Consider the following 54306-nt stretch of genomic DNA (forward strand, 5'->3'; position numbering starts at 1 on the left):
GCATCTCTTGCCGGTGGGAGCCGACCGAGCTCCGCCGGATCCTCCGGGCGAATGTCGAACTGTGGAAACGAACGGAGTAAGCTCCAGAGGTGGGGCGTTCGAGCAAGGACTGGCCCCTTCCAATCGACCTGTTCGCGGTCTATATTCTGGTCAAAGGAGACTCGGTCGATGAAACTGTCGGAACAGGTAAAGCCTATGAGCTATCTCAAGGCGCATGCGCCGGAGATCATTCGCACGCTCGGTGATAGCCGGCAGCCGGTGATCATTACGGTGCATGGAGAGGCGAAGGCGGTGCTTCAGGACCTGGCGCAGTACGAAGAGACGCAGGAGACGCTGGCGCTGCTGAAGGTGCTGGCGCTTACTGGCAAGCAGGTGGAAGAAGGTAAGGTTCGGCCAGCTGCGGAAGCCTTCGCGCGCATTCGCAAGCGGATATCGGGAGAGCCGTCCTGATGTCTTTCCGGGTTCTCTTCGCCGAGGACGCGGAACAGGATATCGAGGATCTCTACCGCTTCATTGCCGCACGCGACGGCGTCAAAACGGCAGACCGCATTCTGAACGAAATCGAGACCGCCTGCCTCGGTCTGGATGCGTTTCCCGAACGGGGAAACCTTCCGAAGGAACTGGTTGCAGTCGGCATCTCCGACTATCGCGAACTGCACCATAAGCCGTGGCGGGTGATCTACCGTATCATGGGCGACGACGTGGTTGTCTATTGTGTCACCGATGGCCGTCGCGATATGCAATCCTTCCTGGAGAGGCGGCTTCTCAGGTGAACGCGGGATCGCTGGATTCGAGTTGCGGAGAGCAGCGCAAGAGCGCGTTCCACCCGTGCTAGACGTCCATCGATTGGATGCTCAAGAAGGGACGGCGCGAAAGGGCATCACCCGAAGCGCCGGCCGGATGCGGTAAAGGTATAGCCGTTGGCCGAAATCGCCGCATCGACGGCCTCGTGCGACGTCAGATACTCGTATTCGCGTTCGAGTTGCCGGTAGAGCCAGCGAGCAAGGTCGCGGAAGCTCTCGATGACCGCCTGCTCCGCATCGATCGTCATCACCTGGTAGGACGGACTGTCCCTCTCGACTGAAATCATCATGCTACAGGCATGGTAGTAGTGGCCGCGATGGGTGGCATCGGCGCGGAGTTGATAGAAATTGCACCGCTGAATTGCCTGTAGCATGTCGGCGATCCGATGCAGCTCGGCATCCTGCGGCGCGTATTCCCTGATCCGGCGTGGTGCCTGCTTGCCGTGGGAATACAAGACTTCGAAGCATGCACCATCTCCCTGGCTCCAGAACCCACTGAACCAGATACAGGGATCCTGGCGGGAGCCGCCGCCCTGGAGACGGACCGTGCGAGTCTTGAGGCGGAGGCCGAGGATTTCGCAGATGCGCTCGAAATCTTCATAGACGAAACCGAACCAGTCGTAGTCGAAGCCGCCTTCGCGGTACCAGGCGCGGGCGCTGTCCTTCGCCGCGTCCGACAGCTCGTGGAACCGGTAGACGACAGTCTTGATGATCTCAGCCATCGCTCTCGCCTCCTATGATCGTCCCGGATAGGGTTTCAGGATCGGGTGCGCCGGCAAGGATCGCCTCCGCGCGGGCGACCGCGCACGACGCTCTTGCGACCCAATCGGAGGCGGTTGGCCTGTCCGACCGGATGTCGGCGAGGATGATCTTCAGGACGCCAAGCAGGATTTCGAAATGCACCGCCTTGCGCTGAACCGTTTCCTTGAATTCAGGGCGGATTGGGATCGCCGGAGCGCGATAGGCGGCATCGGCGCCTTGCCAGATGCCGGTCACATGAGTCTCGCCTGCGGTTTCGTAGTCATGCCGGGCATCGTCCCAATCGTTGTCCTCAATTGCCGCGCGGCATGCGGCATCGCACGTCTCGGCGCGATAGGTGCGATGGCGGAAGACCGGCAGACGATAGGTGGTCTCAATCGTATAGTCGGGCATCGGAATGCTCCTTAAAAAAGAAAGGCCCAGCTGTGGGGCCGGGCCTTGGATAAGATGGGGAGATCGGTTTACTCAGCGGCGTCGAGATGGCCGTAGCCGTCTTCTCGATCTGCGTCGTCGTCCCGATCGCAGTGATCGAAATCTTCCGTCAGGAAGGCGGGGAGCGCGGCGCCAACCTCGGCGTCAGGAGTGACACCGGTGTTCTCGACCTTTGTGGAGACATCATCGCTGGTGACGTCTTCGGCAGCGCGGAGCGTCTGCGGCAGCCATCCGCTTCCGGCGATGAGCCGTTCGGCCTCGCGCGCCATATCGCTCTTCTTCAGATGGCCGATCAGCTGCGCCGACTGCTCGCCTTTCGCTTCCCGCACGGCCTCGAGGATATGGGCCTTGGTGACCCGGCCCAGGTAGTTGTCGGCCGTTGGCGTCCAACCGGCCTCGACCATGTCGAAACCGATCGATCGTGCGACCTGGTCGGCATGCGCGATCGCGCGGCTGCGCTTGTTCCAGGGTTCGATGACCGCATTCAACGACAGCGAGGCGCAATGTGCAAAGAGTGCCTGCCGGCTCGCGTCGTCGAGACCGATCAGGAAACCCCAAAGCGCGTCGGGATCCTTGGGGAGATCCTGACCCCATGCTTCCTGCCGCTGGTCGATCTCCTTGGCCCACGCGGTATCACCAAGCCCCGGCGTCTGCGAGAATCGGGCACTCTGCAGCGTCACCTCCAGGCATGTATCGGACCCGTAGATATAGAAGGTCTTCAGCACGAACGCGTGCAGCACAGCGATGAATGCAATGACCGCATCATTGGCGAGCGCATTGCGCAGCGCGACGGTGCGGGTTGCCGTCAAATCCAGCACCAAGCGTTCGGAGAGCGGCCGAAGCGAACCATCCTCCTCTTCGCTTTCGGCATTCACGGAGCCGACACCATGCGCCGCGTTACCGTCGGCAGAAACGGTTGGACTGCCGCCGGCGACATTGTAATTCCCTTCCGACGCGTCGCCGCCATCGACGTCCATCTTCGGCTCGTCCTCTGGGCGGACGAAACCTCGCTCGATCTTGAGCTCGCCGTTTGCACCGAGCGAGATGAATGCGCCGCCGCGCGCGACGTCGTCGCCGTCAAAGACGTAAGCGCGGTCGTTCAGCCGGTCGAGTTCGCCGCCAAGATCCTCCAGTTTGCGCTCGGTGTCCTCACTATAGTCTTCGGCCTCGGCATACACCGCATCGAGCGCGTCGTACTCGGCTTTGACGGCATCGTAGCGCTCCAGCTCATCCGCGGTCATCTCCGGCTGCTCGCCGTAGAAGCGGCGAAGTCCCGACGTGTGGCCGTAGGGGAAATCGAAGGCAGCTTCGATCCATTTCCAGCCTTCAGCGGACCTGATCGCCTCGGCGTCGGCATTGAGCTTCTCAATGACGAGCTGCTCGACAAGGGCCGGGTCCTGCAGCCAGCCGCCATTGTCCTCGTCGAAGAGGTCGCGCATGACCACACCGCCGGCAGCCTCATAGGCTTCGATACCGATATAGACGGCGCGGCGGTCGCTCGCCCGGATTGCCGTTTCGGTCAGAAGCCGGCGGATGTAATAGGGCTCACGGACGTGCTGGCGCGAGATCGTGTCCCAGACCTGTTCCTGGCGGACATGATCATTGGTGATCGAGAACGCCATGACCTGCTGCAGGGTCATCTCATCGCTAGCGTAGAGATCGAGGAGGCGCGGTGAGACCGATGCAAGCCGCAACCTTTGCCGCACCGTCGCGACGGAGACGAAGAAGCGCGCGGCGATGTCGTCTTCATCCTGACCCTGTTCCCTCAAAGTCTGGAAGGCCCGGAACTGGTCGAGCGGGTGAAGGTCGACCCGATGCACGTTTTCGGCAAGGGAATCCTCGACCTCCGGCGTTGCCGCCTGGCTGACAATGCAGGGGACACCGGCGGTTTTCGCGAGCCGTTTCTGGGAGACGAGTCGCTCGAGGGCCCGGTAGCGGCGACCGCCGGCCGGAACCCGGTAGAAACCGGTCTCGTTGCCATCGGCGTCGAGCTCCGCCCTGACATTGAGGCTGGCGAGCAAGCCGCGCCGCGCAATGTCTTCGGCAAGGTCCTCGATCGAAACGCCGGCCTTGATGCGGCGAACGTTGTTCTGGCTGAGCACCAGCTTGTTGAAGGGAATATCGCGGGCCGCGCTAAGGGTAATTTTCTGGATGGCCTGGGCCATGTCGGTTCTCCATGACGGGCCGGCCGGAGCCTCTCTCCGACCACCTTAACCCGTCACGAATCCCCCTTCCCCCCTCCCGCTCTCCTCCTCCCTGCCAACTCCGGCCGGCATGCCAAGCGGCCGGTAAGCCACGATTACAAGTTGATCGCGCGGCGCCTTCGCTTTAAGCCTACGGCACCCCCGGTCACCCGAGCCGACATCGGCCCCTTCCCCGGCATCTGATGAGGTCGCCCGTGATAAAATCCGAACTCGTTTCCCTGGTTGCCGCTCGCAATCCCCATCTCTATCACGCTGACGCCGAGAAGATCGTCGATGCCGTCCTCGAAGAGATCGCCGCGACGCTCGCCGACGGCGGTCGTGTGGAACTGCGCGGCTTCGGCGTCTTCTCCGTGCGTAATCGACCGTCACGGTCAGCGAGAAACCCGCGGACGGGGGGCGCGGTTTTTGTCGAGGAAAAATGGGTGCCCTTTTTCCGTACGAGCCGCGAATTGAATGGCCGGCTAAACCAGGCCGGGGAAACAGATTCACGGACTGCCGCGGCAAACAAGGCTATCTTGCGATCATGATTAGGGTGGAGAACTCCCGCTGCAGCGACGCAACAAGCGGCAGCGGCTCCTTGGCGGCAGCAGCGGTCCCCGTTGCGGGGCTGCGGACCAATGCCGGGGAGATTTGCATGTCCTATGAGTGGGACCCGCTCCGGGCGCGTCGCGCCCGAATGATCAGGATTGCTACGTTAGTGGTCTTGATCGTCAGCGCGGTGAGCGTTCCTGTGGCTGCACTGCTGACGGCAACGGCCAGATGAGCCGCCGAGCGCCACCGCATGAGGCCAACTCCTCATCGGGCGGGCAGGGGTTCGCTCCAGTGCTTTATCAGATCATCTGGATCCACTTATTGGTCCAATGCCTGGAAAACGCGGCGTCGACTCGTTAGGTTCTTTGAATAACGATCGATTTGGAGACCTCTTGCCTCAGATTTTTGGGGGCAAGGCCTGAAGACTGGCAAGCCTACTATCCAATCTTCTGAGCAGAAGCGGAAACGCCCGGACTGGCGGGCACCGAGGGAGTCCAGGGCTATTTCCAAATTACCCCGGCCTCGTCGCCGTCCGGGCCGCCACGTCGGGAGCCGGAACCCTCAAACTTCGCGGCTGAATGGAAGAACTGCTGGTACAAATGTGTCCGAAGTAGAAAGACGCGGCCGGTTCTGAGCCGCGAAAATGGCCTCGCCTCGGCTGAGAATGCCAAAGTGCATTCTGTCTGCGTTCGTAGAGCCGATCGAATTCACAGTGTTGAGCCTACCGATCATGCGCTGTCGATGCCATCTGCCGAAGATTGGGGCCATTCGGCCTGACCTTGATTTTCAGGTAGCATTTTGCTACCTATATGATCATGCAGGAGATGAACATGGCTCAATCGGTCAAACTTGCAGACGACATAATGGCACTCATCCGTCGGGAAGCCGATCTTCAGAGTAGGTCTGTTGCCGGTCAGATAACGCATTGGGTAAAAATCGGGCGAGCAATCGAGCATTCCGGGACCTTCGATTATAGCCGGATCAAGCTGGCACTCGAGGGCCGGCTCGATACGACCGAACTCCAAGAGGATGAAGAAGCCGCCTGGCTCGATGCGTTCACGACCAAGATGGCTGAACCGACGACGGCTGAACAAGAGTTCTTTGCTCAACGCAGAATGTTGGGTCGCGGCGTTGGTCTCGATGCAGGTGGCAACCTCATCTATGCAAAGGATGACGCAGCCGCATGAGACCCAGCCTTGTCCTGCTTGCCGGACCAAATGGCGCCGGCAAGTCGACACTCTACCAGACCCGCGTTGCTCCAGGCTTCGCGGGTCCTTTTATCAATGCCGATATCATCCAGCGCGAGGAGCTCAAGGACAGCTCGATGGAAGCGGCCTATAAAGCTGCCGAGATTGCGCGCGACCGCCGGGCGGAGATGCTTGAGGCAGGCAAGAGTTTTGTGACCGAGACCGTCTTCTCTCACTCATCGAAACTGGAGATTATCGAAACCGCACGGACGCATGGCTACATCGTCATTGTCATGCATGTCGGTGTCGACAGTCCCGATCTCTCGGTGGCGCGGGTCAAGGGCCGCGCCGACGAAGGGGGCCATGATGTCCCGGAAGAAAAGATTCGAGCACGCTACGATCGTGGGCAGCCGTTGATCCGGCAAGCCGTCTTTCGTGCCGACCGTGGCATGGTCTTTGACAATTCGAAGCTCAACGAACCACCTCGGCAGATTCTGGTCTTTGAAAGGGGCCGCCTGCTGCAGGCAGCTCCCTATCTGCCGGGATGGGTCCTTTCGGTCTATGCCGACGACCTTATCATCTGACCCGCATCACTTGATCGGCGCGGGAGGCCGCCAGCCGATAGTGAAGCGTTTACCCCGCCCCGCTATTCGCGCTAGCGACTGCTGATGGCGTTTGCGTCAGGATCAGCGGGCCGAAAATAGATTTCCGTCACTCGAAACTTCCCGTCGACGCGCCTGCATTGCACAACGACATCGATGGCGATTTTGAGCATCTCGCGGATGTCGTGGCGCTCGAGATCCTTGCCGCCGTCCGATTCCTTCACGAGCAGCGTCAACTGTTCGAAGGCTAGTTCCGCCGAATCCGCATGAACCGTGGTGATCGAGCCGGGGTGGCCGGAATTGACATTGCGGATGTAGTAGAAGGCCGTTCCGTCCCGCAATTCCTGAAGGAGAATGCGGTCGGGTCGCATGCGCAGGCAGGATTCAAGCAGGTCCTTCGCCGAAATCTTTGCAAGACCCTGCCCGCCCTTGGAATAGAACAGACGCACGTTATTGGGCTGCGAGATGACGAGCTCAGGCGTGTCCTCAATCGAGATGATGCGCTCGTGATCCGGAATATGCCGGATCAGTGCCTTTGAAAGCGTCGTCTTGCCCGAGCCCGTGGCGCCGGAGATGATGATGTTCTTTCGCGCAAGCACGGCCGCCTGAAGGAAGGCCCTATGGGCGCCGGTTCGGTGGAGTTCCAAGAGTCGGTGGTCGGAGGATGCTGCATCGCGGCTTGCCGGGGCGACGTCGGCGAATAGCCCGCCGTTCTCCAGATCCTCCAGGCTGAGCGACACGGAAGACGGCTTGCGGATCGTGATGCTGACGGTCTCCTTGGCGGTTGCTGGCGGAATAACGATCTGGATGCGTTCGTCATCGGGCAACGTAGCCGACAGGATCGGCCGGGTTTCGTCAATCGATTGATGGGAGAAGCTGGCCACGGCCCGGGCAAGGCGCATCAACTTTTGGAACGAAAGGCCCGGCAGGTCATGGGTCCGCCACCCACCGACACCTTCCGTCAGGACTTGCCCGGGCCGATTGACGATCACTTCGTAAAGTGTCTCGTCAGCCAAGAAGTCTGCAAAGGGAACAAGCAGCTCCCGCACGACACCGGCGTCTGGGCCTTCAGTCACGAGAGAGCCTATTTTGTCACGAGCTTCGAATCCGGCAAGAAATCCCCGAGTACGGCGCGGTCATAGATGCGATTGCGCGGTTCGGTGACGCGCAGGCGATAGACGCTCGAGAAGTCGAGGTCGCGCGCCACGAAGATCGACACCAGTTCGCCCTGATGCTTCATGAGCGTCGGCGGAATGTTGATCGACTGCTCGACCGCGATGGCCGCCGCCTGGTTTCCTGCATTTGTGGTGTTCTGCGCATCGACATCGCTGTCCTGCAACCGGCTGTTGGCATAGGAGGTCGCGTCGCCGACGATGGAGAGCAGAATGGCGCTGCCGAACCGTTCCCACCAATGGGTATCGACATAGCCGTCCATACCGGCGCGCCCGAGCGCATCGGTTGCCGGCGACGCGAGCGTGACGATCACGCCTTTCGGGGTCTTGGCGCGGTTCCAAAGGACAAACAGGCGTTTTTGTCCGCGCTGCAGGCCGCCGCGATATTCGCCTACCACCTGCGTGCCCTTTTCCATCAACACGACGCGGCCATTATCGGAGAGGACATCCCGATTGATGACGCAACTGGTGAAACCCGGCTGGTCGGAGGCGAGCGCGGTTTCGAGCACGCAAGGGATCGAGGTTCCCATGGCAACGATGAAGTCCCGGTTACCGAGCGTGCCGGCGCGCGACCCCTGCAACTGGGTGGGGGTCATCAGGCGGTTGAAGCGCTGATCCTCGTTTTCGGCTTGTGTGTTGATGCCCACTGGATTGACACCCAGCGGCAGATAGTTAGACGTGGCGTCGGCCGTCTTCTCGTCTGTCTGGCGATGCGTCGACGGCGATCTGCCGCCAAAAGCGATCACCGGCGCGCGACGTGCGGCGTCGAGCAGCTTATCGTCCTCCGACGGGGCCGCCTCGGTGACGACCGGCGTCGGCAATTTGACTTCGGTCGGCGTGACGACCGGTTCGGCTTTTTCCTTAGCCGGCTCGAAGTCCGATGTCTGGCGGATGACGACGCGCTCGGGCTGTACGCCGTCACTATCCTTGTTTTCTCCGCGCATCGACCAGAGCGCGAAGGTGACGAAGACGACGATCGCAAGCGCGACCGCGCCGCGTTTGAGCACCGGATTGTTGTCGAGCCTGCGGCCGGTGGTCGTTTCGGCGCGCTCGCCCGGGATCCGGTTCGGTTCTTCCTCGGCCATTGGACCTCCCTATCCTTATTCGCCCGTCGGCGTCTTCATGACACGTTCGACGGACGGCGATGTCGTGTTGGTCTCGGGATTGATACCGACGCGGTCGTAGGCTTCGTTGAAGACGCAGAGCACGTCCCCTCCCCGGCGCAGGATGAACTTGCGGCTGATCGCATGGACGAGCACAAGGTTGCCCGAGACCGATTTCGGTACGAGGCTTTCTGTGCCGTCGGAATTTTCCATGTAAATCGCCGGCATTTCCTGGTTTCCGACGAAAGCGAAGGTGGTGACCTTGCCGTTGTCATAGACTGCTTGCGGCTCGAGTGCTTGCGATCCTTCAGCCGAATAGCGCCAGTTGCGCGGACCGTAGGCTTCGTGAAGGCCAAGCACCCGATCGGCCTCCGCCGACTGCGCGGCCTGAGCCCGGGCTTCCGCCTCCAGCCGCCGTCTCTCCGCTTCATCGGCCGGGTAGCGATATTTCACATAAAAGTAAGTGTTCTGGCCGGCGGCCACAGAGCCGTCGCGCACGGTCAGTTCCATCTGGTAGCTGCGGGTCGACCCGTCGCGGCGCGTGGTCACGACCGAGATGTTAGTGACCGGCTGGTTCTCCCGTGGCTTCAGGAAAAGAATGTTTCCGGCCGGTGCCACCTCCCAGGCGACGGAGTTGCCGAGTGCGACATGGGCGATTTCCTCGTCGGCGGCAAACTCGATCTGCACCGAGGATCTCAGCGTGCCGACGATCTTCGTGATGTTATAGGGCTGGTAGTTGACGAAGCGGATACGATTGTCCTGGGTCGCGCCGCGCGGAACCTCGAGTGCGAGGGCTGAGGATGCGAGACTTCCGGCCAGCAGAAGGGAAATGAGGTAATGCGGTCTCAATTGATGGTCTCCGGATCGGCGCGATAGTCACTGACGACGAACCCCAGAGGATTGACCAGGCGGTCGGTGGAGGACATCGGGGCGTTGGCATAGGAGAAGGTGAGCGTTGCCACCCAATGGGTGGTCTTCACCTCCTCGCCGCGCGTGACTGTCCGCATGTAGCGGACCGAGACGACGTTGGCGTTGATCAGCGAAATCGACACGATATTGATGCGTGCGGTCGCGCCGCGGCCATAGACGTTCTGGGGCGAATCCGGGTTGCTGCCGCGATAGAGTGCGGCAAATCGGGTCTGCTCGGCCTGGGTCGACAGGAGTGCCACGTTGCGGAAATTCTCTTCCGCCTCGCTCCAAACATAACCTTCGCGAGCCCGCACATATTTGGCCGCGAAGTACTTAGTCACGGCCTCATCATAGGTGCCGGCGGTCGCGGTGAGCGCCGAGACGACATCAACAATGCCGGTCGAATTGTCGACCCGGACGACGAAGGGCTCGACGGTCTTGAGCGGCGTCAGCGCCGCGATCGCAAAGACGGATGCGGCGGCGAGTACGCCGGCGGCGATCGCAACAGACCAGGCGATGCGCGCAGATCGCTCGACCTGAAGGAGGCGGTCCTGATCGAAGCGGCGGGCCTTATCGAAATAGCTCTTAAGACTGTCCGTGGTCACCATGTCATTCCTCCCCGCAGTTTCGGTAGGAGCCGGCGATGTCGAACTGTTCGAAGGCGGCAGGCGCGGCCTGGTTCTGCACCTCGGCATAGGGCGTTGCAGCGGAGGTCGGCTGTCTGGTGGGGCTCTTGTCCTCCCACTGCCACATTGCGCGGTTCAGCGGACGGCGGGCATAGCCGTCACACTTGGGAAGCGGGTAGGAGATCGAGGCGCAGCTCGCCAAACCGGTAAGGAGAAAGAGCGATAAAATCGTGCGGATCATGCGGAATTACCTTGAGGAGTTTACCGGGCGGCCGTCATTCGGCCGCGCGTTCTGTCGTGCGTCGGCTCAGCGATCGCGCGCCGCGCCCGACCGCGCCGGCGGCCCGGGAGGCGGCCCAGGCAAGCGTACTTTCGTGCGCATCGCGTGCCGCCCCGTATCCGTAGGTGAGCGAGGCGCCGCCGGCTGCAAGCGCCGAGGCGATGCCGGGCAATTGATAAAAGACGTAGAGCGCGGCGAGGCAGATGGCGCAAAGCGCGATCGGCCGCATCAGCACGTCGCTATAGCCTTCGATGGCGGTAAAGGTTGTATCGATGCAGGTGATCAGCAGCGACCCGATTGCCACGACAAGGACCTGAAGGATGACGAAATTGGCGAGCTGGCCGATCCAGGTTTCGGTGAAGCGGCGTGTTGCTTGAAACATGGCCAGCGCGATGAAGATTGGACCGATCGCCAGTACGATTGCGAGCGCCAGCCGCGCATAGAGCGAGACGATATATCCGATCGCCGCGACGATGAAGCTTGCGCCGATCACCATCATGCCGCCGATCCCGGTAACGATATCGACCGGCCAGGAGGCCCGAGACCAGATCTCGTAGGCGCAGCGCTGACCCTTGTCGAGCAGGCTGTCAAAGGTCGAGGCGCTCGGCGCCGTGCCGCTGTTCAGCGCCTGGGAGATTTCTTTCGGAAGCGTCTCAAAGAAGATGTTGGTGACATAGGTCTGGTACTCGCTGGCATTCCTGACCAGCATGACGATGATGGCAAGCTTGATAGCCCGGAAAGCAAATTCGAGAACGGGTTCCTGCACCGAGCCGCGTAGCACCAGATAGCCGTAGAGTACGACGTAGAGCGTGAGTGCCGCCGTCAGCGGTCCGCTGACCCAATTGGCAATATTCGACGTGCCGGAAGAAATGAAGTTTTCGAGCGGCGCCTTGAATTGCGCATCGACGAAGCTGAAGACCTGGTACATGCATCAGCCTCCAAGCGATTGGCGCATCCGCTCCAGACGAAGCTTGCCGTCGGCGCTTTCGGCATTTTGGCAATTGGGCGTGCTGCCGAGTTCACCGGGATTGTTGCGGCATTCGCCGAGGATCTTCGCCAGAAGGGGCTCGTCGGCGAGAAGTTCATCGACGGTATGGACCTTTTGCGTTTCACCGGAGCATGAAGCGAGCACGCCCAGCATAATGAGTGGGAGAACGCGCTTCATGGCAGGGCCGCTCCGATGGCGTCCATGCGCTTTCGCCAATCCTCCGCTTTGCGCTGGTCGTCGACCTCACCTTGCGCGCTCTGGATCATCTGGAGCCCCTGCATACGAAGAACGTCGGTCTGCAAGTACGCCGACTCCGCCTGCAAGCGCGCCTGCAGGTCGGCAATGTTCTTGGCATCGGCTGCACTGGAGATCTTCTGGCGAAGCTGGTCGATGCCGTCGATGCGCTTGGTCGCGGCATCATAGATTTGTTCGCCGAGGCTCATCTGCCCGGCGTTCTGATTTTGCACGCGGCTCAGTTCCTGGGCATAGAAATCTTCAGCGTCGGTCCGGTATGTGGAGTTACTGTCGAGGAACTTCGTGGCCGAACTCTCGAAGACGCCGGTGCCTTGGCCGTTAAACAGGCTCTCGACCGTCTTGAAGTCAGGGGGCAACGCCCTTCTGATCGCGGGGTCGTTCAGTAGGGTCGCGACATCGGCCATGTCGGTGATCTTGTTCAGCGAGCCATAGAGTTGCTGGGCCTGCTCGATCTGCTGATTAAGCGCATCGAGCTGGGATTTCAGCTGGGCGATGCTTTCGATCTGCTTGGCGATCGCCGTCTGGTCGATCACCGGTATGCCTTGGGCTGAGAGGTGATTGGCGGGGAGGATCAAAGCCAGGATCGTTGTGATCGCGGCGGTTTGGCGCATACCCATTAGAGCGCTCTCCTTCTTTGCTGGAATACGGCGAGCCATTCGCCGTGGTCGTCGCCAAGCTCGGCGCGGACGGCGTCGGCAAGCTCCACGTTGGCGGTTCGCCCCGACAGGATCGCAAGTTCGTCGTCAAAGCCATTGAGGTTCAGCTCGGCAACCACGCTGTTATGGCCCTGCTTGACGATGAAGCGACGGCTTTCGACTGAGAGTGCGCGTGCAACCAGTTCGAATTCCCGCCCGGTCAGCTTGAAGCCGTCGACATAGTCGCCTTGGTCGCCGCGCGGATTGGGAAGGAAAATCTGTGTCGGGCACTGCTCAATGATCGTATGCGCGATCGGCGAGGCGATCGCGTCGCGTGGGCTTTGAGTGGCAAACAGCATCAGTCCGTTCTGCTTGCGGATGGTTTTGAGCTTGTTCTGGGCGAGCTCGCGAAAACCCTCGTCCTTTAGCGCCTTCCAGAACTCGTCGATGACGATGATGATGCGGCGACCGTCTATCAGTTGCTCGATGCGGTAGAAGAGATAGGCCATAAGAGGCGTGCGGATCTCCTCGTTGTCGAGGAAATCGGTCATGTCGTAGCCGATGAACTTCGCGCCAATGCCAATGTCGTCGAGCTCATTGTCGAACACCCAGCCGAGCGGCCCTCCCCTCTCCCAGCGCCTGAGCCGCGAGGCGATACCTTCGGGATCGGTATTGTTGAGAAATGTCCGAAGCGCGCCGATCGAGCGGCGCTCAACGGGAAGGTCGGCGAGACCATCCACGGCCGAGGCGATGTCTCGCAGTTCTGAGACGGTCAGCTCCCGCGTCGCGGACCCGACAAGCTTACCCACCCATTGCGCCAGGAACACCTTATTGGCCGCGTTGAGGTCGAGTGCCTTTAAGGGCGCGCAGCCGGTGGGAACGCCATTCCTGAGCGGCAGGTAATTGCCGCCGGCGGCGCGAACGAAAAGATCGGCGCCACGATCCTTGTCGAAAAACACCATATACGGGTCGTGCTTTTCGAGTTGCGAGAGCATGAAATTGAGAAGCACGGTCTTGCCGGCGCCCGATGGGCCGCAGACGAAGGTGTTGCCGAGGTCGCCATGATGGAAGTTGAAGTAAAACGGCGAGCCCGACGCGGTCTTCAGCATGGCGACGGCAGAACCCCATTCATTGCCGTCCTTCTGTCCCGTCGGGTAGGAGTGATAGGGCGAGAGAGCTGCGAAGTTCTTCGAGGTAATGGCGCCGGAGCGCGCCCGAAAGCGAGTATTGCCCGGCAGCTGCGCCCACCAGGCCGCTTCCAGTCCGAGATCCTCACGGGCGACCACCGCGCCGCCATTTGTCAGATGGGCGCGGGCCTTGGCCATATTGTCGGTCAGCTCCCTGACCGAGGGCGCGAAGACCGACAGCGTCAGATGGTGCTCGCCAAGAACGAAGCGGTTGGATTCCAGATCATCCATCGCTTCGCTGAGCTCGCCGATCTGCGAAGCGGCCTTGTCGCCGGCGCTGACCATCTGGTTTTGCTTGCGCCCCATGATCGTGCGCGCGTCGGCTTTTGAGGCGAAGGCGAAGGACTGCGTCAAGATGAGCTCGAAGGGCGCGGTCAGGATGCCGTCGAGCATGCCGGAACGCGTCGAAGCGGGATATTCCTTGAAGCCGAACATGCCGGCATAGCGGTTCATCGCCTCGTGGCGGATCTCGGCGGTTTCGCGGCCGAAGATCACGCGGTCGGAGTAGATCGCCGAGGATATCTGGCCCTCGGTCAGCGGGACAGGCTCGCGTCGTCCGCCGACAAGCTGGTGCAGCACTTCGCTCGGTTCGGAAAACAGGATGCCGTCTTTCTCATAGAAGCCAAGGGATCTCGGCTCAAAGCGCTTGAGGCCGGCGACCACATCCGTCACTTTGTCGCGAAGGTGTTTGAGCGCGGTTTCGTCCACCTCCCCGCCCCTGCGGCGGGCGCTGCGCAATCGCTTTACGAAGCTTGCGGCTTTTTCGGCCGGATCGCGATCGGGATGCCAGATCAGGCTGACATAGAGGTCATTGCGAAACAGATCCTCCCGGACCATGCGCTCGCGGTATTTCGCGTTGAGCTCCGCGGAAAACGGATTGGTGAATTCACCATCGGGATAGGCGTTGTCGCGCCGACGGATGACATGCGTCCAGAGCGCCAGCCGCTCGTCGGCAATGTTGCGGTAAAGCGTATTGAGATCGCGGTGCAGCCCGTTGAGATCGAGAATGTCGGCCGTTTCGAAGGACACGCCCTCGAGCACCAGCATCACCATCATCGCTCTCGAGGAGAGCGCGAGGGTCGTCTCGTCCACATGGCGGACATAGGGAATGAAGGTTTCCGGCCCGAGTTCACGGGCGCGAAGCGTCACAAGACTAGGCAAGGCTCAGGTCCCTCTCGTCATAGCGCCTGCGAAGTCTCAACGGAGAGAGGCTTGCGCCGCCCCAATAGGCGGCATTGCGCGAGCGGCCGCGGGTTTCGAGCCAGGCGACAAGTAGCCGGAACATGTTGTGGTCGTGTTTGACCAGCGCCCGGAATATGAAATGAAAAACGACGCCGACCAGTGCATAGGCGATCGATCCCGCTGTGATGTAGAGGATGGTCGTCAGCATGATGTTGAAACCCATCGCCTCCATGGTCACGCCGGCAATCATGGCCGGCCGGGTGCAGGCCAAAAACAACGTGTCTTCTTCCAATGTCGGGGCGCTCGCCACGGGTCAGCTTCCAACGATGGTGTTGACAAGTTCGGTGGCGCCAAAAATGCCGCCGATACCGATGATCCAGAAGCCGGCCCGCCTCAGATCCATGTAGCCGAACATCCACGCGATGCAGATGATGATCACCGCGATGACGGCGAGCAGCCTGGCGATATTGCCGGTGAGCATGTCGACAATGTTCTGGAGCACGGTCTCGATGCCGGCCGATTGCGCGAAGGCCGGCTCGACCAGCAATGCGACGAGGGCTGCGGCCATCAGGGCCGAGGCGGCGAAAGGACGAAGAGTGTCTCTGGAAATCATTCGGTTGGCTCCGGTCGGGGATTTTGAAAAACGAGAACCGAAGACTGCCGCCGGGTGCTGAACACATCCCACGGCATTGCTTCGGCGGTTCGAGACGATTGTACGGATTGCTTCTGCGCGTCCTCGACGTCGCGCTGTTGGTCGAGATCCGCTGGTTCGGGTGCGCTCGAAACGGTCAGTGAGGACAGCTCCGGCAACAGACGCTTGGCTTCCTCGCGCACCCGCACATCATATCCGGCCATGGCGTCAGTCGAGGGATCGCCGCGTCCATAATAGGACTGCAGCATCACTGCCTCCGCTCTTGCTGGTCCAGCCCCGGCGCCGGCGGTGAGCCGGTAATAGCCGTCGAGCAGAGCGCCTGTGGCCTTGAGGTTGAGGCAAGGATCGAAGGCGTCCGAGACGGAGAGGCCTAGCTTCTGGAGTTCGGCGGTTGAAATGCCGCCAAGCCCGAGCTGAATCTGCTGGTGCTCAGCCATCAGCGACGTCGCAAGTTCGATCGCCTCGGCTTTCGACGTCGGCTGCGCGGTCAGCGGGTCACCGTTTCTGAGGCGGATATGGTAGGGCTGAAACCGGCTCTCGAGGCTGACGACGGCCGCGAGCGTTTCGACCTGCACGACCGGCGCGCAGGTCTGGGCCAGATCGACGAATGCGCCCATGGTTAGTACCAGACCCGATGGGTGCCGGAGCCGTCTATGGTGACATCGACATAATGCGGCTGCGATCGAACATTCGGGCGCGTTATGGAATAGGCCATGCACTTGGGATGACCGTTCACGCGCTCCCATCGCGGAGAAAGAACCGAGCCGGCAGAGCTTCCGTCACGATCTGTATCGAAACGGCATAGCGTCTGGCTCACTTCGCTGAGCGACGTCGAGATGCAGGTGCCTTCCCGGCCCCGCGGCTCATAGCGGCCGACGAGCTTGTAGCCGTCGTCGCAGTAATAAGGTTCATATCCGGGCTTTGAGCTGTGGAAGCCGACGCCGCTGCAGGTCGGGAAGGAATGGCCCCGAGCGAGATGCCGCCAAAGCTTTTCGACCGGCGGGCGGCACTCGGCGAATTGCGTGGGGCCGCCCGGATTGGAAAGGCATAAAATTACCTGGCATCCCCAATCGTCGGCCCGCGTATGACTAGCGGAAGCGAGATAGAGTGATACTATGCAGCAAATGGGGAACAGCAAATTGAGCACAGGTTTTTTCATGCACAGGCCCTTCCAGGACGACAGGCTGCGATCGCCGATAAAGCGAATCGTGCCCGATGCAGCAAAACTTATAATGACGCATTTAAACCACTAAACAAAACATGACAAGAGCGATCAAGACACATTGGCACAACGCCTTGTTCAACGGACTCGTCCTACAGGAGATCCTGGATCATCCGCTGGAGGACGAAACGCCGACCGCGCGGCTCAAGGAAATCGGCATGATGTCGGTGCTTTATTCGATGAGCCAGGCCCATCAGCCGCTGACCTTGACCAATATTTCCGAGCTTTTGCAGCTGACACGCAGCGGCGCGAAGGAAACCGTCAATCTTCTTGTAAAAAGGGGTCTTCTGACGGAGACGATCATTAAAAACTCTATGGGGCGCGGCATTGCGCGGCAGTTCGAGATATCGAAGACTCTCTTCGAAAAGCTTGGCGCACCCGATGGTGATTGAGCATGGCAGCGTACTGGCGCGTTAACGCCAATAACAAACTGCCAAACGGCGTTTTTGAACCAAGCAACGAAACACCCAGCCGGCCCTTGCCGGCAACGCCTGTCCTCCCCGGAGAATCGGTCGCAGGATGGCGCAAATTATTCACTAAACGAACGAGGAGCACTTCAAGACCGAGCTTGCCCATCCCGAACTGATTGCCGTGCTCACCACGACGCGGCGAAAGCCGTGGCACATGTAGCTTTCTGACCCTAGCCTGGACCTTTGCAAGAGACGACCCGGGGAAAGTCCGCCAACGAGAAAATGGCTGTTCTATCGTTGCCGATACAGTTTCGATTCCCCGCTCTTGGACGACCACCATCCTGGAAGTGAGGAAATTGGTTAGATCTGGGTGAGCGATGCACGAAGATGAGGCTAGTCAACAGGGTTGTCACCATTGCTGAGTTTTTGCCGAGCGCGAGCGTCCCGGACGATCCGGACGTCACGCAAACCAATTCCTGGCTCGCGAAGCAAGTCGATGTCGGACAAATTGTCAAAATCGCTAAGCCGGGTGAAGCAGGCATTGCGCAGCTTCCGTATGACCTTTGCCGGCAGATCCGTGTTTTCGAGTAGGTCGGGATGATCCTCCGCCAGGAATACTGGTGATATGAGTGGGCTCGACATATCTCCCTCGATCGATGGTTGCGGTCCTCCGATTAGACATCGCGGAATCTATGATGGCTACTGTAGAATCCTACATGGCTGAGGGTTGGCTAAAATACGGCGCGCTACACAAATGACACATGAGGCTCGCGAGCGCCTCGTCGGAGCGCGCGGCTGACACTCATGGAGCTGGGAAGCATCGAACTTCTGTTCATCGCGGTGTCGTCGGCGTGCCTCGGTTGCAGCAAACTTCACGAACGCAGAGCTGGGTCGGAACCGCCGATAGCCGCAGATCGCCCGTGTTTAGGTGCTCTGCCAGGTTGCCTCCAGACATTGGACTGGAAGCCATGCCGGCAAAAAAAAAGAGGGCCAGCGGAAACCGCGGCCCTTTGAAGTGTGAAGGTCAATAACCTCCAGAGGGGAACAGCTGATGCAGCGGTACTGGGAGGAGTAGACCGCCATGTGCTTCAGCTACGTGCAGTAGGACGAGAAATTCGGCATAAGGAACCCAAATTTTGTGCACTGCAGCTATTCCCGTGCTGCAGTGCTCCCAAAGCGGGGCGGGGCTGCGGCTCGATTGTCGAAGTATCCGTCTTGAGTCTGTTACGATCGACGCCTACCTGCCTGCCGATTGCAAAGAGGCACGATGAACATGAAGTCATGGACGGTCAGCCGCGGCCCCGTAGCGGCAATACCCATAGATGTTGAAAAGGCAGCTGCCATCAACAACCTGCTCAGACAGCCAGCTGGCATTCTGCCCGCTTCGACAGGTGATGCGATCCGCCCTTTCGCCCGCGGTCTGTTTGAGGAGCTTCGCTCCGCACTCAAACCGGATGTGACCGTTACTGCGCTCCGTCGTGCGGTTGCGGCTTTTGTCCACTCGAAACGGTACTATTTTGCGAGCGCTCAGCCCGACGCGTACAGGCACGACATCAACGGCTGCCCGGTCGAACCTGTGTCAACGGAAGACAGATTGCTCGCCCAACAGCGCTTCTTGGGACTCAGCCGGAAACAGGGAAACACAGACCTGTCAGTTGAAACGACTGGTCCAAGCCAAGTTCAGCCTGACAAGACGCAGCGAATCCGTGCGTCCCTTCTGGGCGGCAAAGGAACGAAGTCCGCTCCCTTCAACTGACCAGTCTCTCTTGCTGTCCATTGGCGCGCAGCAGAGCCATAAGCATCGGTCCTAGCCCGAACTCGCCACGCTCGCTGCGCCGGGTGAGATCGCGCAGATAGCCGCCGGCTGAGTTTATGTTCTCTCCTTTCTCGAGAATGCAGGCCATGACGGCGGCGGCATTTGCGGGTCCCATGATCAGGCAGGCCTCCTGATAGGCTGAGGGGCTGACCTGGAGCATCGTCCGAACGACGACTGAGGCCGACATCAGATCGCGCCAATTCCCGATCCTGCCGCCGGGAGCGTAGTCTGATATCTGGGGGCAAGCCTGCAACACGAGGGCGAGCGGGAAGGATCTCAATTCGCCAGATTGAGGGTCCCCTCCCCTCGCCGACGAGACTGAATTTTCCCGGTTTGGCTGATTATCTCGCCGCTGAGGTACGGATTGCGGTGCCGATTGCACGATTTGCGTGGTCGCCATCCTATCATTTTCCAAGCACGGTTCAGATTCAGTAAGAGATTCGGTGTGTGAATTCTTTATGTGCCGCTCATTCTGACAGGGATTGCCGCTCTCTTTTTTACTTTTTAGCTGCAATTCCAATTGTTTGACCACATCCTCGCGAAGCAGTTCCAGTTCGTGGAGCGCGGTTTCCAGTTGATCGATCGTCGGGACGCGGGGCAGCTTCGCTGTTAGCTCCTGTAGATCCAGGGTAAGCTCAGGCCAGTCGCCTTCGGCCTTTTCCTGCAACGCGGTTTCGACCAGCTTGACGACATCTCGGCGGCAGAGCGTCCAACGTTCGCGTAGATGCTGGAGGTGCAGCCGTTCAGCAACGACCTTGGCGGCGAGTTGCTCGATCTCTACGGATCTGGCCAGCAATGGCGCCAGGGAAAATCCATAGGCGACGTAGATGTCACCGGATCTGGATTTGCGTGCGTACCGCTTCCCGTTAGGGCTGTCCCTACGGATGAGCAATCCTGCGCCGACAAGGTGAGACACATGCCGCCGGATCGTTTGCTCGGCCATGCCGTGCGCGCGAAGCGAGAGTTGGGCATTCGACGGGAACACGACGAGACCGTGCTCTTCCGACAATTCGTTATGCGGATAGAAGCTGAGAAGTGCGTTGAGCACCGCAAGCGCTCGGTCCGTCACGCCGAGAAGAGGCTTCGCCTCGCAGAGCGCTCGATACAGTTTCCATTTATCGATGGATTTACCAGGTTCAATCTTGCGGGATGCCACCTGTCTGGCAAACAGGCCAAGCGACATCGTCCGCCGCCCGAAGGGCGTGGTCACACTTCCACTCTCCATTTCCTTCACCTTTCTAAAGGCAAAAGAAATCCGCTCGTCGAATGACGCCTAGACTCTTGACAGTGATTCCCGGAAGTGCGATTCTCTAGCTGCTAAACATCGAGAAGAGCTTCCGTGACGGCGACGTTCGGGGGCTTTTTTCTTTTGCGGCTTTCTCCTTATTCCGATGACCTCAGGTGCTCAGTTTTTTGAGCGATGCTCTTCAAACAGCGATTGAAGCTTGTCGAGGACGAAAGCAGCGAAATCGGGCGCTTGTTTCCGATCAATCACCATCTCGACCTTGGCATCGCTGTGCGTGACTTTTGCGAGGCGTTCGCCAGCGGGAGATGACCAAATGTCCGCCTGCGCCTTCTTAGGACGAGGCTTCAAATGTGCGAGGAGCGCCTTGAAGCGCTCTTCGGACGGAAGGCTTTGGACTTCTTCTGCCCCAGTGAATGCGATTGCTCGATCCAGCAACTTCTTGCTCGATAGAAGCTCGGCAAGCTCCATCCAGTTGCGGCGACCGATGGAGGGCGCTGGGCCGATCGAGTCAATCAAATCATCGGGTATGCGCCCCACTACCGACAACATGTTCGATAGGTCGCTTTTGTACACCGACATGGCTGACATGATCACGTCGCGGGAGAAGCGTTGCTGTAGCTTATCGGCGAACCGAGCCTTTTCAATATAGGTGAGATCCTGCCGTTCATTATTCTCTTGGCCCTGCGCCACAACGAGCTGCTCATCGGTCAACTCTCGGACGATCGCGTTCACACGGGTGCCAAGTTCAGTGATTGCGCGAAGACGTCTATGTCCAAAGGCAACTTGGTACCGGCCCGGCTCGTCCGGGTGTGGGCGGACCAGAATGGGAACCTGTTGGCCTTGTTCTCGGATAGAGTTTACGAGGCGCTCATGGGCTTCCGCCGCTCCTGGCATTCGATCCGGGATGAACGATGGATCAATATCGGCCGTGTCCAGGGAAACAACCGCATGGCCTTCGGCAAGTCGCTTCTCGATGTCATCTGCGCGCCGGCTACGCTCGCTGACCTCACTCAGTGACTGTCCGATCGCACCCACCGGTGAACGTGAGGTATCTTGAATGAGCTCAGGCGATCCGAGGATCGGCCGCACGCGGTTTTTCTGGACCCGAACTTCGGCGGAATCTGCTGCGACGGCACCATGCTGGCCAAGACTGGCGAAAACGTCTTTCCTGCTCATGCGACCCTACCCCACGCCTTTTTGATCAACCCTTCAATTTCAGCGTTGACGTTGTTCATCGATTCTAGAGCCCGGTCGTAGGTCGCCCGCGTAAATTGGCTGCGCTCAACTTCATACAATGTTTGATTCGTCAGACCGGCATCGGAGACGGCAGTGCTTTTCAGCATTGGATGAATAAGGACATGATCACCGAATATGGACCGTAGGAACGCAACCATCTGGTTCTGTGGTCCATCGCTCGGTTCAAATCGGGTCACGAGATAGCGCATCCAGTTGTAGTCAGAACGAGCGCCGGCGGCGGAGATTTCCTCGAGGAGATCTCCGGTCATTGCGAGAAATTGGTTCATCGACATTACATCAAGCATCTGCGGATGGACCGTAACCAAAACGGATGTGGCCGCCGTGAGCGCAGAGAGCGTGAGGTAGCCGAGCTGGGGCGGGCAGTCGATAACGACGACGTCATAGAGGTTCTGCGCTTGTGCAATGGCCTGACCGATACGGGCAAAAAACAGCGTGTCGCCGGGCTGCCGCTTCATCAGCGCACGCGGCGTGTCATGCTCGAACTCCATGAGTTCCAGGTTTCCAGGGATCAGGTGAAGATCTGGGATATAGGTTGCGCGAACAATTTCTGCGATGGGTCTTTGCTGATCGTCATAGCGAATGGCGCCGTAGAGCGTTTCGTTCGGACCGACATCGACTTCCGGTTGGTGGCCGAATAGGGCAGAAAGGCTTGCCTGTGGGTCGAGGTCAATCGCGAGGACACGATACCCACGAAGAGCGAGGTGTTGCGCGAGATGTGCTGATGTTGTCGTTTTGCCCGAACCCCCTTTGAAGTTCATAACGGCGATAACCTGCAGTTCCTCTTCAGCGCGGCGATGGGGTAGATAGCGGCGCCCTCCCCTCGTGCCTTGGTCAAGATGCTTCCTCAATTCGTGGATGTCTTCGACGGAGTAGCTTCGCCGGCCGCCAGTTTGCGCCGCGGATAGGTTTGGCATTTCGGCGGCGACTTGGCGCAAGTACCCCTCCCCTATTCCAATGAGCTTGGATGTCTCCGCGGGAGTAAAGTTTCGGATTCCCTTTTCGGAATGCGGTGGAAAAACGGTAGCGTGATGGGCTTGGAGCTGCATTGACAGCGCAGAGGAATGGCGCTGAATCAATCCTTTGAGATCGGATGTGTCCGCCGTTACAATTTTCTCTGCTGTCTGTGTCATGCTGATTCGCCCAATTTAGCTAACTGCGGTTTTGGTCGAAGAATTCGGTTTTGACCGCAGTTGTATTATTGCCCCCGATTCTCTCGTGATGGCAAGGGCTTTTTGGTTAACGAAAAGTTAATATGCCTGACCTGTTTGCGCAGTTAGCCGCGGCTAACTCGGCAATCTAGAGCCACGTATCACAGGTTCGACGCGGAATGATGACTCTTGGCCGCAGGAGCGAAGGTCGGCGAGGCTCGAGGAGGCCAAGACAGCTACTATCCCGAAGATCGGTCGTGACGATCAGTCTGCGGTCGGTCAGGCAACAACTCAAAGTCGGGCTCCTGGTGACACTGCGATGAGCTTTGATGGCCGCGCCAAATGTTAAGTACCAGCGGTGAGGAAGGAGGCCTATCACGCGTGGTCCGGGTCACGGCTCTCCTTCCCATCTTGCTCGGCGACAATCATGGTTCAGGGACGAGCACGTCAGCGACCGCGATCGCTTGGCTGACCTTCGCGCGGTTCATGCATGTGCAACGGGGCCACTCGCTCCAGATACCTGGTGCTTCGGTCAGGCACATCGACAAGCAGGCGAATGGTTGTTCGCAGAAGGCGGGTCCTGCGAAGCACAGCTTCGCGGCCTAGGGTCGCCTTCCTTTAGCGCTGAGTGCCTCGTCGAAGTGTGATTCTTGTTGGTTCGCTTTTCGCCATGGGGGCCGCGTCCGCGTTGCAGCCGCCACTTATAGCCGGCATTGTGCGGGAACGGGAAAGGAACTGTCTGTCTGCTCATCCTTTGGCCTTGACGCATTTTGGTGCTCCTTCAGCACGCGTTCAGAACGGATCGAATAAGGCCAGTAGTCGCATGGCTAGCGGCAGCTTCTCCGGTACGATTAACGGCCGACTGGGTCATCGGGTAGGCTGCCGCCGACCCGCCCGGACCAGGAAGCGCTTCGTCAACGACTAGCCTGGTCCTCCGCAGTGGACGTTCTGGCGGAACCCAGTCCACAAGTTCGACACTGCAGAAAGGGCCCCCACGCCCAAATATCGCCGCCGCGATTCAAGCCTCAAAGGGGGACCGACGGCGCAGGCTCAAGCGTTTGCAAATTCCTGGCTCATAGTCGCAGTTAGCCGCGGCTAACTGCGACTGGAGGACGGACGCATATCAAGGCCTTTGCGAGGGGCTCCTCCCCCATCACAGATTATGCGGCGTGCTAAGCGCGTTCATGAACTGACAGCAAACTCGCCTCCGGGACACTTCCTTTGACTCCTCCATTGTGACAGTTGAAGCGGCCCCTCGCCGAAAGGTGATGCTAAAATGTTCCCGCGACAAGGCAGAAGCGGATCGCTGATCGACGCGGGTTGCTTGGTCGAAACACTATTTGGATCGGACTCCTGCCGCGGGCTTTGAGCTACGCGGCAGGGCACCTAGCGGACTGAGCTAAGTGCTGTCTTTGGGCCGAGGTGCGTTCCCGCCATTACCTCTTTGAGCAAGCCTCAAATATGCCCGGCTGGATAGAAGATTGTCGTGGCCGATCGCCGTCGTTTGAACATTCGATCTTCCTGTGATCGGTAGCATCGGCGACCACCATGTCCGATACTTCCGCTACTTCGTTCATCTCCGCGGCGGAAGGAGTGCCTAGAGCGTCCTACGAATTGAGAAAAAGGGGGCAATCGCGCGATGGCTCAGACTCTTACGCAAGCTCGAGCCATACAAAGGTGTCGCCTATGAGGAACTCATAGCCGCGGTCGGAATGGAGGCATCCGCAATGCGGCACCGGCAAGGGCCAATTCTGAAGGCCCGACGATGCTCGGGGTGGCAACATGTGTTCGGCATGCCCTGCCCGGGCGAAACAGGAAAGCAAGGGTAGTGCGCTCCAACGCTTGAGTGCCACACCTAGGGATTTCGCATGCCGTCAACTGATGGGGTACTGAACCGCTGATTTGGGCCCCGGTCTACTTGAGGAGTTGAGCGGCTCGACCGCTACGCCGGGACGCATCATTGTAGTAGCTGGTTGCCTGCTGCACTGAACGATGCCGCGACTGCTCCATCGCTTCGGGTAGGGGAATGCCTCGGTTCGCAGCCTCCGTGAGGTACCCGGATCGCAGCCCGTGCGCCGAAAACTCCCCCGGCTCCAGCCCGGCCATCCTTACGCGTTGCTTGAGAATGTCATTGACGGCCTTGGGATCAAGCGCCCGACGGCTGACATTGCCCCAGCGATCGATCGCCCGAAACACGCTGCCGCTTTCGATCTTGGCGGCCGCCAGCCAGGCGTTCAGGGCGACTACAGGTCGGCCGGTCAAATAGACAACTTCGTCCTGATCGGCGCCGGAGGTCTTGGTGCGGCCGAGGTGAATCGACAAAGAGGGGAGGGCTGTGCCATCGTCCCCTTTGACCGGCGGTTCGATCCTCAATTGTTCTCTTCGCAGGCCGGCGACTTCGCTGCGGCGACGACCGCCGGATGCGAAGGCGACCATGAGGATCGCCCGATCGCGCAGATCGCGGAGACTGTGTTCGCCGCAGGTTGCCAGCAGCTTCGCCAGCACGTCGCCGGTCACCGCCTTGGCGCTCTTACGACGGCGTTGTCGCGGCACGGCACGGACCGCGAGGCGAACGGCCGATTTCAGGGCAGGGGAAGCGAAAGCACCTTGAGCGCCGCGCCATCTCGTTAGCGTCGACCAGTTCGCAAGCCGCCGCCGCACGGTGTCCGGCGCATGCGGGCCGGTGGACCTGAGGAAGCCGCCGTCCCGCAACGCGTGCTCGACGTCGGCCGGCATACCGTGCTCGGGATCAGTCTCGCGCTGGCGCGGATTCCAAAGATGATGCGCCACGAATTTCAGCAGCAGCGCCTCCGGCGCCGGCCAGGGCAGGGGAGATCCGGTTGCGGCTGACGACCAGGCTTCCAGATAGGCGAGATCGGAGGTCAGCGCGCGCAGCGTGTTTTCGCCCATGCCTTCGTTGACGAGATGCCGCAGTGTCTCGACATCCTGGTCGGTCAATAACTCGGCGAGCTTGTCGCGGCGGTCGATCGGCAGCACCGCGGCGATCGTATCGAGCTGTTCTGCGCGGCGCTCGACCGTCGGCTGCACCGCCGGCTGCCCCGGCCGCGCGACCATTAGGCCTGCTCCTTCTGTGGCCGCCACCGTGCGATGATCTGCTCGATCTCGCTCCGGTAGTCATACGGGTAAACGATGTCCTCCTCGCGGGCGAGAAAGGTGAAGATCGTCGCCATGTCCTCGCCGATGTGCGGATCGACATTGGCAAGATCGGTGAGATCGAAACCGCCATGCACGTCGGCGTTCCACCAAGCAAGCAGGAAGTTGGCGACACGCCGGCCTTGGCCGGTGTCCTCGTGGGCGACGTTCAGCAGCTTTTCGAGCGCAAATTTCACCCGGTCATCCATGGCACCCTCTTCCTCGTCCATGAGCGCAGCGATTGACGACGTTCATCGGGGCAGGCCGTGGTTGTCATAGAGATCATCGTGGTTGGAGGTCGCATCAGCGGGCACGGTGGCGGGTCCCTCGACAGCCAGCCTCAGGACCTCGTCCATCGATGTCAGCGCAGCAATCGGCCGCCTGTGGCGGCAGATCATGATCTCATTCTGACGTGCCGCCAGGTCAATCAATTCCTCGAGCCGTTCCGAGACCTCGTCAATCTCAACCAGGATTTTCATGTTCAACGTCCTCTACCAGACACGTTCGTGCAGCACTGCATCGAATACCAGATCGGTCGAGACGAAAGCGCAATGCTCGAGCCGCGCCTGGGCGGCGAGGATCCGGTCCCAGGGATCGCGATGCTCCCAATCGAAAGCGGCCGCCAGCTCGGCATGCAGATCGCTGATGGCAAGTGTCTGCAGGCCGCTGGCTGTCACCGCGGCCCGCAATTCCTGCGGTTTCAGGTCGAGCTTCTTCAGCCGCATCTTGTTGTCGAGTTCGTAGAAGGAGACGGCGCTGACGAGGATGGTGTTGGCCTTGTCCTCGATCAGCGACCGTGCCTTTATGGAAAGGCGGTCGCTGCCGATCGTCCACCAATAAACGGCGTGACTGTCGAGCAGCACTTTCATGAGTGGTTCTTGGGATCGGTGGACGTGCCCTGCCAGACGCCGACATCGTCGTTGAAGTCGCCGGCGTCGATCGCCGCCTGTTCGGTATCGACGTCGTCGAACAGATCGTCGGGCAGGCCGCGCTGACGCAGCAGCCCGAACGGTCGTTTGCCGCCGTCGGCCGGACCGATGCGGGCATAGACTTCGTTGCCGCGCATGATGATGATCTCTTCGCCCTGGTTGGCGCGTTCGAGCACCTCGGCGAAATTTTTGCGGGCTTCGCTGATCTTATAGGTCGTCTGCGGCATGAACGGGCCTCGAAAACGGATGGGAAAGCGACGATACGCTCAATTCCCACGACGTACAACTTATTTGTACATCTCACTTCCGATAAGCGATACTTATCGATAGTTAGAACGCCAACTCTCAATCATGCCCACTGGCGAATCTTAAAAGATATATAGAGTTCGTTTAAGAAATCATTTACCATGATTTCAATGGCTTACGATCTCGCGAAAATCAACATGAGTGGTAAGCGGGGGTAAGCGGGGCTGTGGCTTTTACTTCCCGATTTCAATTGAAGGGCTAAGCCAAAAATCCGACGCGCGAATTTTACCTAACGATTTCACGCCACCGATAGGGGAGGGCGTTTCAAAACGGTGACGGCCACGCCACCAACGGACATGTTCGCTCACGCGATCGAGGAGCCTCCGTGCTTTTTCTCAAGAGACCGCTTCAGGCCGATGATCTCCTTCAGCGCATTCGTGTGAATCTGCTCCAGGCGTTTCAACTCGCTCTCCAAATATGCGTTGCGCTGATCCAGCCTAAGCCGATCCTCTTCCAAGAGCTCTATTTTCACTATCGCGTTATGATAATTCTGCCGCAACTCCTCAAAAAAAGGGCGCTCGGCGACGAAATGGGTTTCGGGATCGAATTCAGGGACGTCGCCGACATGCACAACGCGAACCGCTTTGCCGGCAACGACCAACCGGGCGCGGTAGGCCCGTTGAATTTCCGCTTGGGTCAGCGCGTTCGGCTTGCGGGGACGGCCGCGAGGGCGTTTGGGGGTATCCATAGTGGCTATTTATCATAACGCGTTATCGGCGTATAGCCATCAGCGCAGGGCAACCACGCGCTTCGCCGGGTCGGCATCAATGTCCCGAGTCGAGAGAGATTGAAGCCCTGAAGAGCTTTCAGAGCCCAGACGCCTTGGTGAGGTTGGTGCGGAAGCGGTCGCGGCGCCGCTGATATTGGCGGGTCATCTCGGCCGAGGCGTGGCCAAGCTGTTTCTGCACGTAGCGCTCCTCGATCTCGGCCGAGGAGGCGAGGCCGGCGCGCAGCGAGTGGCCGGCGAACAGCCCGGCCCGTTCCGCTTCCGGGAGATCGGCGCGGACGCCGGCGGCAAGCGCGGTCTGCTTGACCAGGCGGGCGACATGCTTGTCGGAGAGCCGCTCGACGTCGATCGTTTTGTTATCCTTGAAGATGCGGCGGAAGAGGGGACCCCTGGCGATGCGGCCAAAGCGGATCCAGCGCTCGAGGGCAACGACGGGGCAGGTTTGATCGGAGGCGCCGCGGCCGACCTCGACCTCGCGCCAGCCGGTCTTGCCGCGCAGTGTCAGCAGCACGCCCTGGCCGGGAAAAATCTCGATCCAGCCATGGCCGTCGCTGTGATCGTCGCGGACGATGTCGAGACCGACGATCTCGGACCGCCGCAGGCCGCCGGCGAAACCCAGGAGCAGGATGGCGCGGTCGCGCAGACCGCGCAGATCGTGACCGAGCGTATCGACCATCGCCTTGATGTCTTCGCCCAGCACGGCCTCTTTCTGCCGCGGTGGCTTTCCATGCTTGCGGCGAATGCCGGCGAGCACTGTCGCGATATGCCGATCGGAGCGATCTATCGGCGCGCCGCGCTGGGTAAAGTTCCAGGCCAGGCCGGACAGACGCCGCTCGATGGTTGCGACCGAAAGGGGAGGGGCATTGCGTTTCCGATCGCCGGCAGTGGTGCCAATGACACTGCCTGAGGCTGTGCCCGAGGCACAGGCGCCGATATAGAGGCCGATCACCTGGCTGGACGGTGGCATCGGGTCGAAGCCCTCCCGACGGCACCAGGCGGTGAAGTGCCGCCAATCTTTGGCATAGGCGCTGCGGGTGTTTTCGGAACTGGCGGCGTTGGCGTAGGCTGTCGCGGTCGCAACGAGGGCTTCCAGCCGCGCCGGCGGTGGTGATGCGCCGGTTTCGATGACGAGATCGACGCCGTCGGAAGGATCTGCATTGGCAGAATCGTCGATTTTGGGCGTGTTTGCCGGGGGATTTTGCATGGTTCGGAGCCTATCAGAATACGTCCGGTAATGCAAGGTTACCGGACATAAAATGCTGTTGACGGGCTGTGCGGTTTTTGGGGAAATATATGGCATAAACTGCACGCTTCGATTATGCTCGGCGGCATGGATTCGCGCTCCCGCTCGCCTCTCTTCGCCCCGGTTCCGCCGGCGGCCGTGCCGCCCCTGCCAACCTGGGCAAGCCCGCGCGCCCCGGATTTGGGCGAGACGGATGCGGCCTTCGCCGCCGGCATCGCCCTGAAATCGCTGGACGATCTCGTTCGCAGCGGACCCGCTTGGGCCGGCTGCTGGCGCCAGCGCCTGGCGCTGCGATGCGCGCAATCGGCGGTGCAGTTGATCGGCAGGAGCGAGGGCGAAGCGGGTTTGCGCGACGCGGTGCTGCTCACCGCGCCCGGCGACGATCCAGGCCCGGCCGGAGCGATGGTTCTGGCCTTTCAAAAGCTGGCGGCGAAGACGCGACCGATCGGCAGCAAGGTTTTACAGGACCTGGCGGCGCTGATCGGGCAGCGCAGCGACGGCCTGAGCGAGATTGCCGATCTCTTCGACGTCGCGCTGCAATCGGGCCGCTCAGCGCCCTTTGCCGTCGCTGACCTGGTCGGCGGCATCTCAGCCGCCCGCCCCGACGCCGAAATTCTGGCCTGGTGGCTGGCCGATCGGCTGCTGGCGGAAAAGCTCGGCTGGGCGTGCGGCGTGCCGCTGTTGATGGGCGAACGCTACGGCGCGGCGTTCAAGACGATCGGCGGCCGCGGACGGGTGCGGCCGGGCGAGCCTGGCTTTGCGCGGGCGGTGTGCCTGGCGTTGGTCGCGGCCACGGTCGAGGCCCTGCGGCAGGCCAACGACATCGGCCGGCGGGCCGAAAAATTGCTGGCGGCGGCGCCGAAGCTGCGGACCAAGGGCGCCGGCGTCGTCATCGAAAAACTGCTCGAGGAGGATGCGATTGCGGCCGCCGCACCCGGCAGTCCTCTGTCGCGCTGGGCGGCGACGCGGTTGTTCGAGCGGCTGGAAAGTTTTGGCGCGGTGCGCGAACTGTCCGGCCGGACCTCGTTCCGGATTTTTGGATTGTGACGATGGCCGGATCGGGGGCAACCAGGACACATCGAGGCAGGAAATCGAGGCCGGGGGATGAAATCCTCTATGACCGAGAACTCGAGGATCTGCCGCCGGAGCTGCGCTGGCGCGAATGGATGCTGCGCGTCGAGGCGGTGATCTTTGCCTCGGCCGAACCGGTCACGCGTGAAACGCTGGCGCGGGTGGTCGGAAAAAGCTGCAGCATCGAGCTTTTGATTGATGATCTGCGGGAGGAACTGCGGTCGCGTCCCTATGACATCGTCGCGGTCGCCGGCGGCTGGCAGCATCGAAGCCGTTCGGCTTATGCGTCTGCAATCCGCGCCTCGCAGGTGCCAACGCGATCGTTCCCGGTGTTGCTGACAGAGCAGGAAGCCGCGGTGTTGGCGGCGATCGCTTATTTGCAGCCGGTGACACGCGGCGAGCTGTCCACCATGTTCGGCAAGGAGGTGAGCCGCGACACCATCGCCAGCCTGCGCGACGGCGGCTTCCTCGGCTCCGGCCCGCGCAGCCCCACACCCGGCGCGCCCTACAGCTATGTGACGACCAAGCATTTCCTGTCGGCGTTCGGCCTCGAGACTCTTCGTGACCTGCCCGATCTCGAGCGATTGGAGGACGCCGGGCTGCTCAGCCGACAGGCGCTCGAGGGGGATGCACTGGAGGTGCATGAGAGCGATGCATCGGAGGGCGACTGATTCATCCAAGAGCTATGTTTCGGCCTGTCTCATGCGTTCGATCGATGACGTCGACCACGCTCCATAACCCGCGCATAAGCTCCGAGCAGGGCTGCCACTTCCACGGGCTTTGGCTGGACGATCGCTTTAGCCTGGAGTTTCCGGAGTTCTCTTCGTTTCGCGAGGCAATCCGCAAAACGCTCGATGAGCCTCCTGTGGCTCTTCGACCCCAGGATCAGAAGTCGCCACTGCGCGGCTGCCGTTTCGTCGCCGGCCGTCAGCCAGCCGTCGTCTGGTCGGTTTGCGGCCCACGCAATGCAGCGCGCCCGCGCCGCCGTGGACAGGCTGGTCAGGGTCATTGTCGAATAGATGCCATCGGGCAGGTTCAAAAGACGTCGAATGAGCGAACGGCTGGATGGCGTATCTCTCATCCCTTCCAGTCGACAGATGTCGTCAATGCAGCGATCGAGCTGTCTTGCCGCTGGACTGATACCAATTCTCGGTGCGCGACGCAGGTCGTAGCCACAGCGAGCACAGTAATGTTGCGGCACCAGTTCAGCTTGGTCGAAGACAGCAATGCAGCTTTGGCAGGACGGACATCGGTCGCGCAATCGACAGCTATGTTTCGAACATGAAACCCGGGTTGCCAGTCGCCATCTCCGCCGAAAATATGGCTGCGCATCCTCGGCGAGACAGTAAGAACAAAACTGCAGCCAGGTTGAATCGGTCCGATGCCCGCCGTTGCGAAGCGGTAGCAAGAGCTGCCTCGGCAGGGCGTGCGGCAACATCATCGCCGCGAGCTCGTCGGGCGCAATACCGGTGTTGGCGCTCAGCAGCTTTGCGGTGTCACTCGGGAGCCTGAAATCAAGGGCTGGCGACCACATCCCCGAATTGCGCCGGAGCACGCGAGCGAAGGCTCGCGGCGGAACACCATTGGCATGTGCAAGACGGTGTAGCCAGCTCGACAGCAACTCGTCTGCCTGGGGCACGACGGTGACGGGCCAGCGGTCGGAAACCACGTCACGATATCGTTCACGGATGCTGATCGTCGGTGCAGACGCGTCGACCATCGTCACAGAAGGCTCTCGCGTAGAGCCCCATTGCGCCGCTTAGAAACCGGCACGTGGCGCAGTTCGTCGATGCTGGCTTTGCTGATACGTTCAGTTCCGGATCTGATCGCCGCAATAGCTGCCTTGGTGACGATGGTGACGATCTCACCGATCAAGCCCTCCGATAGGCCGAATATCCGGCGCGCCAACGGCTCGTTCGACAAATCCGAGGTTTTGGCGAGCGGCAATGCGGCCTCGAGACTGTCGAGCAGCATGAGATAGTTTTCATCATACTGCCAGCGCGGGACCGCGACCAGGTCGAAGCGGCTCGCCATCTCGCTGGTGGCGTTGATGAAATCGCAGACGGCCACCTCGCCGATCAGCACCGGCGAGATGTCGTACTGGCGGCCGATCCGCCGCAGGAAGGCAAAGACGGCTTCGACGTCGCGGGCACGGCCCCGCAGCGCATTGTGGAACTCGTCGAGAATCAGCACCTTCGGTTTGAGGCTCGCCAGCAAGTGGTCGAGTTGCTCCGCCTTGCGACCGACATCCCACATATCGCCGCCGGGAGCGCGCAACGCCTGCAGAATGCTGGCATAGAAATGGCCGAGGCCGGCGCCTTCGCGTGTCTGGACCATCCAGACTTTTTGCGCGGGTGCGGCTTTTAGGTGCTCGACGGCGAATCGCTCGGCGATCATCGTCTTGCCGTTGGCGTAGGGGCCGACCAACATCAGCCCCTGGGTTCGCAAAGACGGGGGGCGTTCCAGGAGCTCGGCCAGCCGCCGATGGCTGTGCTGGGCGACATGATGTCCGATCCAACGGGGTGCGCGGATATAGGCGATGCGCTCTTCCCGATCACGGCAGAGATATGGCCGGACATGTTCGAGCAAATGATCCGACATGGCTACCAATCCTCCACCGGCAGCCGGCGCTTCTGGCGCGGGGGATGCTCTGCCGGAGGAGGCGCCGGCGGCTGCATGACCGCGTAAGGCTTTTCCGCCGCAGCGGCATGGGCGCTGCGGACAGCGTCGCGCAACTGGCGCTTGGAAGCCTTTGCGGTCTCCGCGATGGCCGCGATCTCGCGGCGGACCGCTACCTTCTCGACGTTTGAGCGTTGATTGGTTGTGCGCCGACGGGTGCGCTCGGCCTCATGTTCCCATAGGGTCACCGGCGTCAACTGGCCATCGCGTCGCTCGACCGGCCGGAATAGTCGCGTCTCGGGGTCGCGGATGTAGACATGACTGATATCGCGGGGATCGTATCGCACCTCGAGCTTTCCGAGCCGGTCACGCTCGGCAACGAGGACACCCAGCCACGGCGAATAATAGTGCAAGGCGAACAAGCTGGTTCCTTGCGGCGACAAGTTCCTTTCCGCCCTCGGCAGGAACGACAACAGCACCCGTTGCGGGTCATCGTCGAAACGAGGCAGGGCCGAGGCGGTGCGTTGCCATTCCGTGATCGGAACCTTCAGGGTCTTTGAATTTTCCTGCAGATTGTGATCGATCACGGCCAGCGCAACGCAGCGCTCCAAGTCGGCGAAGCTCAGGCAGGCACGCCGCTCGGACGGATATTCGTTGCGGTGGGCCACCGAACGGCCCGAAGAGCCGGGATAGGTGGCAAGGACCGCGTTGACCTTGCCCAACAGTCGTTCAACCACTCCGCCGTGATGGACACGGCCACGATCGCGGGGCCGGATTCGGATGCCGTAATCGTCACAGCCTTGTTTGAAGGCATGCCCCTTGAACTCCTTCGCGGAGTCCGTCACCAGCAGTCGCGGTCGACCGAACATCGGCCAGGCGTGATTGAGATTGCGCGCGGCAAGCCACGTGTCTTTCGGACACATGGCCTGGGCGAGGCATAGCGCGACAGACAGGACCGACGGTTTCTCCAGGGTGAGGCAGAAGCCGAGAATGGATCGTGTCGCGACGTCGGTGATGACCGTCAAATAGGGGCGGCCGACGAACAGACCGGCTGCGTCGACAACCTCCACGAAATTGATATCGGTCGGCGTATGGTCGATTTGGCACACGGCGAGCGGGAGCGGCGCGTGGATATAGCCGGGCCGCGGCTTCAGCCGCAGCAAATGCTTCGGATTGGCCGAGCGCTTCTTCGCGATCTCTTCAGGCGAAAACAACATCGGGATGCGCCGGGCGACGGTCACATAGGACGGCACGGCAACACCAGCTTCCTCGCAGCGTGCGCGGATCTCGTCGACCACGGGAGCAAGTGCGGTCGGCTCGAGCGTCAGCCACTTCTCGCGAAGCGTGACCGCAATAATCTCCTCGACCTGTTCCGGCAGCCGCTTGCGCCGACCGGCGGCGGTGCGAGGCAGCAAGGCGGTCACCGTGCGATCGGCGCGATAGCGCGCAAGGAGATTGTAGATTTGCCGCGTGGTCAGCCGCAGCTCGGCCGCGGCGCGTTCGACGGCGGCCTGTCTCGGACCGCCGCCATCGAGGATCTTGTCCAGTTCGCGGGCGATGCGCCTGGCCATCGACCACTGCTCGTCCGAAATTGGACGCGCCGTGGGCAAGGTTTGGTCGTCCAATCGCTTTGGCACGGGCGCTTCATTGAAATCGTTAGCGAAAAATCGACATCAATTTAGCGCCTAAACCTAACGCCTGTATGACAATTTCCGATTTGAAACGCGGAAGTAAAAGCCACAGCAGTCCTTTGCCGTCTTGACGAGCGCATCGCCCGTTCGCCGGTCGGCGCCGGCTTCCTCGAACGGCAACACTTTGCCGACGCCTGCGCCTCGCTCTGGCTCGACGGCGAGCTCGTGCATCTCGAGGATCTCGTGCTCCATGACGCCGGCGCCGACGTCCGCGCCCCAACCCACGAACTCACCATCGCCCGCGACGTGTTGCGATCCCGCCGGCGCATCTCCAGCCAGTCGCCCGCCTTGGCCCTTAGCCCCGACGGCCTGCGGAGCCTTCGCCGGGCGCAGGCTGGGCGTGGGCCCGGACCATCATTGGGAGACGGCGGCGCAACTGACGGCGATGGGAGTGATGGGGAACCACTTGTGGGAGGGGAGGGGGAGAGTGCGGCCGACACCACCGCCTTGGACTCCGAGTTCGCAGCGATCGACGCGGTGCTCGCCCGCTCTAGTGCCGCGATCGGGGACGCAAAACGCCCCGGCCGGGCGGCCGCGAGCGGTCGCGACGGCGATACCAAGGCGCTGGTCTACGATCTCGACTGGGACGAGGACGCGCGGCTCAATGAGTGGCGTGACGTGCTGCGGTCAGCGGAGGGCCTGCCGCCGGTATTGGCGGCGATCGTCGCCCTCGATGCCTGGAACGAGCTGTCCGTGTCGCAACACGCCCCTTGGCTTGGTCGGTTGCTCGGCGCGGCGTCACTGCGCCAATGTGGCATCTCAACTGGCGGCCACCTCGTCGCGGTCAATGTTGGCCTGAAAGCTATTCCGGTCGACCGACGCCGGCATCGCGATCGCGACACAAGGTTGCTGGCCATCGCCCATGGTTTGCTAGCGGCCGCCGAGATCGGGCTGAAGGAGCATGACAGGCTGGCGCTGGCCCGTACTATGATGGAGCGGAAGATCGCGGGACGGCGAACATCGTCGAAACTGCCGGGGCTAGTCGAGCTGGTGGTGGCGCGGCCGCTAGTCTCGGCTGGCATGGTGGCCGAGACGCTCGGCGTCACGCCGCAGGCGGCGCGACGGATCGTGGTTGAGCTCGGCTTGCGCGAGATGACGGGCAGGGGGAGGTTTCGGGCTTGGGGGGCGCTTTGAGTTCTTATCCATGAGCGCTGGTGGGTGTTTGAAGGCCGTCACGCAATCCGGTCAGCAACTATTCGTGCAGAATTAGTAGTGCATCGGCGCGTGAGCATATTGTATTACCGCAAGTATATGGAGATTGATGGGCGGACTCGCGCATTGATTGCGACCAGCTGTTTTTGGTGGAAGAAAAAAATGACTCTGCGTTTTGTGCATCTTTCGGACATTCATTTCGGTCAGGAAAAACACGGTACGGGCCCTATTAACGACGATGTGCGGCGCGAATTGTTGCGCGATTGCAGACGTATGATAGCAGACGGCTATATCGTCGAGCCCGCAACAGGCATTCTACTTACGGGCGACGTCGCCTATGCGGGTAAGGAAGCCGAATTCAAACGTGCTGTTGAATGGCTAGATGAACTGGCGTCCGTCATTAAATGCGATCGAAAGCAAGTGCAGGTGATCCCGGGGAACCACGACGTCGATCTTCAAACACTCGACGATCAGGCTAAGCTCTTTCAGGGGATGCTAAGAAAAATGTCCGTTGAGGACATCCAAGCATATCTGAACTCGGTGGCGGATAGTGATAATCACCCGCTTATGCAAAAGCTGACCGACTACCGGAGCTTTGCAGGTGCCTACGGTAGCGACTTCAAGAGTGTCGGCCAGCCGATAACAATCAAGTCCTATAGTCTTGGAGGTGGGAAAGATATCAGGATCATCGGTCTGTGTTCCGTTCTAATATCCGATTTGTCTGATAAGTTAGAAACGATGTATCTGGGACAGAACCAGTATGTAGTACCGCGCAGCGATGACCATGAGGACATTGTCATGGTTCACCATCCACTTCCGTGGTTCAAAGACAGTGCTATAGCCGAAAAATACCTAAATGCGAGAGCTCGGGTCCTCATGAGTGGACATGAACATCTCCCAGCATTTCCCGGGCCTTCCTTTGAGGCTGCGACTTCGAGCTACCCACGGATCAGCGAATTCAAAGAGAGGTTTCGACATGCCACTGGTCAAATTCAACATCTACAGCGGATGGACTGAGGAGCAAATCAAGGGTAAGCATTGCGAGCGCCCCACATTTTATTGAATTTCAGTTCGCGCATAATCCCATCCTTCGAGATTGAGAGGTGGGAATGATGGATCTGGGGCCATTCGACGGCGAGGAGAAGGCTGTATCGCATAGTGCTGATGACAGTCATCAGCACTATGCGCAAGGTGCTGCAGAGCGGGCTCGATCGGGTCCGCGTCGTGTCGAGGTTATCATTGGCGGAGATCGCCGCCGTCGATGGAGCCCGGAGGACAAGGCAAGGATCACTGCGGCGAGTTTTGTGCCCGGCGCCAATATCTCTGCGGTCGCGCGTCAATACGGCGTCAGCCAAGGCCTGTTGCACTACTGGCGGCGCTGCGCCCGCGAGAGCTTATCGGATGCGGAGGAGATGCGTTTCGTGCCGATCGTGAAGGTTGGCGACGAACAGCCTCAACCATCTCTCGGGAAGACGCTGACCGTTCGAGTTGAGATGAACGGTGCTTGTGTCGTTATCGAAGGCGGCGTTGATGAGCGTACGTTGCGGACGGTGTTCAGCGCGATACGGGGTTCGGCTTGATCACGCTTCGATCGGATTTACGGATCCTGATTGCTTCCAAGCCGGTCGATTTTAGGAAAGGCATAAACGGTCTGGCGGCGCTGGTGTCGACCGCGCTTGGCGCGAACCCTTATTCGGGCGACGTGTATATCTTCCGCAGCAAGCGCAACGATCGTTTGAAGATGGTGGCTTGGGATGGCAGTGGCATGGTGTTGTTGACCAAGGTTTTGGAAGATCGTCACTTTACCTGGCCTGCCGTTCGTGATGGGGCCGTTCATCTCAGCGCAAGCGAGATGGCGCTTTTATTAGATGGTCTGGACTGGACAAAGGTCGAGCAGAAGCCCGTGAAGCGCCCTACAAAAATAGCGTGATCTTATTGTAATCCATGGACATTTTAGCTGTTGTGCGGTAGTGCTTGGTCATGCTCAACCGTGGCCAACACTTGCCTCGGGACCCGGACATTCTGGTCTGCATGGTCCTGGAAAGAGACGCTGAAATCGAGCGTCTGAAGGGCATGTTGAAGGCGGCCAACGCGCAGCCTTTTGGGCAGAAGTCCGAAAAGTCCATTACGGTTCTTGAAGGGCAGATCCGTCTCGATCTGGGGGACGCGGAGCTTGACGTTGCGGTGGGTGCGGCCAACGATGAGCCAAAGCCGGCTCAGGCGCCGCGCCAAGCAAGCTCCAAATCTCAACCTCGCCGCAACCTCGGTGCCCTCCCTGAACATCTTGAACGCGTCGTTGAGGTGATTGAGCCATCATCCTTGGAATGTGCCTGCTGCCAGGGGCGACTCCATCGCATTGGTGAAGAAGAAAGCGAGGCCCTCGCGTCACGGCCGGCCACGCTTTATGTTCTGCGCACCGTGCGACCGAAGTATGCCTGCCGGACTTGTGAAACCGGCATTGTTCAAGCCAAAGCGAAACCGCGTTTGTTCGAGGGCGGCTTGGCGACGACGGCGATGATCAGCAATGTGGTCGTATGGCGATATGCCTGGTACCTGCCACTCAACCGCCAGGTCCAGATGCTGAAAGGACAGGGCGTCCGTTTGGACACATCGACGCTTTGCGGTTGGGTGAAACGGTCAGCCTGGTGGCTGAAAACGCTCTACGACAAGCTCTTGGCTTACATTCACAGCCATAACCGGGTGTTTGTGGACGAGACCCGCATGCCTGTCCTGAAAAAAGGCCGGAAACGAGCCAAGGTCTGTCAATTCTGGGCGCACGCGGTGGACGATCGACCATGGAACGGTCCCGCGTATCCCGCGGTTGCCTATGTCTTTGCCCAAGGTCGAGGCAAGGCGGAAATCCAGTCGCAACTGGCCAGCTACAACGGGCTCCTGCAAGTCGATGCGTATAAAGCTTATAAGAGTTTGACCCGGCCCGGTCGTAAAGCCGGAACGATTAAACTCGCCTATTGTCTGGCTCACGCGCGTCGCAAGTTTGTGGATGTCTATAAGAAGTACAAATCCGAGCTGGCCAAAGCGGTGATCGAGCGCCTGGCCGAGATCTATGCGATTGAAGCCAGAATCCGCGGCACGAGCGCCGAGCATCGCCTGTCGGTCCGTCAGACGCAAACCAAAGGCCTGATGGCTGATCTCAAAACGTTGCTGATGGATACGCTCAAGAATATATCCGCCAAAGACCCGGTCGCATCCGCCATCAAGTACACTCTGGGGCTCTGGTCTGGGCTAACCCTATTCCTGGATGACGGCAGGCTTGAGGTCGATTCCAATACCGTCGAGCGCAATATGAGAAGTATTGCGCTTGGACGCGTCAACAGTCTGTTCGCCGGCAGTGATGGCGGCGCCGAGACGTGGGCCATTTTGGGTTCGTTGCTGACCACAGCAAAGTTGAACGGCCTCGATCCCTATACGTGGCTCAACGACGTGCTTGAACGCATCGTGTCGGGCGAGATAAAGTCGACCTCCTTGGAGCGTTGCCTGCCTTGGCATTGGAAACAAGAACATGCCAAAGTGAATATGGCGGTAGCAGCGTGAAACGACCCAGGCGTGCGAAACTTCTGACCCTCGAGCAGCTGGAAGCCTGGTTCGACAAGGCTGAGCCGGTGCCGCCTTGTGGCGGCGTCTCGATGATGAATGGCTTCCTGACCGGTTTGGCGGCTGGCCCGGTCTTCCTGCTGCCCAATGATTGGATGTTCCATGTCATCGGCGATCACGAGAAAAAAGCGCTCATCGGCAACAAGATCCAGGCGGTGATCGATACGATCGTCGATCATTACAACCTCATAGCCCATCAACTGACGGCGCCCGGCCGCTATGCGCCGATGTTAATGCGGACTGACGAGGGCGAAGTGCTTGCGGGCGACTGGGCCGACGGGTTCTTCGGCGCCATTAGCCTGAACCTAGAAGGTTGGGCACCGCTGTTCGCTCAAAAGCAGACCGGCGAACCAATCATGGGCATCCTCATTCAATGCACAAAGCCCGATCTGATCGAAACGATCTCGACGGCGTTTCCCAAGCCGACTGAGGCCATCCTTAAAGACGCCTGGCGTACGCTCCCATTCGCGGTCGAGAGCATTTACGCGCGTTGCAAGCCGATGCGCTTCAACCCAGGCGCTCCCGCCAACGACGCTTAGTCCAGGTTGAGGATCGGCGTCACGCCCATGCCTGTGGGGTGCTCGCAACGGATACGTCCGGTCGTTCGAGGTTCCGGAGCGCGATCGCTATCAAATCCTAACGCAGCATGCGGCGACCACGATGATAGCTGAGGATACAGGCCTCGGAATCCCGCGTTCCGATCGTTTCGTCTTAATCGAGGTTATTTCCCGACCGCGATCGACCGAGCGAAAGAAGGCCTTCTACGCAAACCTTGTCGAAGACCTGTCGACGAGATGTGGGATTTCTCCCTCCGACATCATGGTTTCCTTCGTCGAGAATACCGATGCCGATTGGTCGTTTGGATTGGGTCGCGCGCAGTTCCTGACTGGCGAATTGTAGGGGTTTCCCAGCGGGGACTGGCCACGTTCCCCGCCAACTGTGCCCGGCGCTGACGCGCCGGGCATTTTCACTGGGTCGTGCTGAAGCACTTCGCTCGCGATGTCTATCGCGCACCGACCGTGAACAAGGGGTCCCCAGGTGCGAAGTGTCGACTTCGATACCTAATCCAGGACCCTTGGGCGCGGATCCCCAACCACCGGATGAGCGAGGGGAGTAGTTTGCGAGGTGTCCGTCGGTCCAGTCGTTGAAGAATGGCGTCATCATAAGCGATTCTGGCCTGTTGATGCGGCGATGTGAGAAGTCGCCGCCGTGATGATGTCACCGCGCCACATATCTTCCACCGAAACGGCGAGGTTGAGTTCTTGGAGCAGGTCACGTGCCTTGACCAGATTCGTTAGTCCTCCTAGCTTTCCGAACTTCAGGTTCACTGAAACTGCGTTCGCTTCGTATTTAGCCCTAATTACTTCATCGTGGTTGACGATAGACTCGTCGAGTACCAGCGGCACGGACGAGCCTCGGTGAGCCAATACAATCGGCCGTCGAACGGCAGGGTTGCTCGACGTAGACGGCTAACCCTCCAGCCCCTGCAAGGCAAGATTCGCAGCTGCTAGGGACCAGCCGCCATTCGAGTCCGCTACGATGATCGTTTCCGGGTTCCCTGCCTCGACACTCGCCTTCGTGCGCGTTGTCACCTTGGCATGCGTCCCACCCGGGGAAAGCGGAACAGCGCCCGGGAATGCTGTTCCGGGTGAGATCTGCCAGGCGGGACAGCAGTACCGACGTTAGAGAAATGTGGACGTGTGGCCGGCGGGCGCGTTTCCACGAAACCCTAGTAGCCACCTACTCTCGGCCAAGAACGATTTTCCCTATCGTCTTGCCTGTTTCGATAAGCTGATGCGCCTTCCTTAGGTTCGCGGGAGTCACAAGGCCCAAATTCTGTGTGGCCGTCGTACGCAGAACCCCAGCGTCAACGAGATCCGCGACTTCGTTGAGGATACGGTGTTGCGCTATCATGTCAGTTGTTTCGAACAACGGCCGCGTGAAAACCATCTCCCAGGTGACGGAGATACTCTTTGGCTTGCATGCTCCGATGTCGAGCTTAATGTCGTCGATCAAAGACAGGGAGCCCTGCGGCGCGATGACCTCGATGATCTCGTTTAGGTGCTTGTCCGTGCCGGTCAGACCTGCAACATAGTTCACGCTATCAATGCCGATACCGCGGATCGCTTGGTCGAGGGGCTCGTGGTGATTGACCACATAGTCTGCTCCAAGGTTGGTAACCCATTCCACCGTCTCCGGCCGCGATGCGGTAGCGATGATGGTTAAACCGGTTAGACGATTCGCCAGTTGGATGAGAATTGATCCTACGCCACCAGCTCCGTTGATAACTAGAATGGAGCCGCCGGCGGATTTGACGCCATAAGGTACCCGAAGCCTGTCGAAAAGCAGCTCCCACGCAGTCAGAGCCGTCAGTGGTAGGGCGGCGGCATCTGGGAACGACAGGGTCTTGGGTTTTCGGCCGACGATCCTCTCGTCAACTGCCTGTAGCTCGGCGTTGCTGCCTTGGCGGTTGATGCTGCCCGAATAGAAGACCTCATCACCCACCTTGAAAAGCGTTACGTTCGGGCCTGTTGCCACGACAACTCCCGCTGCATCGTATCCGATGATCTTTGGGTGAGCGCTTTCTGGTTCGGCTTTTGCTCTGATCTTGGCGTCCACGGGGTTCACCGACACGGCCTTTATGTCTACGATTAGATCGCGGGGGCCAGGGACGGGATCATTGACTTCGACTTCAACCAGGACCTCCGCAGGTCCTGGTGCGGTATAACCGATGGCTTTCATTGGGCATCTCTAAACAAGCAATGTGGCTGACGACAGGGCAGTGTACGCGAACCCTACCCAGACGTGGTTCAGGCGGCCGGAAGCGGTGCGGCCGGAATCGGTGGCGCCGCGCGCTGCCATGCAGATCCGTAGCGCGTGTACTGCGGCGGGACGGGTATCACTGACCTGAGGTCGTCGGCTGCTGTCCTTGGCCAAAATGGATCTTTCAAGATTTCACGCCCGATCAAGACAATATCCGCCCTTCCGTTCTGTAGGATTTCCTCGGCTTGACGTCCCGTTTCGATAAGCCCGACGGCTCCCGTCTTGATCTCGAGCGTCTGCCGGAGCAGTTCAGCTGCTGGCACCTGATAACCGGGGAAAGATTCCACTTTAACCATTGCGATTCCACCGGAAGAGCAGTCGATCAGATCGACACTTTGTTCCTTCATCCACTGACCGTAGATCAGGAAATCTGCCGGGGTGTTACCTCCAGGAACATAGTCGGTGGACGAGATACGCACGAACAATGGGCCGTGCCATTCTGACCGCACGGCATCTATCACCTCGCGCACGATTCTGTAGCGGTTCTCGTGGCTTCCGCCGTAAGCGTCAGTGCGGTGGTTGGCGAGCGGAGACAGAAATTCGTTGAGCAGATAGCCGTGTGCCGTGTGGATTTCGATCACGTCGAAGCCTGCTTCTCGGGCGCGGCGCGCGCCCACCCGGAAAGCTTCCACAACTTGTTTAATACCGTTGGTGGTCAGTTCATTCGGGATACGAGAATTGGCCGTGAACGGAATTGCGGAAGGAGCGATTGCAGGGCGGTCTTCTATGCCGAATTGCCGTCCGGCATGGCCAAGCTGACAACCGGCCTTCGCACCGAACTCATGAATTACACCAGTGAGCCGGGCCAGTCCTTCTACCTGTGCGTCTTCCCAAATGCCGATGTCGCCGGGTCCGATCAGTCCGTTGTCAAGAACAGCTGTCGTTTCGAGGAAAACGAGCCCCGCTCCCCCGAGTGCGCGCGCGCCGTAGTGTACTAGGTGGAAGTCGGTCACCTTGCCATCTGGTCCCGCCGAATGCATGCACATGGGTGACATAGCGATGCGGTTACGGAATTCCGTACCCCGTATAGTGATGGGCTCGAATAATTTTGCGGGCATTCAAATATCCTTTGGTGGTGTCTGCGATTGCCGAAACATACGAACGTTTTTCTGGCGTTCAATACGGTATAAAATGACCCATACTACGCTGTATTATAGTGCGATGATGGGTTGGCTCGGCGAGCATGGGTGCGGAACGGCGCTGTTTAGATGATGTCTTTTCTCAACGGCACTCCGGAGGAAATGACAGTACACAAAACCGTAGTGCGTTGAACGGCAGAGCCAGACGCTATACTTTCGGGCAGTACTTACATTTCGCGATTGGATGAGCACGATGCCGAAACGACGGAATTACGACGCTCTGCCAGCCTGCTCGATGGAGGCGGCACTGAACCTGATAAACGGAAGGTGGAAGGGCGTGATACTTTACCACCTGATGACGGACGGAACGACGCGCTTTAACGAGCTCCAGCGTCGGCTCCCGGGGTGCACGCCGCGTTTGCTTTCTAAACAGCTGCGGGAACTCGAGGACGATGGTTTCGTACATCGTGAAGTCTATGCGGTTGTACCTCCTAAGGTGGAGTATTCGCTTACGGAGGAAGGGCGGTCCATCGGTCCGATCCTTCTCGACCTCTGTTCGTGGGGTCGACAATGGTTGAAACGTCGCGGGCTAACGACGCTTGCTAATGACGTGGAGGTGGTCCCGGTCAAGGAGCGTTTGGGCAAAGGGAGTGCTAGTCGAATGAAAGCGGCGTAACCCGCCAGAAGGCTGGTGACCGCCACAAGTGCGGGAAACCGTGGGCCTTCGGAGTTCCTTAGAAATTCTCCTGTTTGCAGGGGCGCTTTGCCATATCCCCCAATCGCGCTTTTTGCCGCATCGATGTCCGGCGAGCGGAACCGAAGATTTCGATGTAAACGCGGTATCCCATTCCGGAACCGTGCGTTTGATATCGCGGCTACCTCATCGTTGTCATATCGACGAAAAGGCGACATCGTTCGGAAATGGCGCGTGGGAGTTCCGTGAAGCTGCTCGGAAAAATCGCCACATAGTTAGTCCGCAACCCGGATTGCGTTCGACAGCGTGCGAAACCTTCGCTGCGCGTCCGGCGACGCAGTTACAACGGGCTTAATCGATGCCAGCTCAGTCTTGGCTGGCATCTCGAGTGACCACGTTTCATGGAAGGTCGCGAAGCGCTGTTGCATCCAGTCGATGAAAACTCTCACCTGCGGAGCCAGGAACTGTCTGCTCGGATAAAGTATCGAAATCGGTCGCGGAACCGGCCTATTCGCCGCCAGCACCTCCCGGAGTTGGCCGCTGGCCAGAAAGCGGTCGACCAAGATGCCTGGAACTTGAATTAGCCCAAACCCGGCAAGGCCGCTCTCTACATAGGCGTGGGAATCGTTCACCAACATGGCTCCCCTTGGAACAAGCGTCACAGCCTTTTCACCTTCTTGGAATGCCCATGGAAGCGGACGACGGCTGGCTCCCGACATGAAGTTGACGCTTCTATGGCTTTGCAGATCGGCCAACGAAATGGGTTCGCCATGTTCCTCGATGTACCGCGCAGCAGCGCAGGTGATCATGACTGCCGCGCCGATGCGTCTGGCGACGAGGCTCGAGTCCTTCAGAGCGCCTATCCTGATGACGCAGTCAACTCCCTCAGTCACCAAGTCAATGTTCCGATCGCTCACGCCGAGGACCAGACCGACGTTGGAATAGGACGGCAATACCGGCCGCATAGCGGAAGCAGATAAGGGGACACTGTTTCTCGACGAAATCGGCGACATGCCTTTGCAGCTGCAAACACGGCTCCTGCGTTTCTTAGAAACGCAGGAAGTCGTCCCCCTTGGTTCAGGAAAAACCCGTCGGGTAGATGTTCAGGTTATTGCAGCGACACATCAGGATTTGGTTCAAAAGGTCGCTGCAGGCAGTTTTCGACAGGACTTGTTCTATCGGCTGTCCGGAGCGGTTGTTACGCTCCCTGCTTTGCGGGATCGCACCGACCTTCGTGAAGGCTGGGGAGAAAATTGTCTTGTGCGGGCCATCGGGGTCGGGAAAATCAACCCTTATCCGTTGTGCCAACGGCATCGAGAAGCATCAGGCAGGGGACATCGTTGTCGATGGGATAGAGCTGACGGAAGATCGCTCTAAACTCGAAGCAGTTCGCCGCGACGTTGGGATGGTCTTCCAGCACTTCAATCTGTTTCCACACCTGACGGTTCTGGAAAACTGCATTCTCGCACCGATGAAAGTCCGCAAGCTCTCCAAGTCAGACGCCACGGATCTGGCGATGAAGCTGCTAACCCGCGTTCAGCTTCCGACCCAGGCTACAAAGTACCCGGATCAGCTTTCCGGTGGGCAACAGCAACGCGTCGCCATTGCACGCGCGTTGGCCATGCAGCCTCGAATTATGCTCTTCGACGAACCGACAGCAGCGCTTGATCCAGAAATGGTGAGCGAGGTGTTGGATGTCATGATTGGGCTAGCGTCAGATGGCATGACGATGTTGTGCGTTACGCACGAAATCGGCTTTGCAAAAGCGGTCGCCGATCGGGTGGTTTTCATGGATCAGGGCCGCATCCTGGAGCAGGAGGAGCCCATAAAGTTCTTTACGGATCCTGCTCATGAACGCGCGAAATCATTTCTTTCCAAGATACTTCCGCATTAGCTCGGAACGGCCGCCAGGAGTCCTCTGTTGGCCATCGTGCCCTCTGTGGTTTGATGACGCTCAAAATCGGGGCGAGAGAATGCGGGGAAGTGCGTTGATCGGCGTCCGAAAGCGGGCGAGCTGTGCCTAATCTGCGAGATTCCTGTAGTTAAGCGCAAACGATTCGTAAGCGGGCACGCGATCATAGGCCGCCGATGCAAAGGAACTTCATTTCAAGATATTCATCGATCCCGTGCCGCGAGCCTTCGCGCCCGATGCCCGATTGTTTGATGCCGCCGAATGGCGCGGCTTCCGATGACATGCGCCCCGTATTTATTCCAACCATTCCATACTCGAGTGCCTCCGCCACTTGCCAGACGCGCTTGAGATTTGAGGCATAGAAATACGCCGCAAGACCATAAATTGTGTCATTGGCTTCGCGCACTACCTGGTCAGCTTCTTCGAACTTGATAATGGGAGCGAGCGGACCAAACGTCTCTTCCTGTGCGATCAGCATTGTGCTGGAAATGCCAGTCAGAACTGTCGGTGCGAAAAAAGTGCCCATGTCGCCAATACGCCGGCCCCCGCATAGGATAGATCCGCCCTTGTCGATGGCGTCTCGGATATGGGCTTCGATCTTGGCAAGCGCACGCGTGTCGATCAGGGGCCCGATGGCTACGCCAGGCGTGAAGCCGTCGCCGACAGTAAGTTCCGCCACGCGGCTGGAAAACTTTTCCGCAAACTCATGATAAACGCCGGCCTGCACGTAGAGCCGGTTGGCAGAAACGCAGGTCTGACCGGCGTTACGGAACTTGGCCTGAATTGCACCGTCGACCGCAGCATCGACATCTGCATCATCGAATACGATAAAGGGCGCATTGCCACCGAGTTCGAGGCTAAGTTTCTTAATCTGGTCGGAGCACTGCCGCATAAACAATCTTCCAACCTTGGTTGAACCGGTGAAGCTGATTTTTCGAACTTTCGGATTGCTACAAAGTTCACGGCCAATAACGTCGCCCCGAGCAGCATAAATCAGGTTGACGACGCCTTCGGGAACACCGGCCTCTTCGGCAAGGGTGAACATTGCGCCGGCGATCAGCGGTGTCTGCTCAGCGGGTTTCAATACAATTGTGCAGCCGGCTGCCAGTGCCGCGGAGATCTTGCGCGCCACCATCGATGCAGGGAAATTCCAGGGCGTAACGGTACCTACGACACCCACCGGCTGTTTTATCACCATCATGCGCCGGTCGGTGGTCGGGGCGGAAATGGTCTCGCCGTAGATGCGGTTCGCTTCCTCGGCATACCATTGCAGGTACGCGGCGGCATGCGAAATTTCGGAACGGGCTTCAGAGAGAGGCTTGCCCATTTCCGCTGTAAGGATTGCGGCAAGGTCTTCGGCGTGGGTGACGATAAGACCGTGCCACCGTGAGAGAAGATTGCTGCGGTCCCGGGCCGGCAAGGCAGCCCACGCTGCCTGCGCCAAGTGTGCCTTGTCGACGGCTGCGCGGGCTTCGTTCACGCCCATATCCGGCAATTCCGCGAGAAGTTCCCCATTCGAGGGGTTAAATACCGGAAAGCTGTTCGACGTGGTGGCTGCACCGAGGGCCTGCAATCGATGCAGGCCCGCAAACTTCTCCGCTGTCTTCAGATAGCGGAGCAGTGCGTCATGGATCATAGACCTACCCACCCGTCCTTAACTGAGGTCTGAGACCGCCTCATGGTATCGCCAGAACGGCTTCTATCTCCACCTTTGCGCCCTTGGGCAGGGCCGCGACCTGATAGCAAGCACGAGCCGGATAAGGCTCGCCGAAGAAGCCAGCGTAGACCTTGTTGATTTCTGCGAACTGACCCAGGTCCGTGAGAAGCACGGTCGTTTTCACAGCGTTTGCCAGGCTGGTGCCCGCTGCGGCCGCTATCGCCTTCACATTCGCGAGGCATTGTTCTGCCTGCGCAACGGCGTCCTCGGAGTTAAATTCACCAGTCGCAGGATCAATTGGCAACTGTCCCGACACAAAGAGCAGATTTCCAACTTGGATCGCTTGTGAAAATGGGCCTATCGCCGCCGGAGCGAGATTCGTGTCAATTCGATAAATCATAATGGTTCTCCAGGATAATTGATATTCGTGATGGCGTTCTAGATCAGGCGTAGCGGCTCACTGCCAACTCGGCCGCGTTAATTTCCGGCGAGCGGCCACTGACCAAGTCGCTGATCACTCGTGCCGACCCGCAGCTCATCGTCCATCCAAGCGTGCCGTGACCGGTATTAAGATAGAGTCCTTTGATTTTCGTGGGTCCGATCACCGGCGTTCCGTCCGGTGTCATCGGCCTGAGGCCTGACCAGAAATTGGCTTTCGAGATGTCCCCACCGGGAAAAAGATCGGTGACGGAGTGCTCGAGAGTCTGACGTCGACGCTGTGCGAGGTCGTTGGTATAGCCGGAGATTTCCGCCATACCCCCGACGCGGATCCGATCGCCGAGGCGAGTAATTGCGATTTTGTAGGTTTCATCCATCACGGTGGATTCTGGCGCTCGCGACGCATCAGTGATCGGAACGGTCAACGAGTAGCCTTTCACTGGGTAGACTGGCAACCTGATTCCAAAAGCCTTCAATAGCAGCGGAGAGTAGCTGCCGAGCGCAACGACGACGGCTTCATTGCGGAGTGTTTCACGATCAGTCACAACGGCGCGAACCTGGCCGCCCTCTACATCAAGCCCTCTGATATGGGAGCCGTAGCTAAAGCGGACACCGAGGGCGCTTGCCTGCTTGGCGAGCGCATTGGTGAACTTGAAGCAATCGCCTGTTTCATCGTTGGGCGTCAGTAGGCCACCGATGATCTTCTCTTTCACGTGCGCGAGGGCGGGTTCCACACGAATACAGCCATCGCGATCTAGCACCTGATAGGCGATGCCATCCGCTGCAAGCGCCTTCACGTCTTTCGCGGAGGCTTCCAGCTGCTGCTGGGTCCGGAAGAGCTGGAGTGTTCCCTGCATGCGTTCGTCGTAGTCGATGGAGATTTCATCGCGCAGTTGCTTCAATGAGACCCGGCTATAGTCCGAAAGCTGGAGCATACGGCTCTTGTTGAGCGCATAGCGTTCCGATGTGCAGTTACGCAGCATCTGGAGCATCCATGATAGCATGGCGACATCTAGCTTTGGGCGTAGGATCAGTGGAGCGTGCTCCATGAAGATCCATTTGAGGGCCTTCATCGGAATGCCCGGAGCGGCCCATGGCGAGCAATAGCCGAACGAAACTTCCCCGGCATTGGCAAAGCTGGTTTCGAGCGCCGGTCCGCCCTGGCGGTCCACAACGGTGACCTCGTGCCCGGCCTTCGCTAGTTGGTAGGCTGTGGTGACGCCGATAATGCCGGCTCCTAGAACCGTAACTTTCATATTAGCCTCTAAGTGTATTTGGGAGTTCAGCGGTATTCGCGGTGATAGCGATCGCCGAGACGGGTCAGGATTTCGTAAGAGATCGTATTGGCGGCCTCGGCAACATCTTCGAGGGTCTGGTGGGGACCGACTACCTCGACGAGACTGCCGAGTCGTAGCGCGCCTTCGGGCACTTCGGTCACGTCGATCGTCATGCTGTCCATCGAGACACGACCCACGATAGGCAAGCGCAGGTCCCCGTAGTAGACAGCGCCCCGATCGCTGAGGCTGCGGGGCAAACCATCAGCATAGCCAGCGCCGAGAGTCGCCAACCGCCTCGTGGAAGTCGTCATGTGCACGCCGCCGTAGCCAACGCGGGTACCCGCAGGAACCGAGCGCGTCTGCACGACCGCGACCTCCAAGGTTACTACCGGCTCCATAGGATTTGGCGTGCCGGCGGTCGGCGCGCCGCCATACACGGCTATACCGGGCCGCACAAGTGAGGCGTGGTAGTCTTCGCCGAGGAAGACCCCGCCGGAGTTGGCGAAACAGATCGGCAGATTGGGAAACTTCCGGGTGATCCGGTTTAACTCCTCCAACTGCAGCCCGTTCTGTTCGCTTTCACTTTCGTCCGCCGAGGCGAGATGGCTCATGACGAAAAGAATCTCGACATTCCAATAGTCCTGTAGTGTCTCGGCAAGGAGCACCTGTTCGTTCTGGGGAAAACCCAGGCGCGACATGCCCGTATCGAATTGAAGAACTGCCTTTAGGACGTGCCTCGACCGACGAGCCGCGTCTGCCCACAGCTTTAGCTGGTCCAAGGAATTCAGCACCGGGATGATCCCGTTCTGCGCGCAAGCCCTCTCGTTGCCTGGCTGAAGGCCGTTCAGAATGAAAATTTGTGCATCCCCAGGGAGCGCGGGCCGCAAGTCGTCGGCTTCTTCGTATTGGGCAACGAAGAAATGTCGGCAACCTTCCTCGTAGAGGGCGCGAGAAACAGGTATAGCCCCTAGCCCGTATGCGTTAGCCTTTACCACTGCCGTTGCGTGAGCCGGCCGGACTATGGCAGACACCTTCGAATAGTTCCGCCGCATGGCGGATAAGTCAATCGTAAGGCGGCCGGGCTTGCCCAACGCCGCCGCCTTAATACCGTCCTGTGCCGCAATGCTCAGTTGTCCCATTTGGATCGACCATTCCCATCTAACGAACGGGGGTATCCTACTGAAACGATCGGTGAATTATCGATCGAATGATGGAATTAACAGCCAGTTTGCCTTATGGATTAGAAGAAAATGCGAACTTTTCGAAGAATGTGCAATGTCGATTGATGCCGTAGACCGAAACATATTGCGCCTTCTGAGGCTGGACGCGCGAATTAGCAACGCGAAGCTGGCACAGGAGGTCGGGCTTTCTCCTTCAGCTTGCCTTAGGCGTGTAAAAATCCTGGAAGATAGCGGAACGATCCGCGGTTATACCGCCTTGGTCGATGCACCGAATCCCGGCGCTGAAATTGCCGTCATAATCAACATCACTCTCGAGCGACAGACGGAGGAGTATCTTGACCGGTTCGAGGCAGCGATCCGTAAGCACCCCGAAATCAAAGAATGCTATCTCATGACAGGAGGATCAGACTACATGTTGCGGGTCGATGTGGAAAATGCTGTCGAATTTGAGCGTATTCACAAGGTGATTCTTTCGGCACTGCCGGGTGTATTGCGCATCCATTCCAGCTTTTCGATCCGTAACGTTTTGGCCACGCGAAGCGGCAAGCGCCGCTAGCGGCCCACCGATGTTCGGACTATGAAATGCGGCGAATGCCATCGCCCGCTCGACGCTGCGTAGCGCCAGTTCGAGCGCAATTGGGGGGAGCGCCCCAAAGGATGCCCCTGCAATTCCCGCGCATCGAGCGATTCGTAAGAAGCGCGAAAGGCGCGCTCGTGCCTCGATGACACGCAGCTGCGCGGTTGACGCCGCGGTTTGCATAATCCTGCGTTTCTAGCTACGCGCTGCAGAACTACTGCACGAGAAGCAGTGAATGCGCATTATATCGGCGCGGATGGGCGGCTATTATCCCTTTAGCAATAAACACCGAACTCTGGTGGAGCCTCCAGTTTCGCACTCTCAAATTTGTCTAGGGCAGCTCTCTGGGCTGGAAAGGAAACGCATCGTGACGATCAATATCAAGGAAATCAGCGAGAAAGACAGAAACACCGTCCTGCATCCCTTTACGCAACTCAAGGATTTTGCGACGGGAAAACTGGGTGATCCCACGATCGTCGAGACAGGGAAGGGCATCCGTATCCAGGACGCGCATGGTGCCCAGTTGATCGACGGGTTCGCCGGCCTGTACTGCGTCAACGTAGGCTACGGGCGCACGGAGGTAGCTGAAGCTATTTCCCGTCAAGCGTACCGTCTCGCCTACTACCATTCCTACGCCGCGCATACGACCGACGAATTAGCGATCCTCTCCGACCGCTTGGTGAAAATGGCACCGGGTAAGATGAGCAAGGTGTTCTATGGGATGTCGGGGTCTGACGCCAACGAAACCCAGGCCAAGCTCGTTTGGTATTATAACAATCTCCGTGGCAAGCCGACGAAGAAGAAGATCATTTCGCGCGAACGCGGCTATCATGGTTGCAGCGTGGTTTCGGGTTCGATGACCGGCATGAGCTTCTACCATGATCATATGGACCTACCTCTGCCGCAGATCGTTCATGCCGGTGTACCGCATCACTACTGGGGCGCAAATTCAGGTGAGACAGAAGCCGAGTTTTCGGCGCGCCGGGCGCTTGAACTGGATCAGCTTATCGAAAAGCTCGGCCCCGACAATGTCGGTGCATTCATCGCCGAGCCGGTGCTGGGTACGGGCGGCATCACGCCGCCGCCGGAAGGCTATTGGGCCGCTATTCAGGCGGTTCTCAAGAAGCATGACGTGCTGCTCATTGCCGACGAGGTCATCACGGGCTTCGGTCGGACAGGCTCCATGTTCGGCTCTCAACGCTACGGTATTGAGCCCGATTTGATTACTGTCGCCAAAGGGCTGACGTCCGCGTACTTCCCGCTCTCCGCTTCCATTGTTGGCGAGAAGGTCTACAAGGTGCTGGAAGATGGTGCTGATCGGGTCGGCGCGTTCTCGCACGGTTATACCTACTCGGGCCATCCAATCGGTGCCGCGGCAGCAAATGCCGTGCTCGATATCGTCGAGAAGGAAAACTTGCCCGGAAACGCCGAGGAAGTCGGGGCGTATTTCCAGAGCAAGCTGAAGGAAAAGTTCGCACAGCTCCCGATCGTTGGAGAAGTACGTGGCGTCGGCCTCATGGGTGCCATTGAATTTGTCGGTGACCGCGAAAGCAAGAAGCGTTTCGATCCGGCACTGAAGGTCGGCGCTCGTGTCTCCAAGGCTGCACGCGACCGCGGTTTGATCGCGCGCGCCATGCCGCACGGCGACATCCTCGGCTTCGCGCCTCCATTGGTCATCACGAGAGATGAGGTCGACGAGATCGTCTCGATTGCTGAAAGCGCCCTGCGCTCGGTAATGGACGACCTCGTTCGAGACGGCCAGAAGATTTGACCGCATCCTCCCAGCCGCCTCGGTGCCCTGTGGCTGAGGTTGGCCGCGGCCGCTAGCCGGCCAGGCGCTTCCCGACAAACTGGCCGGTGCGAATGCCGGCGGGTTGGTCGGGAAGCGGTTCAACAGAACCATACATTTCCGCGGAAAATCGCTGCGGGTGAGCGCCCGACACCCGAGTCGGCGTAGTGTTATCGCGCGTTATCGGCCCTCGAGCGGGCATATCCAAGTTGAAAGGAAGTCATTGAATGACCGCTGCCAAACTCCATGTCACACAGGGACCCGACACTCTTTCTGTGTTCAGCCCCTTTGACGGCTCGGTGATCGGATCCGTCGACGTGACGGGTGCTGAGGAAGTTGAAGAGCTACTGGTACGCGCGCGGAAGGGCGCGGAACTGTCCAAGGGTCTCCCGCGCCATCGGCGGGCGAGCATACTTGAGAAGGCCGCGCAGATTGTCGAGAGCCGGAGCGAGCGGTTCGCAACAGCCATCGTGTCGGAAGCTGGGAAGACCCTGGTTCAAGCCCGCAAAGAAGTATTGCGATGTGTGAACACGCTCAAACTCTCAGCTGAAGAGGCAAAACGAAACGCGGGCGAGGTGGTGCCATTTGATGCCTACGCTGGTTCCGAGAGCCGCCAAGGGTGGTTCACACGGGAGCCGCTCGGAATCATTACGGCAATCACGCCCTACAACGATCCGTTGAACCTTGTCGCGCATAAGCTCGGTCCGGCAATTGCTGGAGGCAACGCCGTTCTGTTGAAGCCCTCCGAGTTGACGCCGTTCTCGGCTATCAATCTCGTTGACGCTCTGGTAGAGGCCGGATTGCCCGCGGAGGTCATAACTGTTGCAGTCGGTGGCGTCGCATTGGGTAAAGCTCTCGTAGAAGCGCGGGAGGTTCGCATGGTATCCTTTACGGGTGGCTTCGCCACAGGCGAGGCGATCAGCCGGTCAGCCGGCCTAAAGAAAATGGCAATGGAATTGGGTGGCAACGCGCCGGTGATCGTCATGGCCGATTGCGACTTCGAGAAAGCAGTCGAGAGCTCAGTTTCGGGTGCCTACTGGGCGGCGGGTCAGAACTGCATCGGAGCCCAGCGCATCCTGGTGCAGGCCGAAGTCTACGACAAGTTCCGGGACGCATTTGTCCTCGCGACTAAAAAGCTTAAAGCAGGCGATCCACTGCGCGAGGATACCGATGTCGGTCCGATGATCTCTGCGCAAGCTGCTGAACGCACGGAAAGCGTCGTTCAGAAAGCGCTTGACGCCGGTGCGAAGGTCCTTTGTGGGCATCGACGGGACGGTTCGGTGTATCATCCCACAGTCCTGGAGGACACGCCGCTCAACTGCCAGCTCTGGATCGAAGAGGTCTTCGCACCTGTCGTGATGCTGGCTCCGTTTGAAACGTTGGATCAGGCTATCGCCCTCGCAAATGAACCAGAATACAGCCTGCACGCCGGCATATTCACGAGCAATCTGGCTGATGCGCTCGATGCGGCAGCGCGGATCGATGCCGGCGGCGTCATGATCAACGACACTTCCGACTATCGGTTCGACGCGATGCCATTCGGCGGTTCCAAATACGGCAGCATGGGCCGGGAAGGTGTCCGTTTTGCTTACGAAGACATGACGCAGCCAAAGGTCGTCTGCTTCAATCGGGCCTAAACAGTAACAAAGCTTCGGTTTGCGGGCAGGGGAACCTGTCCGCACTAACCGGGCGTCTGCAGCGCTGCGGCCTGCCGCACGTAAGGCCGTCATCCCATCCCAATAGGGCGTTTTAATGAGGAGGTCCCATTTG

59 protein-coding genes and 2 pseudogenes (1 of these 61 cut by a window edge) are annotated in these 54306 nt (G+C 59.5%); 23 read left to right on the forward strand and 38 right to left on the reverse strand.

Annotated features, from left to right (window positions below):
• Positions 1-168: 168 nt before the first annotated feature.
• Positions 169-450, forward strand: a complete 282-nt coding sequence (locus ACMDCR_RS00835) for a type II toxin-antitoxin system Phd/YefM family antitoxin (protein ID WP_278026062.1) — start codon at positions 169-171, stop codon at positions 448-450.
• Entirely contained in the window at positions 450-773 is a 324-nt protein-coding gene (locus ACMDCR_RS00840; RefSeq protein ID WP_278026063.1) for a type II toxin-antitoxin system RelE/ParE family toxin, read from the forward strand. The genes ACMDCR_RS00835 and ACMDCR_RS00840 overlap by 1 nt, the downstream gene beginning before the upstream one ends.
• Positions 774-880: 107 nt before the next feature.
• Here ACMDCR_RS00840 and ACMDCR_RS00845 read toward each other — a convergent pair whose 3' ends face one another.
• The 3 genes from ACMDCR_RS00845 to ACMDCR_RS00855 all read right to left on the reverse strand — a co-directional run bounded on the left by ACMDCR_RS00845 (position 881) and on the right by ACMDCR_RS00855 (position 4159).
• On the reverse strand, positions 881-1525 hold the full coding sequence (locus ACMDCR_RS00845) for an antitoxin of toxin-antitoxin stability system (RefSeq protein ID WP_413990716.1): 645 nt from the start codon (positions 1523-1525) through the stop codon (positions 881-883).
• Positions 1518-1955, reverse strand: coding sequence for a hypothetical protein (locus ACMDCR_RS00850; protein ID WP_413990717.1), 438 nt, complete (start codon positions 1953-1955; stop codon positions 1518-1520). The genes ACMDCR_RS00845 and ACMDCR_RS00850 overlap by 8 nt, the downstream gene beginning before the upstream one ends.
• A 68-nt stretch (positions 1956-2023) precedes the next feature.
• Positions 2024-4159, reverse strand: a complete 2136-nt coding sequence (locus tag ACMDCR_RS00855) for a ParB/RepB/Spo0J family partition protein (protein WP_413990718.1) — start codon at positions 4157-4159, stop codon at positions 2024-2026.
• Between the two features lie 233 nt (positions 4160-4392).
• Between ACMDCR_RS00855 and ACMDCR_RS00860 the strand changes: the two genes are divergently transcribed.
• From ACMDCR_RS00860 to ACMDCR_RS00870, 3 genes are all read left to right on the forward strand, one after another.
• Complete coding sequence (locus ACMDCR_RS00860) at positions 4393-4725, forward strand: integration host factor subunit beta (RefSeq protein WP_413990719.1); 333 nt, start codon at positions 4393-4395, stop codon at positions 4723-4725.
• An 834-nt stretch (positions 4726-5559) separates the two neighbouring features.
• Positions 5560-5916, forward strand: coding sequence for a TA system antitoxin ParD family protein (locus ACMDCR_RS00865; RefSeq protein WP_278026068.1), 357 nt, complete (start codon positions 5560-5562; stop codon positions 5914-5916).
• Positions 5913-6500 (forward strand): zeta toxin family protein, encoded by a 588-nt coding sequence (locus ACMDCR_RS00870; RefSeq protein WP_413990720.1) that lies wholly within the window; start codon positions 5913-5915, stop codon positions 6498-6500. Before ACMDCR_RS00865 ends, ACMDCR_RS00870 begins: the two co-directional genes overlap by 4 nt.
• Positions 6501-6571: 71 nt before the next feature.
• On the opposite strand, the gene virB11 is transcribed toward ACMDCR_RS00870, so the two are convergent.
• The 13 genes from virB11 to ACMDCR_RS00935 are packed head-to-tail and all read right to left on the reverse strand — an operon-like array spanning position 6572 to position 16666.
• Positions 6572-7594 (reverse strand): P-type DNA transfer ATPase VirB11, encoded by a 1023-nt coding sequence (gene virB11, locus ACMDCR_RS00875; RefSeq protein ID WP_413990721.1) that lies wholly within the window; start codon positions 7592-7594, stop codon positions 6572-6574.
• Positions 7595-7602: 8 nt separating this feature from the next.
• Entirely contained in the window at positions 7603-8775 is a 1173-nt protein-coding gene (gene virB10 / locus ACMDCR_RS00880) for a type IV secretion system protein VirB10 (RefSeq protein WP_413990722.1), read from the reverse strand.
• A gap of 15 nt (positions 8776-8790) precedes the next feature.
• Complete coding sequence (virB9, locus tag ACMDCR_RS00885) at positions 8791-9642, reverse strand: P-type conjugative transfer protein VirB9 (protein ID WP_413990723.1); 852 nt, start codon at positions 9640-9642, stop codon at positions 8791-8793.
• Positions 9639-10310, reverse strand: coding sequence for a virB8 family protein (locus ACMDCR_RS00890; protein WP_278026073.1), 672 nt, complete (start codon positions 10308-10310; stop codon positions 9639-9641). Before ACMDCR_RS00890 ends, virB9 begins: the two co-directional genes overlap by 4 nt.
• Position 10311: 1 nt before the next feature.
• Positions 10312-10569 (reverse strand): hypothetical protein, encoded by a 258-nt coding sequence (locus ACMDCR_RS00895; protein ID WP_278026074.1) that lies wholly within the window; start codon positions 10567-10569, stop codon positions 10312-10314.
• Positions 10570-10603: 34 nt separating this feature from the next.
• Positions 10604-11536 (reverse strand): type IV secretion system protein, encoded by a 933-nt coding sequence (locus tag ACMDCR_RS00900; protein ID WP_413990724.1) that lies wholly within the window; start codon positions 11534-11536, stop codon positions 10604-10606.
• 3 nt (positions 11537-11539) lie between these two features.
• Entirely contained in the window at positions 11540-11773 is a 234-nt protein-coding gene (locus tag ACMDCR_RS00905; RefSeq protein WP_278026076.1) for an EexN family lipoprotein, read from the reverse strand.
• Positions 11770-12462: a P-type DNA transfer protein VirB5 gene (gene virB5, locus ACMDCR_RS00910; RefSeq protein WP_413993793.1), complete on the reverse strand. Its 693-nt coding sequence runs from the start codon at positions 12460-12462 to the stop codon at positions 11770-11772. Before virB5 ends, ACMDCR_RS00905 begins: the two co-directional genes overlap by 4 nt.
• A gap of 5 nt (positions 12463-12467) precedes the next feature.
• Positions 12468-14834 (reverse strand): VirB4 family type IV secretion/conjugal transfer ATPase, encoded by a 2367-nt coding sequence (locus tag ACMDCR_RS00915; protein ID WP_413990725.1) that lies wholly within the window; start codon positions 14832-14834, stop codon positions 12468-12470.
• Complete coding sequence (locus ACMDCR_RS00920) at positions 14827-15165, reverse strand: type IV secretion system protein VirB3 (RefSeq protein ID WP_069460906.1); 339 nt, start codon at positions 15163-15165, stop codon at positions 14827-14829. Before ACMDCR_RS00920 ends, ACMDCR_RS00915 begins: the two co-directional genes overlap by 8 nt.
• 3 nt (positions 15166-15168) lie before the next feature.
• Entirely contained in the window at positions 15169-15468 is a 300-nt protein-coding gene (locus ACMDCR_RS00925) for a TrbC/VirB2 family protein (RefSeq protein ID WP_413990726.1), read from the reverse strand.
• Positions 15465-16124 (reverse strand): lytic transglycosylase domain-containing protein, encoded by a 660-nt coding sequence (locus tag ACMDCR_RS00930; RefSeq protein WP_413990727.1) that lies wholly within the window; start codon positions 16122-16124, stop codon positions 15465-15467. Before ACMDCR_RS00930 ends, ACMDCR_RS00925 begins: the two co-directional genes overlap by 4 nt.
• A 2-nt stretch (positions 16125-16126) precedes the next feature.
• On the reverse strand, positions 16127-16666 hold the full coding sequence (locus ACMDCR_RS00935) for a hypothetical protein (protein ID WP_413990728.1): 540 nt from the start codon (positions 16664-16666) through the stop codon (positions 16127-16129).
• Positions 16667-16767: 101 nt separating this feature from the next.
• Here ACMDCR_RS00935 and ACMDCR_RS00940 point away from each other — a divergent pair, with 101 nt between their 5' ends.
• A complete protein-coding gene (locus ACMDCR_RS00940) occupies positions 16768-17121 on the forward strand; it encodes a MarR family transcriptional regulator (protein WP_069460909.1) in 354 nt (117 codons plus the stop codon).
• Between the two features lie 411 nt (positions 17122-17532).
• Here ACMDCR_RS00940 and ACMDCR_RS00945 read toward each other — a convergent pair whose 3' ends face one another.
• Positions 17533-17781 carry a hypothetical protein gene (locus ACMDCR_RS00945; RefSeq protein ID WP_413990729.1) on the reverse strand — a complete coding sequence of 83 codons (249 nt, stop codon included), beginning with the start codon at positions 17779-17781 and terminating at the stop codon, positions 17533-17535.
• 631 nt (positions 17782-18412) lie between these two features.
• Here ACMDCR_RS00945 and ACMDCR_RS00950 point away from each other — a divergent pair.
• Complete coding sequence (locus ACMDCR_RS00950; protein ID WP_413993794.1) at positions 18413-18895, forward strand: ProQ/FINO family protein; 483 nt, start codon at positions 18413-18415, stop codon at positions 18893-18895.
• Here the strand turns inward: ACMDCR_RS00950 and repC are convergent.
• The 10 genes from repC to ACMDCR_RS01000 form a co-directional block, all read right to left on the reverse strand.
• Positions 18888-20180 (reverse strand): plasmid replication protein RepC, encoded by a 1293-nt coding sequence (repC, locus tag ACMDCR_RS00955; RefSeq protein WP_413990730.1) that lies wholly within the window; start codon positions 20178-20180, stop codon positions 18888-18890. The two genes, ACMDCR_RS00950 and repC, sit on opposite strands and share 8 nt — an antisense overlap.
• A 180-nt stretch (positions 20181-20360) precedes the next feature.
• The gene (gene repB / locus ACMDCR_RS00960) at positions 20361-21377 is read right to left on the reverse strand and encodes a plasmid partitioning protein RepB (RefSeq protein WP_413990731.1); all 1017 of its coding nucleotides are present in this window, start codon (positions 21375-21377) and stop codon (positions 20361-20363) included.
• On the reverse strand, positions 21374-22588 hold the full coding sequence (repA, locus tag ACMDCR_RS00965; protein ID WP_413990732.1) for a plasmid partitioning protein RepA: 1215 nt from the start codon (positions 22586-22588) through the stop codon (positions 21374-21376). Before repA ends, repB begins: the two co-directional genes overlap by 4 nt.
• A 1932-nt stretch (positions 22589-24520) precedes the next feature.
• Positions 24521-25681 (reverse strand): tyrosine-type recombinase/integrase, encoded by a 1161-nt coding sequence (locus ACMDCR_RS00970; protein ID WP_413990733.1) that lies wholly within the window; start codon positions 25679-25681, stop codon positions 24521-24523.
• Positions 25681-25968: a hypothetical protein gene (locus ACMDCR_RS00975; protein ID WP_413990734.1), complete on the reverse strand. Its 288-nt coding sequence runs from the start codon at positions 25966-25968 to the stop codon at positions 25681-25683. The genes ACMDCR_RS00970 and ACMDCR_RS00975 overlap by 1 nt, the downstream gene beginning before the upstream one ends.
• A 42-nt stretch (positions 25969-26010) precedes the next feature.
• Positions 26011-26238, reverse strand: coding sequence for a prevent-host-death family protein (locus ACMDCR_RS00980; protein ID WP_413990735.1), 228 nt, complete (start codon positions 26236-26238; stop codon positions 26011-26013).
• A gap of 12 nt (positions 26239-26250) precedes the next feature.
• Positions 26251-26628, reverse strand: a complete 378-nt coding sequence (locus ACMDCR_RS00985) for a type II toxin-antitoxin system VapC family toxin (protein WP_413990736.1) — start codon at positions 26626-26628, stop codon at positions 26251-26253.
• A complete protein-coding gene (locus ACMDCR_RS00990; RefSeq protein ID WP_413990737.1) occupies positions 26625-26915 on the reverse strand; it encodes a type II toxin-antitoxin system Phd/YefM family antitoxin in 291 nt (96 codons plus the stop codon). Before ACMDCR_RS00990 ends, ACMDCR_RS00985 begins: the two co-directional genes overlap by 4 nt.
• 383 nt (positions 26916-27298) lie before the next feature.
• Complete coding sequence (locus ACMDCR_RS00995; protein ID WP_413990738.1) at positions 27299-27682, reverse strand: hypothetical protein; 384 nt, start codon at positions 27680-27682, stop codon at positions 27299-27301.
• A 118-nt stretch (positions 27683-27800) separates the two neighbouring features.
• Entirely contained in the window at positions 27801-28925 is a 1125-nt protein-coding gene (locus ACMDCR_RS01000; RefSeq protein ID WP_413990739.1) for a tyrosine-type recombinase/integrase, read from the reverse strand.
• A 126-nt stretch (positions 28926-29051) separates the two neighbouring features.
• On the opposite strand from ACMDCR_RS01000, the gene ACMDCR_RS01005 reads away from it, so the two are divergent.
• On the forward strand, positions 29052-30011 hold the full coding sequence (locus ACMDCR_RS01005; RefSeq protein WP_413993795.1) for a DUF1403 family protein: 960 nt from the start codon (positions 29052-29054) through the stop codon (positions 30009-30011).
• A gap of 2 nt (positions 30012-30013) precedes the next feature.
• Complete coding sequence (gene scpB / locus ACMDCR_RS01010; RefSeq protein WP_413990740.1) at positions 30014-30706, forward strand: SMC-Scp complex subunit ScpB; 693 nt, start codon at positions 30014-30016, stop codon at positions 30704-30706.
• Between the two features lie 29 nt (positions 30707-30735).
• Here the strand turns inward: scpB and ACMDCR_RS01015 are convergent, their stop codons facing one another.
• Genes ACMDCR_RS01015 through ACMDCR_RS01025 form a run of 3 tightly spaced genes read right to left on the reverse strand, consistent with a single transcriptional unit; the run spans position 30736 to position 34225 of the window.
• A complete protein-coding gene (locus ACMDCR_RS01015) occupies positions 30736-31755 on the reverse strand; it encodes a TniQ family protein (RefSeq protein ID WP_413993796.1) in 1020 nt (339 codons plus the stop codon).
• Positions 31756-31757: 2 nt separating this feature from the next.
• A complete protein-coding gene (locus ACMDCR_RS01020) occupies positions 31758-32636 on the reverse strand; it encodes a TniB family NTP-binding protein (RefSeq protein WP_413990741.1) in 879 nt (292 codons plus the stop codon).
• Between the two features lie 2 nt (positions 32637-32638).
• The gene (locus tag ACMDCR_RS01025) at positions 32639-34225 is read right to left on the reverse strand and encodes a transposase (RefSeq protein WP_413990742.1); all 1587 of its coding nucleotides are present in this window, start codon (positions 34223-34225) and stop codon (positions 32639-32641) included.
• 165 nt (positions 34226-34390) lie between these two features.
• On the opposite strand from ACMDCR_RS01025, the pseudogene ACMDCR_RS01030 reads away from it, so the two are divergent.
• The 7 genes and pseudogenes from ACMDCR_RS01030 to ACMDCR_RS01060 all read left to right on the forward strand — a co-directional run.
• A pseudogene (locus ACMDCR_RS01030) lies at positions 34391-35479 on the forward strand (RHE_PE00001 family protein); the annotation flags it as partial.
• Positions 35480-35503: 24 nt separating this feature from the next.
• Positions 35504-36514: a metallophosphoesterase family protein gene (locus ACMDCR_RS01035; RefSeq protein WP_413990743.1), complete on the forward strand. Its 1011-nt coding sequence runs from the start codon at positions 35504-35506 to the stop codon at positions 36512-36514.
• Positions 36515-36606: 92 nt separating this feature from the next.
• Positions 36607-37077 (forward strand): IS66-like element accessory protein TnpA, encoded by a 471-nt coding sequence (gene tnpA / locus ACMDCR_RS01040; RefSeq protein WP_413990744.1) that lies wholly within the window; start codon positions 36607-36609, stop codon positions 37075-37077.
• On the forward strand, positions 37074-37427 hold the full coding sequence (gene tnpB / locus ACMDCR_RS01045; protein WP_018856625.1) for an IS66 family insertion sequence element accessory protein TnpB: 354 nt from the start codon (positions 37074-37076) through the stop codon (positions 37425-37427). Before tnpA ends, tnpB begins: the two co-directional genes overlap by 4 nt.
• Positions 37428-37477: 50 nt before the next feature.
• Positions 37478-39049, forward strand: coding sequence for an IS66 family transposase (gene tnpC, locus ACMDCR_RS01050; RefSeq protein WP_413990745.1), 1572 nt, complete (start codon positions 37478-37480; stop codon positions 39047-39049).
• Positions 39046-39648: a YecA family protein gene (locus ACMDCR_RS01055; protein ID WP_413990746.1), complete on the forward strand. Its 603-nt coding sequence runs from the start codon at positions 39046-39048 to the stop codon at positions 39646-39648. Before tnpC ends, ACMDCR_RS01055 begins: the two co-directional genes overlap by 4 nt.
• Positions 39649-39769: 121 nt before the next feature.
• Positions 39770-40009, forward strand: a complete 240-nt coding sequence (locus ACMDCR_RS01060; RefSeq protein WP_413990747.1) for a tautomerase family protein — start codon at positions 39770-39772, stop codon at positions 40007-40009.
• Positions 40010-40269: 260 nt separating this feature from the next.
• Here ACMDCR_RS01060 and ACMDCR_RS01065 read toward each other — a convergent pair whose 3' ends face one another.
• From ACMDCR_RS01065 to namA, 3 genes are all read right to left on the reverse strand, one after another.
• A complete protein-coding gene (locus tag ACMDCR_RS01065; protein WP_413990748.1) occupies positions 40270-40515 on the reverse strand; it encodes an enolase C-terminal domain-like protein in 246 nt (81 codons plus the stop codon).
• 334 nt (positions 40516-40849) lie between these two features.
• Positions 40850-41851, reverse strand: a complete 1002-nt coding sequence (locus ACMDCR_RS01070; protein WP_413990749.1) for a zinc-binding alcohol dehydrogenase family protein — start codon at positions 41849-41851, stop codon at positions 40850-40852.
• Positions 41852-41919: 68 nt separating this feature from the next.
• Positions 41920-42990, reverse strand: coding sequence for an NADPH dehydrogenase NamA (gene namA, locus ACMDCR_RS01075; protein WP_413990750.1), 1071 nt, complete (start codon positions 42988-42990; stop codon positions 41920-41922).
• Between the two features lie 376 nt (positions 42991-43366).
• On the opposite strand from namA, the gene ACMDCR_RS01080 reads away from it, so the two are divergent.
• On the forward strand, positions 43367-43687 hold the full coding sequence (locus tag ACMDCR_RS01080; protein WP_413993797.1) for a winged helix-turn-helix transcriptional regulator: 321 nt from the start codon (positions 43367-43369) through the stop codon (positions 43685-43687).
• A gap of 293 nt (positions 43688-43980) precedes the next feature.
• Here ACMDCR_RS01080 and ACMDCR_RS01085 read toward each other — a convergent pair whose 3' ends face one another.
• Complete coding sequence (locus tag ACMDCR_RS01085; RefSeq protein WP_413990751.1) at positions 43981-44718, reverse strand: LysR substrate-binding domain-containing protein; 738 nt, start codon at positions 44716-44718, stop codon at positions 43981-43983.
• On the opposite strand from ACMDCR_RS01085, the pseudogene ACMDCR_RS01090 reads away from it, so the two are divergent.
• Both ACMDCR_RS01090 and ACMDCR_RS01095 read left to right on the forward strand, forming a co-directional pair.
• A pseudogene (locus ACMDCR_RS01090) lies at positions 44717-44860 on the forward strand (sigma 54-interacting transcriptional regulator); the annotation flags it as partial. The gene ACMDCR_RS01085 and the pseudogene ACMDCR_RS01090 overlap by 2 nt on opposite strands.
• Entirely contained in the window at positions 44805-45599 is a 795-nt protein-coding gene (locus ACMDCR_RS01095; RefSeq protein ID WP_413990752.1) for an amino acid ABC transporter ATP-binding protein, read from the forward strand. The pseudogene ACMDCR_RS01090 and the gene ACMDCR_RS01095, both read left to right, overlap by 56 nt.
• A gap of 181 nt (positions 45600-45780) precedes the next feature.
• Here the strand turns inward: ACMDCR_RS01095 and ACMDCR_RS01100 are convergent, their stop codons facing one another.
• The 4 genes from ACMDCR_RS01100 to alr are packed head-to-tail and all read right to left on the reverse strand — an operon-like array spanning position 45781 to position 50128.
• On the reverse strand, positions 45781-47253 hold the full coding sequence (locus tag ACMDCR_RS01100) for an NAD-dependent succinate-semialdehyde dehydrogenase (protein ID WP_413990753.1): 1473 nt from the start codon (positions 47251-47253) through the stop codon (positions 45781-45783).
• A 40-nt stretch (positions 47254-47293) separates the two neighbouring features.
• Entirely contained in the window at positions 47294-47674 is a 381-nt protein-coding gene (locus ACMDCR_RS01105) for a RidA family protein (RefSeq protein WP_413990754.1), read from the reverse strand.
• Positions 47675-47717: 43 nt separating this feature from the next.
• On the reverse strand, positions 47718-48968 hold the full coding sequence (locus tag ACMDCR_RS01110; protein WP_413990755.1) for a D-amino acid dehydrogenase: 1251 nt from the start codon (positions 48966-48968) through the stop codon (positions 47718-47720).
• Positions 48969-48994: 26 nt separating this feature from the next.
• On the reverse strand, positions 48995-50128 hold the full coding sequence (gene alr, locus ACMDCR_RS01115) for an alanine racemase (protein WP_413990756.1): 1134 nt from the start codon (positions 50126-50128) through the stop codon (positions 48995-48997).
• A gap of 136 nt (positions 50129-50264) precedes the next feature.
• On the opposite strand from alr, the gene ACMDCR_RS01120 reads away from it, so the two are divergent.
• From ACMDCR_RS01120 to ACMDCR_RS01135, 4 genes are all read left to right on the forward strand, one after another.
• The gene (locus ACMDCR_RS01120; protein ID WP_413990757.1) at positions 50265-50726 is read left to right on the forward strand and encodes an Lrp/AsnC family transcriptional regulator; all 462 of its coding nucleotides are present in this window, start codon (positions 50265-50267) and stop codon (positions 50724-50726) included.
• A 388-nt stretch (positions 50727-51114) separates the two neighbouring features.
• On the forward strand, positions 51115-52518 hold the full coding sequence (locus tag ACMDCR_RS01125) for an aspartate aminotransferase family protein (protein WP_413990758.1): 1404 nt from the start codon (positions 51115-51117) through the stop codon (positions 52516-52518).
• A gap of 245 nt (positions 52519-52763) precedes the next feature.
• On the forward strand, positions 52764-54173 hold the full coding sequence (locus ACMDCR_RS01130; protein ID WP_413990759.1) for an aldehyde dehydrogenase family protein: 1410 nt from the start codon (positions 52764-52766) through the stop codon (positions 54171-54173).
• A gap of 115 nt (positions 54174-54288) precedes the next feature.
• Positions 54289-54306 carry the start of an aspartate ammonia-lyase gene (locus ACMDCR_RS01135; RefSeq protein WP_413990760.1) on the forward strand. Its footprint extends 1383 nt past the window's final position, so the window shows 18 of its 1401 coding nt (coding positions 1-18); the start codon lies at positions 54289-54291; its stop codon lies off the right edge, out of view.

This window comes from Labrys okinawensis (assembly GCF_047345005.1).
GTDB classification, from domain to species: Bacteria; Pseudomonadota; Alphaproteobacteria; order Rhizobiales; family Labraceae; genus Labrys; species Labrys okinawensis.

What these genes read in the sequence shown, in the direction of transcription:
- tnpA (WP_413990744.1), top strand. Translation starts at nt 36,607, where the DNA reads ATGATGGATCTGGGGCCATTCGACGGCGAGGAGAAGGCTGTATCGCAT.
- ACMDCR_RS00970 (WP_413990733.1), bottom strand. Translation starts at nt 25,681, where the DNA reads ATGGTCGCGCGGCCGGGGCAGCCGGCGGTGCAGCCGACGGTCGAGCGC.
- ACMDCR_RS00890 (WP_278026073.1), bottom strand. Translation starts at nt 10,310, where the DNA reads ATGGTGACCACGGACAGTCTTAAGAGCTATTTCGATAAGGCCCGCCGC.
- ACMDCR_RS00995 (WP_413990738.1), bottom strand. Translation starts at nt 27,682, where the DNA reads ATGGATACCCCCAAACGCCCTCGCGGCCGTCCCCGCAAGCCGAACGCG.
- ACMDCR_RS00855 (WP_413990718.1), bottom strand. Translation starts at nt 4,159, where the DNA reads ATGGCCCAGGCCATCCAGAAAATTACCCTTAGCGCGGCCCGCGATATT.
- repA (WP_413990732.1), bottom strand. Translation starts at nt 22,588, where the DNA reads ATGACACAGACAGCAGAGAAAATTGTAACGGCGGACACATCCGATCTC.
- ACMDCR_RS01095 (WP_413990752.1), top strand. Translation starts at nt 44,805, where the DNA reads ATGTTCAGGTTATTGCAGCGACACATCAGGATTTGGTTCAAAAGGTCG.
- ACMDCR_RS01070 (WP_413990749.1), bottom strand. Translation starts at nt 41,851, where the DNA reads ATGAAAGCCATCGGTTATACCGCACCAGGACCTGCGGAGGTCCTGGTT.
- virB10 (WP_413990722.1), bottom strand. Translation starts at nt 8,775, where the DNA reads ATGGCCGAGGAAGAACCGAACCGGATCCCGGGCGAGCGCGCCGAAACG.
- namA (WP_413990750.1), bottom strand. Translation starts at nt 42,990, where the DNA reads ATGCCCGCAAAATTATTCGAGCCCATCACTATACGGGGTACGGAATTC.
- ACMDCR_RS00865 (WP_278026068.1), top strand. Translation starts at nt 5,560, where the DNA reads ATGGCTCAATCGGTCAAACTTGCAGACGACATAATGGCACTCATCCGT.
- virB5 (WP_413993793.1), bottom strand. Translation starts at nt 12,462, where the DNA reads ATGCGCCAAACCGCCGCGATCACAACGATCCTGGCTTTGATCCTCCCC.
- ACMDCR_RS01000 (WP_413990739.1), bottom strand. Translation starts at nt 28,925, where the DNA reads ATGCAAAATCCCCCGGCAAACACGCCCAAAATCGACGATTCTGCCAAT.
- ACMDCR_RS00895 (WP_278026074.1), bottom strand. Translation starts at nt 10,569, where the DNA reads ATGATCCGCACGATTTTATCGCTCTTTCTCCTTACCGGTTTGGCGAGC.
- ACMDCR_RS00900 (WP_413990724.1), bottom strand. Translation starts at nt 11,536, where the DNA reads ATGTACCAGGTCTTCAGCTTCGTCGATGCGCAATTCAAGGCGCCGCTC.
- ACMDCR_RS00930 (WP_413990727.1), bottom strand. Translation starts at nt 16,124, where the DNA reads ATGGGCGCATTCGTCGATCTGGCCCAGACCTGCGCGCCGGTCGTGCAG.
- ACMDCR_RS00905 (WP_278026076.1), bottom strand. Translation starts at nt 11,773, where the DNA reads ATGAAGCGCGTTCTCCCACTCATTATGCTGGGCGTGCTCGCTTCATGC.
- repC (WP_413990730.1), bottom strand. Translation starts at nt 20,180, where the DNA reads ATGGAGAGTGGAAGTGTGACCACGCCCTTCGGGCGGCGGACGATGTCG.
- ACMDCR_RS01130 (WP_413990759.1), top strand. Translation starts at nt 52,764, where the DNA reads ATGACCGCTGCCAAACTCCATGTCACACAGGGACCCGACACTCTTTCT.
- alr (WP_413990756.1), bottom strand. Translation starts at nt 50,128, where the DNA reads ATGGGACAACTGAGCATTGCGGCACAGGACGGTATTAAGGCGGCGGCG.
- ACMDCR_RS00850 (WP_413990717.1), bottom strand. Translation starts at nt 1,955, where the DNA reads ATGCCCGACTATACGATTGAGACCACCTATCGTCTGCCGGTCTTCCGC.
- ACMDCR_RS01110 (WP_413990755.1), bottom strand. Translation starts at nt 48,968, where the DNA reads ATGAAAGTTACGGTTCTAGGAGCCGGCATTATCGGCGTCACCACAGCC.
- ACMDCR_RS01085 (WP_413990751.1), bottom strand. Translation starts at nt 44,718, where the DNA reads ATGTCGCCGATTTCGTCGAGAAACAGTGTCCCCTTATCTGCTTCCGCT.
- ACMDCR_RS00990 (WP_413990737.1), bottom strand. Translation starts at nt 26,915, where the DNA reads ATGCCGCAGACGACCTATAAGATCAGCGAAGCCCGCAAAAATTTCGCC.
- ACMDCR_RS00935 (WP_413990728.1), bottom strand. Translation starts at nt 16,666, where the DNA reads ATGAAAAAACCTGTGCTCAATTTGCTGTTCCCCATTTGCTGCATAGTA.
- ACMDCR_RS00835 (WP_278026062.1), top strand. Translation starts at nt 169, where the DNA reads ATGAAACTGTCGGAACAGGTAAAGCCTATGAGCTATCTCAAGGCGCAT.
- ACMDCR_RS01005 (WP_413993795.1), top strand. Translation starts at nt 29,052, where the DNA reads ATGGATTCGCGCTCCCGCTCGCCTCTCTTCGCCCCGGTTCCGCCGGCG.
- ACMDCR_RS01060 (WP_413990747.1), top strand. Translation starts at nt 39,770, where the DNA reads ATGATAGCTGAGGATACAGGCCTCGGAATCCCGCGTTCCGATCGTTTC.
- ACMDCR_RS00980 (WP_413990735.1), bottom strand. Translation starts at nt 26,238, where the DNA reads ATGAAAATCCTGGTTGAGATTGACGAGGTCTCGGAACGGCTCGAGGAA.
- ACMDCR_RS01015 (WP_413993796.1), bottom strand. Translation starts at nt 31,755, where the DNA reads ATGGTCGACGCGTCTGCACCGACGATCAGCATCCGTGAACGATATCGT.
- ACMDCR_RS00925 (WP_413990726.1), bottom strand. Translation starts at nt 15,468, where the DNA reads ATGATTTCCAGAGACACTCTTCGTCCTTTCGCCGCCTCGGCCCTGATG.
- ACMDCR_RS01020 (WP_413990741.1), bottom strand. Translation starts at nt 32,636, where the DNA reads ATGTCGGATCATTTGCTCGAACATGTCCGGCCATATCTCTGCCGTGAT.
- ACMDCR_RS00985 (WP_413990736.1), bottom strand. Translation starts at nt 26,628, where the DNA reads ATGAAAGTGCTGCTCGACAGTCACGCCGTTTATTGGTGGACGATCGGC.
- ACMDCR_RS00940 (WP_069460909.1), top strand. Translation starts at nt 16,768, where the DNA reads ATGACAAGAGCGATCAAGACACATTGGCACAACGCCTTGTTCAACGGA.
- ACMDCR_RS01100 (WP_413990753.1), bottom strand. Translation starts at nt 47,253, where the DNA reads ATGATCCATGACGCACTGCTCCGCTATCTGAAGACAGCGGAGAAGTTT.
- ACMDCR_RS01120 (WP_413990757.1), top strand. Translation starts at nt 50,265, where the DNA reads ATGTCGATTGATGCCGTAGACCGAAACATATTGCGCCTTCTGAGGCTG.
- ACMDCR_RS00950 (WP_413993794.1), top strand. Translation starts at nt 18,413, where the DNA reads ATGAAGTCATGGACGGTCAGCCGCGGCCCCGTAGCGGCAATACCCATA.
- ACMDCR_RS00845 (WP_413990716.1), bottom strand. Translation starts at nt 1,525, where the DNA reads ATGGCTGAGATCATCAAGACTGTCGTCTACCGGTTCCACGAGCTGTCG.
- ACMDCR_RS00840 (WP_278026063.1), top strand. Translation starts at nt 450, where the DNA reads ATGTCTTTCCGGGTTCTCTTCGCCGAGGACGCGGAACAGGATATCGAG.
- ACMDCR_RS01080 (WP_413993797.1), top strand. Translation starts at nt 43,367, where the DNA reads ATGACGGACGGAACGACGCGCTTTAACGAGCTCCAGCGTCGGCTCCCG.
- tnpC (WP_413990745.1), top strand. Translation starts at nt 37,478, where the DNA reads ATGCTCAACCGTGGCCAACACTTGCCTCGGGACCCGGACATTCTGGTC.
- ACMDCR_RS01105 (WP_413990754.1), bottom strand. Translation starts at nt 47,674, where the DNA reads ATGATTTATCGAATTGACACGAATCTCGCTCCGGCGGCGATAGGCCCA.
- ACMDCR_RS00870 (WP_413990720.1), top strand. Translation starts at nt 5,913, where the DNA reads ATGAGACCCAGCCTTGTCCTGCTTGCCGGACCAAATGGCGCCGGCAAG.
- ACMDCR_RS00975 (WP_413990734.1), bottom strand. Translation starts at nt 25,968, where the DNA reads ATGGATGACCGGGTGAAATTTGCGCTCGAAAAGCTGCTGAACGTCGCC.
- ACMDCR_RS01025 (WP_413990742.1), bottom strand. Translation starts at nt 34,225, where the DNA reads ATGGCCAGGCGCATCGCCCGCGAACTGGACAAGATCCTCGATGGCGGC.
- ACMDCR_RS00945 (WP_413990729.1), bottom strand. Translation starts at nt 17,781, where the DNA reads ATGTCGAGCCCACTCATATCACCAGTATTCCTGGCGGAGGATCATCCC.
- repB (WP_413990731.1), bottom strand. Translation starts at nt 21,377, where the DNA reads ATGAGCAGGAAAGACGTTTTCGCCAGTCTTGGCCAGCATGGTGCCGTC.
- scpB (WP_413990740.1), top strand. Translation starts at nt 30,014, where the DNA reads ATGGCCGGATCGGGGGCAACCAGGACACATCGAGGCAGGAAATCGAGG.